Source organism: Sphingomonas sp. Leaf407 (assembly GCF_001425385.1).
Classification (GTDB): domain Bacteria; phylum Pseudomonadota; class Alphaproteobacteria; order Sphingomonadales; family Sphingomonadaceae; genus Sphingomonas.
This window is the reverse complement of record NZ_LMQO01000002.1, coordinates 569,053-624,408: the sequence shown is the minus strand read 5'-3', so window position 1 is coordinate 624,408 and position 55,356 is coordinate 569,053. Positions and strand designations below refer to the sequence as shown.

Below are 55,356 nucleotides of genomic sequence, written 5' to 3'. Positions count from 1 at the left end.
GGGGTCGGCGCGGCTTCGGCCGGACGGGTCAGCCACCACCATGCGCCGGCGGCGAGCGCCACGAGCAGCAGGGCGCCCAGCACCACCCATGGCCAGCGTTTGCGCTTGGGCTTTACGAACTGGTCGTAGCGGATCGCACTTCGGTCCCGTCGCTGCATCGCATCCCCCGACCCGGCGGGCCTGCGGCGCGGGGTCGTCCGTTCGTCAGTCATGAGTCTTGAGCGCCAGATGATAGAGGGCAATCGGACTGGTCACAAGATAACGCCGCCCCAGCCGCCATGGATCGCGCGCCGCGCGGTAGATCCATTCGAGCCCGACCGCCTGCATCCATGCCGGCGCGCGCGATACGCCGCCGCCATAATGGTCGAACAGCCCGCCACAGGTACGGACCCATGCGACGCCGGGCAGCCGGTCGCGCATCTCGACCGCGATCCGTTCCTGCAACGGGCTGCCCATCGCGAGCCACAGCACGTCGGTTCGCGCCGCGACGATGCGATCGCAGATCGCGTCCAGCCGGTCGGGCGGGAAATAGCCCGATCGCGTGCCGACGATCTGGAGCGCCGGAAAGCGGCTGCGCAGATGCTCCGCCGCGCGCGCCGCCACCCCCGGTCGCGCACCGAGGAAATAAAAGCGGATGCCCTGTTCGGCGGCGGCCTGCGCCGCATCGAGCAGGAAATCGGTCGTCGCGGTCCGCTCGGTCAGCGGATGGCGACATCGCAGCCGGCTGGCGAACACCAGCGGCATGCCGTCGGCATCAATGATGTCGGCGGCGTCGAGCGATCGACGAAACGCCGGGTCGAGGTGATAGGACGCCACGACGCTGCCGTTGGCCGAAGTGACGATACGCGGCCGGTCGAGCGTTCCGGCGCGGGCGGCAGCGACATCGGCACTCATCCGCGCGGCAAGTTCGGGCCGAGTCAGCCGGGCGATCGGCAGGCCGCCGATCGTCAGCGTATCCGGCCGGTCGGAACCCGAAGCCGCCTCAGCCATCGTTGCCGCCCCCGCCCGCTGCCGCCCGTCCGTCCCGCTTTGTCATGCCCCTTGTCCGTCGGCAAGGGCGTGGCCGGGGACGAGCAGCGCTTCATAGGCATCGATCATCGCCCGGTTCGATGCGGCATGGCCGAGCGTGCTGGCTTTGGCGGTAAGATCGGCACGGAGCGCCGGATCGTCCAGCGCCCGGGTGATCGCGGCGGCGAGTGCTGTGGGATCGTCCAGCGGGACGATCAGGCCGCAGCGCGTGCCGGCGGCATCGGTAATCCCCTCCACCTGTACCGGAATGTCCGACACGATCAGCGGCAGGCCGAACCGGGCGGCTTCGATCAGCGCGAGGCTATGGCCTTCGAACAGGCTGACCTGCACGAACAGGTCGGCGGCGGCAGCATGGACCAACGCTTCGCCGCGCGTCACTTGCCCTGTGAAATGGACGCGGTCGGCGACCCCCTCGCGGTCGGCCAGCGCGCGCAGCATCGCTTCGTCCTCGCCTCCGCCGACGATGGTCAGCGTCGCCTGTCCGACCAGCGCCATCGCGCGAAGGAGCAGCGGATAATTCTTCTGCGCGGTCAGCCGGCCGACCGCGACGACATGATGTCCGTCACCACCGGTGCGCGGGGCGGCGTCGATCGCGCGTTCGACACCCACGGGCAGCGCGTTGTGGATCGTCCGCCGTTTGGCGCGGTGCCACCCCGGTTTCCCGGCGAGCGACGCCCCGACCGCGTCGGAAACGCTGATGACCGAAGCGACACAGGGCAGGCAACCGGTCCAGTCGTCGATCCGGTCGATCCCGGCGTGATCGGTATCGGTCGGCGAATGGTGCGACGGATAGACCCGTGTCGACACCCGCGCCAACGTCACCGCGACCGGCATCAGCACATTGGCGAGCGGCATCGCCGTCACCACCGCCGCCGGACGCTGTCGCCGCAGCCAGCCGACCAGTGCGAACAACAACCGGGGCAGATCGCGACCGCCCGCCGGACGCCATGGCACGACATGCTCCCATGGCCGGGTCCCGTCATCGGGCGCTTCGAGGCATGATTCGGCGGGATAGAGCGCGAAGCAGCCGACATCGTGGCCCCGCGCCGCCAGCCCCTGGCTGACATCGTTCCACAATTCGCGCAGACCACCGGCCGCCGAATGGGTCGTCGCGAACCAGATCCCGCCGGTCATCGTGCCGCCCCCGCCAGCAACGGCGCGACCGCCGCCGCCACCCGCACCGATGCCTGTTCCGCGCCGCGACGATTGAGGTGCGCCGCGCTCTGGTACAGCGTCGGATCGCGCGACAGGTCGGGGAAGGCGAATACCGGGCCGATCGCGCGATAGGCGCGGTCGTCGCCGGGCGACTGAACCGGGCCGTAGAGCGGCAGCTTGAGGAACGCGACGCGGACGCCCTTTGCGCGTGCATCGGCGGCGATCGTCGCGACATAGTGGCGGTCGACCGCCAGCCGCCGGTCGTCAGGCAGCCAGCGGGTCCAGCGCAGCCCCGCCACCTGCCGCGCGACCGCCGCGCGGCTCATCGCCGCCAACTCAGGCGCGGGGCGGTGGAGATCGCCGTTGATCGATTCGCCACCCGGCACGCGGTAGCCGAGTGTGCGGTCGAGCCCCGCCCCGGCATAGGCGGCGGAATCGAACCGGCGGGTGATGCCGAACGCCGCCGGCCAGACCTGCTGCGCAACGTTGGTCAGGTTGCGGTACGGCAGCGCCAGCAGGTTCGGCAGATAGCTGCCGTTCACCAGCGCCGGCGCGGCCAGCAGGTCGCGGGCGCTGGCGGTTTCGCGGAACATCGGGTGCGAATTGACGATGTCGCCGTCATCGGTCAGCAGGATCAGCCGCACTTCCGGATGATGCTCAAGCAGCAGCCGCACCGTTGTGGCGGTAAAGTCGCGGCCGGGCATCACCAGCGACAGATTGGCGACCGGCACCGGCCGGCCGAGGCGGCGCGACAGGTCGGCCGAGAGAATGGCGGGACTGATCCCCGATTCCAGCCGTGACGATCCGATCACCGCGACCTCGATCGGCGTGCGGTCGAAGACGATGCGTTCGTAGATCCAACGCGCATGGAACATCTGCGTGCCCGATGCCGCCTGCCACGCAAGATAGCGATCGAACGGCAGCGCCAGCGTCGCGCCCAGCGCGAGGACGATCGTCGCGGCCATCACCGCCGACATACGCAACACCCGGCGCGGGGCGATCGGTTCAGGGGCGGTGTCGATGGTCATCGCGGGATTAATAGCCGAAATACACGAAGCTGCCCGATCCGCGTGCGATCATCGCCAGCGCGGCGAACAGCATGACGGCGGTAACGATCGCCCAGCCGGCGGTCGGCGCCCACGTCAACCGGATCGCCGGCAACGACACCCCGCGCCAGCCGCGCCAATCGAGCACGGGTTCGAACCGGTCGAGCCATTGCATCGAATTGGGCAACATCCAGCAAATCGCGAGCGCCAGCGCGATAAGCGCGGCGAACGTGCTCCACCCGGCGGCGGGGAGCAGCGGCAGGTTGGCCGCGCCCGGTCCGGCGCCGATCATCGACTGCCACAGATGCAGCGCGGTCGTCATGTCGACGGCGCGGAACGGCACCAGCGCGACGAGCACCGCCAACAGCGTCAACTGGTTGCCGAGCAGGCCGTGCCACCACCGCGCCACCCGCCCCTTGCGACGCTTGCGCCGGGCGAAGCGCCAGCTTTCCGCCACGACCATGTAGCTGGCGTGGAGCAGGCCGAACACGATGAACGTCCAGTTCCCGCCGTGCCACGCCCCGATCACGAACATTGAACAGAAGGTCGGCAGCAATACGCCCCACGCCTGCATCGCCTGGCGCCCCATGCGGCGGGTCGCGGCGAAACGGGTGAGCGGCAGCGCCAGCGGCTGGAAGATATAGTCGCCGACGAACCGGCCCAGACTCATGTGCCACCGCCGCCACCAGTCGATGATACTGGTCACGCGCAGTGGCGAATGGAAATTGGCGGGCAGCCGCACCCCCATCATCCGCGCGGCACCGATCGCCATGTCGCTATAGCCCGAAAAGTCGAAGTAGAGCTGCATCAAATAGCCGAGCGTCATGCCCCATGCCACAGCAGCCCCCGTCGTCTCGCCGCTCGCCGCACCGGCGAACAGCGGATCGACCCACAAGGCCAGCGTGTCGGCGATCACGACCTTCTTGAACAGCCCGATCGACAGCAGGACAAGCCCGACGAGCAGATCGGCGGGAACCCGCGCCCGATCGGCGGGTGCTTCCAGTTGCGGCGCGAACTCGCGGAAATAGGTGATCGGGCCGGAGACGATCGTCGGGAAGAACAGGATCGAGGCGGCATAGGACAGCGGCTTCGCCGATCCGGTGCGCTCGCGCGCGGTATCGACGAGGAACGCGACCTGTTGAAAGGTGAAGAAGGAAATACCGAGCGGCAGGGCGATCGTGACGAGAAAGGCATTGCCGCCGACGATCGCCGGCAGATTGCTGCCGAGGAAGGCGCCATATTTGACGCCGACCAGCACGGCGACATTGGCGACCACTCCGAACGTCACCCAGCGATGCCGCGTGGCCCCGATACTGCGGACGATCACCCGCGACAACAGCCAGTTGCCGACGACCGATCCGAGCAGGACCGGCAGCGCCCAAGCCGCCGCCAGCGTGTAGAAAGCAAGCGTCGCGACGATCAGCACCGGCGCCCGCGCGCGCACCCCGAACGCCGCGACCGCCATCCAGTGGCCCAGCACCGCCAGCGGCAGGAACAGCAGCAGATAGCCGTAGGAATTGAACGCCACGCCGCCCCCGCCGCGTGCGGTCAGGCGGCAGGGGTCAGCAGATCGACCAGATCGCCGACCCGCGCCATCGACTGCCACTGGGCGATCGTCAGCCGCGTGCCGAACGCCTGCTCCACCGCGACCATGAAGCGGATGTTGCTGAGGCTGTCCCATCCGGCCACGTCGCGCGCGGTCAGATCGTCGCGATAGACGAGGTCGTCATCGTCGAACGTGTCGATCAATACGTCGGTCAGTCGCTCGATTACCTGGTCGCGGGTCATGCCGTCTCCCCTTGTCGCAAATCGCCCGCCGGTCAAGGAAGCGCGTCGGGCGCGATCGTCCGCGCCGGAATCGCCTGATCGGGCGGCAGGCGACGACGCACGATGCCTTGCAGCAACCCGATGGCGATGACGTTCCACGTCGCCAGCGAATAGAGCCCGTGGCGCACGCCGCCGCGCCGCCACGACAGGAACAGCGCCGGCAGCAGCAGCACGATCCCGGTGGCGACGAATTTGCCGGAGAACAGCAGCGCCACCACTACCAGCCACCAGACCACGACGACGGCGGCATGGCGCAGATTGCTGAAGCCGAGCAGCACCGCCCGCCGGTGCGGACCCACCAGCGCCGCGCGCAGCACCTCGCCCGCCCCGCCGGCATAGCCGCTGCGAATCCGTCGCCACAGCAGGCGATAGCCGCCGGTGGCATGGCCGTGATGGTCGACCGCGTGGACGCCCAGCCGGGCAAGCTTCCACGCTGCGGCGCGCAGCCGCGCGCCCAGCTCATATTCCTCAAAGGCGTGCAGGTTGCGGTCGGCGAACCAGCCGACGCTGCGCACCGCCGCGCTCCGGTACAGTCCGCCGCAATCGAGCCGGTCGACGTCGCCGCTGATCGCGCTGCCCTTTTCGCGGTCGTTGCGCTGGCGAATCTGGAATTCGATGCTGCTGGTTTCCGCCTCGCGGACGATGCCGCCAACGGCGGCATGGCCGGGATTGGCTTCGAGAAACGCGATACCGGCGGTTACGAACGCGGGGTCGAGGACCATGTCGCCGTCGAGCAGGTAGAAATACCGCCCGCGCGCCGCCTGAAAGGCCAGTTGCGCGCCGGTCCCGCACGACCGCTGCGCCGGATCGGCAAGCTGCACGATCCGTACCGCCGGATAGCGCCGGGCGATGGCGATCGTCGCGTCGGTCGACCCGCTGTCGGCAAGCACGACCTCGCCACCGACCAGTGCCACCGCCGCCAGCGCGCTTTCGAGCGAGGCGGCGATGTGGCGTTCCTCGTTCAGCGCCTTGATGCCGATGGTCAGCGGCGCGGTATCGGCCTCAAGGTCCTCGGTCGCGACCGGCGAATGCGGACCTTCCAGCGGCGGCATCAGGCGAGCTTCGCCCCGCCCCGCCGACGCCGGCGCATCGTGCGCAACACGTCGTCGCCCACATCGCGCTTGGTTCGGCGCTGATCGACATCGGGCGTCGCATATTGTGCGAAGGCGACCGCGAACATCATCAGCACCCCGACCAGCGCATCCCGCTCGAAGATGCTGCTCTCGGTGACGTTGTGCCCCAGACAGAACAGCATCAGCGCGGTCAGCAACGCGCCCCGCGCCGCAGTGATTCGGGTGCTCGACAACAACCGCCACACCGGCCAGACGATCACCGCGAAAACGATCAGGCACAGGCCGGGCACGCCGACCGTCACGAGCAGATCGAGATAACCGTTGTGCCCGACCGACACGAGCGTCGGAAACCCGACGGCATAGCGATACACCGGGCTGTTGCCGCCGATGTTCCAGAACGATCCGAACCCGGCACCCGTGGCTAGATTGTCCCCGGCATAGCGGGCCAGCACCGCCCAGATCTGCCCCCGCCCGGTAAAGGCCCGCGGTTCGAGATAGTTGAGTTCCAGCACATCGCGATAGGCGCTTGTCATCACCCAGATCGTAGCACCGACGATCATGGTGATCGGGACGAGATAGTTGCGCAGCCGACGGGTCAGCGTTTGGAACATCCATCCGGTCAGGATCGCCAAGGCGACCATGCCGGCCGACGTCTTCGACTGGGTTCTGAACAGGAAATAGCCGGCAGCGACGATCACGACGAGGCGCAATATTGCCGGAATCCGTTTGGCGTCGAACAGGAACAGCAGGATCAGGATCGCCGATGCCGCGCCGGCGAAGTTCTTGTGCGCCATGATGCCGCGCCAGTTGCCGACCAGCGCGGTCAACGTGTTGGCATCCGTTTGCAAGTGGACGCCGACTACTGGATCGTTGAACACGACGAAATAATTGACGACCAGCGCGACGACTAGCGCGCCGCGCAAAATATTCATCATCACGCGATCGCCACCGAACTTCACCAGGACGAACACCGTCCAGATCGAGATCGTGGTCAGCAACAGGCGCCGGAAACCGATGTCGGGATCGATCGCCCAGAAAAGGCTGAGATAGCACCACCCGAGCGCGAGCAGGATCGGCCAAGGAATGGCGATGATGTCGAGGCCCTGCTCGAGCGGCCGGACCGCCCACAGCGCCATGCCCAGAATGACGAGGTAGCTGGTCTGACGATAGATACTGCCGGCACCGGTCAGGCTGGCCTCGTTCAGCGTCATGAGCGGCGCCAGGACCACCATGACGAGGAAGGCGACGGCCGCAACGCGCAGCATCTGGTCGCGCAGGTCGACATAGCCCCCGGTCACGGTTTCGCGCCGTGCCCCGACCTGCAATTGCTCGAACAAACGGCTGCTCGCGCCCGACGGCTCCATGACGATCTTCACTCCACGTCGGCATTGGTTATTCGGGAAACGTCGGCGCGTCGTTCGACGAATCAGCAATTGGTTCCGACGCGACCCAATTTTGTCTAGCGCTTCACGGCACGCTCGGCAAATTCGGCGAGCAGCGCGGCATACTGCGCCAGAACCGAGTCCCACGTGAAGTCCGCCTGCCAACGCGTCCTTGCCGCCGATCGCATCGCCGATCGCTGCGCAGGGGCAGCGATCAACGCCTCGATCGCAGCATCGCATGCCTCCGCGGTCGCAAAGAAGCGTCCGGCGTCGCCACAAACCCAGCGGTTGAAGCGATTGTCGTGCGCGATCAACGCATTGCCCGCCCCCAGCGCCTCGACGAGCGACGGGTTGGTTCCGCCGACCCGGTGTCCGTGGAGATAGGCGAAGCAATGGAACCGCAACGCGCGCAGGATCGCCTTGTCATAGATCGCACCGGCGAACACGACCTCGCTGCCGGCGGCATCGAGCACGGCGGCCTGATAGGCATTGCTGCGGCAATAGGTGCCGAGCAGGATCAGCCGATACCCGCGCGGCCGGGCCGAGAAACCGCGCACGATCTCCAATACCGAATTTTCGGCCTCGGGCCGGGCGATCAGCGTGAAATAGCGATCGGGCTCGACACCGAAAGGCGCGAGAAGGGCGGAATCGGCCGTCTCGATCGATTCGGCACCATAGGGGATCGTGGTGATCCGCCGCCGCGACGTATGACGGGCGAGATGGTCGGCGATCGCGGGATGATCGGCGATCAACCGGGTTGCCGCCATCGCCGCCAGTCGCTCGTTGATCCAGAGATAGATCCGGTGCGCCCACCGGTATTTGGCGCGCTTCCATTCGAGCCCGTCCATGTTGACGAGGTTCCTGCGGCGGAAGGCGGTAGTCTTGAAACACAGGAAGCCGGTATTGTAGCCGAGCTTCAGTAGCACGCCCGGTCGGCGCAGCGCGTCCGCTGTCGCCTTGATGTCGAACTCGACCGTGCCGATCGGGCCTTTCGCCGTCACCGGGATATGCACGCGCCGGATGCCGTTCCACTCGTCTTCGAACCGCGTGTCGCGCTCGCTGCCCTGACAATAGACCAGCACGTCCCAGCTGATGCCGGCCAGATACAGCCCCAGAACTTCGACGAATGTTTCGAAGCCGCCATGGGCCGCAGGAATCCCCCGTACGCCCAGCACCACGAGCTGCCGCATCTGTCCCCGTTTCTACTCCCGCACGGTGCCCCCACAGCTACGATCGCTCCGGCGAAAGGGATATGATGTACGATCCGACAAGGCCATGATTATTTCGGTCGCGAAATGGAGGTGATAATCGAGCTATCGCGGGTCGGCTGGGCCGGTCCGCTTCGACGGGCAAGGATTGCCACCACGTCGACCATCGGCGAGAAGCATGACCATGCTCCGCATATCCTGTTTCATCGTCGCACTTTTTCTCGCGCTGTGCGCCGTTCCGGCAACGGCCGCGCCGCAATGCACCGCGGGGACGATCGGCTCGGTCGCGACGGGTACGACCGGACGGACGACGGCGCTCCACCCGCCATTATCGGCAGTCCCGAACCACCCGCTTCCGCTCGTCCTGCTCCTGCACGGAAGCGGTGGCACCGGCGCGATGATACTGCGCAACTCCCGGCTGGGCGACAGCGCCGATCGCCATGGCTTCCTCGTCGTCGCGCCCGACGCCGGGATCGTCCACGAGCAGGGCTATGTCTGGTACATTCCCGGCGTGCCGACCGTCGCGGGAACGGTGCCCGGACCCGATGCTCCCGATGACGTGGCGTTCCTCGGCGCGATGATCGACCGGCTAGTCCGTGCCGGCTGCGTCGATCGCGCGCGGGTCTATGTGACCGGCCTGTCGGGCGGCGGGCGGATGACGTCGTGGCTCGGCTGCGTCGCCGCCGGCCGGTTCGCGGCGATCGCCCCGGTCGTGGGCCTGCGCGCCGGCAATCCGCTGGCAAGCGATCCTCGCCGGCCCGATCCCGCGACCTGCCATCCTGCCCGCCCCGTCCCGGTGATCGCCTTTGCCGGCGATGCCGATACGACCAACCCGATCGCCGGCGGCGGCGCATCCTACTGGTCCTATTCGATGCACGCCGCCGAGCAGCGCTGGGCGACGATCAACGGCTGTACCGCGCCGCCCACCACCCGCCGGGTCGCCGCGACCGTGTATGAGGAGCGCTACACCGGCTGTCGCGGTGGGGCGGACGTCGTCGGGCGGATCACCGTCGGTGGTGGCCATCGCTGGGTCGTCGACAATGACGCGCTGTGGACGTTCCTGTCGGCGCACCGGCGCTGACCCTTTCCTTGGGACGGCGATTGGGGCAAGCGCTCCAGCCATGACCAGCCGTGCCCTGTTCCCGACCACGCTCTATGAAGCCGCTATCGACGACGCCGGGCTGATCGAGGAGCTCGACGCCTCGGTCCGCGCGCTGGCACAGGAGGATCGCGCCGGGCACGGTTGGTCGAAGGAACATGGCTATCGCGGCTATACCTCCTATGCCTCGCTCAACGACCTGCCGCTGCGCGATCCCGTATTCGCCGACCTGAAGCGCATGCTCGACAAACATGCCGCCAGGTTCGCCGCCGAGTGCGGCATGGAACTGGCCGGGCGAAAGCTCAAGCTCGACAGCCTGTGGGTCAACCTGCTCAAACCCGGTGGCGGTCATTCGGGGCATGTGCATCCGCACAGTGTCGTGTCGGGCACCTTCTATGTCGCGGTGCCCGAGGGTGCCGGCGGCATCCGGTTCGAGGACCCGCGTCTCGGCCTGTTGATGGCCGCCCCGACCCGGCCGGGCACGTTCGAGACGGTACGACCGCACTCAGGCACGCTGCTGCTGTGGGAAAGCTGGCTGCGCCACGAGGTCCTGCCGCATGCCGGCAAGGGCGAGCGGATCAGCGTAAGCTTCAACTATCGCTGGTAGCAAAACGGAGGATCACCCGTTAAAGGCACGGGCTTTCCATCATCACCGGGATTGCGCCAAGTGGGTTTTCGCTGCGGTATCGTCGGCCTGCCGAATGTCGGCAAGTCCACCCTGTTCAACGCGCTGACGCAGACGCAGGCAGCGCAGGCCGCCAACTACCCGTTCTGCACGATCGAGCCGAACGTCGGCAATGTCGCGGTGCCCGATCCACGGCTCGACATGCTGGCGGGAATCGCTGGATCGGCGAAGATCATCGAGACGCAGCTCGCCTTCGTCGACATCGCGGGCCTAGTGCGCGGCGCGTCGAAGGGCGAGGGGCTGGGCAACCAGTTCCTCGGCAACATCCGCGAGGTCGACGCGATCGTCCATGTCCTGCGCTGTTTCGAGAATGACGACATCCAGCATGTCGACGACCGGGTCGATCCGATCGCCGACGCCGATACCGTCGATACCGAACTGATGCTGTCCGACCTAGAAAGCCTCGAGAAGCGCGTTCCCAATCTGGCCAAGAAGGGCCAGCAGGGCGACAAGGAAGCCAAGATCGCCGCCGCCGTACTCGGCCGCGCGCTTGATCTGCTCCGCGAAGGCAAGCCCGCGCGGCTGACCGACGTGAAGGACGAGGAAGAGCAGCGGCTGTTCGACCAGGCGCAACTGCTGACCGCCAAGCCCGTCCTCTACGTCTGCAACGTGAACGAGGAGGATGCCGCCGAAGGCAACGCGCTGTCGGCCAAGGTGTTCGCCAAGGCGAAGGCCGAAGGTGCCGAGGCGGTCGTCGTCTCGGCGGCGATCGAGGCGGAGATCGCGACGATGGAGCCGGCCGACCGCGCCGAATTCCTGTCCGATCTGGGTCTGGCCGAAACCGGCCTCGCCCGGGTGATCCGCGCCGGCTATTCGCTGCTCCATCTGCTGACCTTCTTCACGGTGGGGCCGAAGGAAGCCCGGGCGTGGACGATTCCGGTCGGGGCCAAGGCACCGCAGGCGGCGGGCGCGATCCACAGCGATTTCGAACGCGGCTTCATCCGCGCCGAGACGATCGCCTATCCCGATTACGTCGCCCACAAGGGCGAAAGCGGCGCGCGCGATTCGGGCAAGCTGCGCGCCGAGGGCAAGGAATATGTCGTGCAGGACGGCGACGTGCTGCTGTTCCGCTTCAACGTCTGACCCCCGGCGAAGCACGCCATATTGCTGTCACGGGCCGGGAGTAGCGGGGCGGCTTCGCCTCCTGTCCCGGTGAGTTGTGTCATGCGTATCCCTGCCCTGTTCCTCGGTCTGGCGGCGCTTGCCGGTTGTACCGCCACGCCGCGCCCGGCAGCGCGGGTCGCCCCCGAGCGGCGGGAACCGGTCACGATCCTGATCGGGGTCGACGGCGCGCGGCAGGACTATCTGTCCGCCGGGCTCACCCCCAACCTCGCGCGGCTGGCGGCACAGGGCGTGTCGGCCGCGATGCAGCCGTCGTTCCCGACCAAGACCTTTCCCAATTTCTGGACGATGGCGACCGGGGTCCGGCCCGACCGCAGCGGGATCGTCGGCAACACCATGGAAGATGCCGCCCGGCCGGGCGAGCGCTTCACCATGACGACCGACGATCCGTTCTGGTGGAACGCCGCCAAGCCGATCTGGATCGCCGCCGAAGAAGCCGGCATCCGCAGCGCCACGATGTTCTGGCCGGGCAGCACGATCGGCTGGGGCGGCAGCGGCAAGGCCGACCACGGCGTCTATGCCGGCGGAAGCTACCCATCGGACTGGCAGGCGTTCGCCAGCGCCATTCCCGCACCCAAGCGGGTCGATGCGGTGGTCGACTGGCTGCGACGTCCCGCCGCCACCCGGCCGCGCTTCGTGACGCTGTATTTCGACGATGTCGACATTGCCGGGCACGACAATGGCCCCGATGCGCCGGCGACGCGGGCGGCGATGCACATGGTCGACAGCGAGATCGGGCGGTTGCAGCGCGAGCTGGCGGAACTGGGTCAGCCGGCTAATCTGATCGTCGTCGCCGACCATGGCATGGCGGCGACCCCGGCGGGGCAGTTCATCGCGCTCGACACCATCGCCCCGGCGGACAGCTTCCGCACGATCGAAACCGGCCCCTATGCCTCGATCGAGCCGCAGCCGGGCAGGCAAGCGGTGCTGGCCGCCGCGCTGTCTAGGCCGGTGCCGCATATGCGGTGCTGGCCCAAGGCGGCGATCCCGGCGCGGTTGCGCTATGGCACCCATCCGCGCGTGCCGGCGTGGCTGTGCCTTGCCGAACCCGGCTGGATCGTGCTGGCGACCCGGCCCGTGAAGGATACGGACAAGGGCGCGCATGGCTATGACGACGCCGCGCCGGAGATGCAGGCGCTGTTCGTCGCCGGGGGACCGGCGTTTCGCGCCGCCGGGCGGTTGCCGGCGTTCCGCAACACCGCGATCCACCCGCTGCTGCGCAGGGTACTGGGGATGGCGGCCGACCCAAGCCTCGACGGCGATGCGGCGGTGTTCGCCCCTGCCCTCAAATAGCGGTTGCGGCGGGGCGGGTTCGGGCGGACACTCCGCGGATGCGCTATTTCGAGGATATGCAGGTCGGCGAGACCGCCCGGTTCGGCAGCTATGCGGTGACGCGCGAGGAGGTGCTGGACTTCGCCCGGCGCTATGATCCACAACCGTTCCACTTGTCCGACGAGGCCGCCGCCCGGACTCATTTCGGGCGGCTGTCGGCCAGCGGATGGCATAGCTGTTCGATGAGCATGGCGATGCTGGTCGAGGAACTGGAACGCAACCCGATCGCGAGCCAAGGCGCGGCGGGGATCGACGAGCTACGCTGGCGGCGGCCGGTCTTTCCCGGCGATACCCTCACCTGCGAAACCGAGGTGCTGGAAAAGGAGGAAACGCCCAGGCGCAGCGATATGGGCCGGGTGCGCAGCCGGATGCGCGTGCGCAACCAGCAGGGCGAGGTCGTGCTGACCTTCGTCTCGCTCCTGCTGGTCGCTACACGACCCGTCTAGTCGCGGTTGGGCCGGCCGCCGCCACCACGGTTGCCACGCCCGCCGCCGTCTGGACCGCGCCGGCCACCCCAGCTTCGCGCACCGGGGCTGGCACCTTCGGGACGCTGCCAGCCGCCGCGACCCGCGCCGGGGGTGGCACCCTCGGGACGACGCCAGCCACCACGAACCGCGCCCGGCGTCGCGCCGTCCGGGCGACGCCATGTGCCACGATCGGCTCCGGGTGCGCCGCGATCGGGCCGTTGCCAGCCGGGACGCTGGCCGGGATAAGGCGACTGGCTGCTGCCGCGCGGCACGTTCTGGAACCCGGGACGGCGATCGAAGCCGGGGCGGCCGTAATCGCCGCGCGGCCGGTCCCAGCTATCCCAGCGCGGACGATCGAACCGGTCGCCGCGCCATGCACCGCGTCGGCCGCTCCAATATTCGCGCTGGCGATCGTTCCAACGGAACGGGCGGCGATAGCGGTCGTAAACGTAATAACCCGTGCCCGGATAATAATAGTCGCCGTACCAGCCCCAATAGGGATCACCGAACGCGCCGCCCCCGCCGAAGCCCGGACCGCCGAGGCCGTCGTAATAGCCATAGCCGCCATTATCGTATCCCCCGGCGCCATAGCCGACCGACACGCCACCATAGCCGTAATCATCATAAACGCAGGCCGAAACGCCGACACCTGCCGCGATCGCCAGAGCGATCATGCGAAGCCGCTGGATCATGCGAAAGCTCCCGAACTGCGGGGCAATGCGCCCGCGAATGATGGTTAAGAACGAAGCCGGTGCCGGCACGGTTCCAGCGGTGCCGGGGCGGCGAAAGTTTACAAAGTTTACACTTAACAGTGGTGGTTTTGGGGTGAATAGCGTCTGAATACAGAGGGTCGTTTGGCGGCATGTGCTGCGGAAGTTTACACTTGGGCGGCGGTAAGTTTACACTTGGGTAGGGTCGGATTTACACTTTTCCATGGTGAAGTTTATGCTTCGGCGGTTGGTGCGTTTCGGACGGTTGGTAGCGGTCGCGTCGGACATGACCGAAGACTGGCATGGAAGCTGGGTTGTAGGACAGCGACTCGTTCGGGTGGCGTTGGTTCACGCGAAGGAAGAAGAGGATGGTCGCGCAGAGGCGCTGAGGGGTTGCGCTGGTGGCGCTTCCTTTGCGTCCGGGAGACACTGGTATGCGGGGCTGCGAGGACGAAGGCCGCTGACGCGGCAGGACAGCAGCCACGGTCGCGCCCCCTCAGCACCTCTGCGCCTCTGCGCGACCATCCCTTCTTCCTGCTTTGCGCCTTCGCGCCTTCGCGTGAACTACAGCCCAATGGCCTCACGCGAGGGTTGTGATCGCTCTGGGGCTGATATGCCGCTGAAACGGCTCGGGCGGTCAGTGCCCCGGAAAGCCGACCAGCGCCGAAACGGCGATGCCATCCGCCCGGAGCGCGTCGGCGCCGCCCAGATCGGGCAGGTCGATCGCGAACGCCGCCTGCTCGACGGTCGCGCCCGCCTTGCGCAGCAGGCGGACGGCGGCGCGGGCGGTGCCGCCGGTGGCGATCAGATCGTCGACCAACAGCACGCGCGCGCCCGGCGTGCAGGCGTCGGCGTGGATCGCGATCCGGTCGGTGCCATATTCCAGCGCGTAATCCTCGGCGATGGTCGCGCCGGGCAGCTTGCCGTCCTTGCGGATCAGCAGCACGCCCGCGCCCAGCGCCAGCGCGACGGCGGGCGCGAACACGAAGCCGCGCGCCTCGATCCCCGCCACCAGATCGATCGGGCCGTCAACCATCGCCACCAGTCCGTCGACCGCGAGGCGCAGGCCCTGCGGATCGAGGATCAGCGTGGTGATGTCGCGGAACTGGATGCCGGGTTTGGGAAAGTCGGGAATGGTGCGGATACGCCGGGCGATCGCATCGCGCCCGGCGTCGTCCAATCCGCTCAATGTTTGATGCCGCGCCAGATGTTGCGATAGGCACCAAAAGCCAGACCGGTGAAGATCAGCAGGAAGATCACCGCCGCCAGACCCGCCGAATGACGCTTTTCGAGGTTGGGTTCGGCGGTCCACGTCAGGAATGCGGCGACATCCTTCGCCATCTGATCCACGGTCGCGCGGGTGCCGTCCTGATACTGGACCTGATCGGCCGCGGTCAGCGGCGGGGCCATCGCAAGGTTCAGCGTCGCGAAATAGGGGTTGTAGTGCAGGCCCTGCGGCGTCTTGGCCTGCGGGAATTTCTTGAGCAGCTCGGCCGGCTGCGGGCCATAACCGGTCAGCAGCGAATAGACATAGTTCGAACCGTCGTCGCGCGCCTTGGTCATCAGCGACAGGTCGGGCGGGACCGCATTGTTGTTGGCGGCACGCGCCGCGACGTCGTTGGCGAATACCAGCGGGAAGCGATCCGACGCCAGATTCTTGCGCGTCGCCGGCTCGCCCGTCTCCGGGTTGATGCTAGGCTGTTCGATCTGCCAGTCGGTGGCGATCGTCTTTACCTGCCCCTCGTCATAGCCGAGCTGGCCCAAATCGCGGAACGACACCAGCCGGATCGAATGGCAGGCCGAACAGACTTCCTTGTAGACCTGGAACCCGCGCTGGAGCTGCTGCTTGTCGAAGGTGCCGAACAGGCCCGCCGATTGCAGCTCGGCGTCGCGCATGTCCTTAATGTGGAATTCATGCTCGGCCGATTCGGCCGGATGCTCGGTCAGCATGCCGCCGACGGTCGAGAAAATGCCGAGCAGCAGCGCGAAGAGGAAGCCCGCCCCGATGACGAGGTTGAGGTTGCGGGCGAGGAAGCGAGACGCGAAGGACAGCATCTGAGATCCTTACTCGGCCGCGGCCGGGGTGGCATGACCATGGGCGGCGGTTTGCGCAGGCGACGTGCCGCCTTCGCCCTTCAACACCGCTTCGGTGATCGAATTGGGCAGCGGGCGCGGACGCTCCATCGCCGAGACGATCGGCAGGATCACGAGGAAATGCGCGAAATAATAGGCCGCCGCGATCTGGCTGAGCAGCACCGTCACCGGCGACGCTTCCGCCCCGCCTAGATAGCCGAGCAGCAGCACGTCGAACAGCAGCACGATCAGGAAGATGCGGTAGGTCGGGCGGTAGTTGGCCGACTTGACCGGCGACTTGTCGAGCCACGGCAGGAAGAACAGCAGCAGGATCGAGCCGAACATCGCCAGCACGCCCCACAGCTTCGCCGGGAAGATGAAGTCGACGGTGAACGCCTTGAGGATCGCGTAGAACGGCAGGAAATACCATTCGGGAACGATGTGCGCCGGGGTCGAGAGCGGGTTGGCCGGGATGTAATTGTCGGGGTGGCCGAGCAGGTTGGGCGCAAAGAAGATCAGCGAGGCGAACACGATCAGAAAGATGCCGAGTCCGAAGCCGTCCTTCGCGGTGTAATAGGGATGGAAGGGCACGGTATCCTGTTCGCCCTTCACCTCGACGCCGGTCGGGTTGTTCGAGCCGGGGATGTGCAGCGCCCAGATGTGGAGGATGATGACGCCGGCGATGACGAACGGCATCAGATAATGGAGCGAGAAGAAGCGGTTGAGCGCGGCATTGTCCGGCGCGTAGCCGCCCAGCAGCCACACGCGCACCGTCTCGCCCACGCCGGGGATCGCCGAGAAGAAGCCGGTGATGACCTGCGCCCCCCAGAAGCTCATCTGCCCCCAGGGAAGGACATAGCCCATGAAGGCGGTGGCCATCATCAGCAGGAAGATGACGACGCCGAGCAGCCACACCATCTCGCGCGGGGCCTTGTACGACCCGTAATAGATGCCGCGCGAGATGTGGGTGTAGACGACGATGAAGAACATCGACGCGCCGTTCGCGTGGGCATAGCGCAGGAACCAGCCCGACGGCACGTCGCGCATGATGCGCTCGACCGAATCGAACGCGACCGCGCCGTTCGCCGCATAGTGCATCGCCAGCACGATGCCGGTGATGATCTGTACCGCGAGCGCGGCCCCGGCGAGCACGCCGAAGTTCCAGAAATAGTTGAGGTTGCGCGGCACCGGATAGCCCGCACCGATCGCGTTATAGGCGAGGCGTGGCAGCGGCAGGCGGGCGTCGACCCACTGCATCAGCGGGTTCTTCGGCGCGTAATGCTTGGCCCAGGGGAAGCTCATCGTCTCTCTCCTCAGCCGACCGTCACGACGGTGTCGGACGTGAACGCATATTCGGGAACATGCAGGTTCTGCGGCGCGGGGCCGGAGCGGATGCGCCCGGCGGTGTCATAGGCCGACCCGTGGCACGGGCAGAAATAGCCGCCGAACGGCCCCTTGTTCTCACCCTCGCCCGCGCCCAGCGGCACGCAGCCCAGATGCGTGCAGACGCCCAAGGTGATGAGCCAGTTCGCCTTGCCCTCCTTGGTCCGCTCGGCCAGCGTCTGCGGATCGCGCAGGTCGCTGACCGCGACCGCGTTCGCCTCGGCGATCTCGGCCGGGGTCAGGTTGCGCACGAACAGCGGCTGTTTGCGGAAGGTGGCCTTGATCGCCTGTCCCGGCTCGATCGACGACAGATCGATCTCGGTCGTCGACAGCGCCAGCGTGTCGGCGGCAGGCGACATCTGGTTGATGAGCGGGAGCGCGATCACGCCCGCGCCGACCCCGGCGAAGGCGACCGCCCCGATCGAGAGATAGTCGCGCCGGCGCGGATTTTCGGGCGCGCCGTCCAGCGCCGCTGCGCCGCCGGTGGCCTCGTGCTGATCGTTGTCAGTCGCCATTCAACCGCCCTTGTCGTCGGGCGCGTGAGTGCGCGCCCTGTATAAGCCCCTCTCCGGCGCACCCATTTCGGTAGGCATCGCCGGACCGAGACGGTGTTCCGTCCAGTCTTACCGGGTGATAGACGGCGCGGGGCGACTTTGCCAACCTCCTTTTGGGTATGGCGGGTGTCGATGGCGGTCCGGTCGGCCGCATCGGGGGCCGTCACGGCGCGATGGGGTTCTATTCCAAGTCCCCAGTTCGTCACTCCCGCGAAGGCGGGAGTCCATAGCCGCGACGCTTGCGCCCCTGCCCGGACGTTGGCGTGTATCGATTCCCGCCTTCGCGGGAATGACGGACCTCTTCCGCCTCACCCGATGTTCGGATTGGCGGGCGCGATGACTTGGTCTATGCGACGCGACCATATTCCTTCCCCATCCTTGCGTGTAACGGGAAATCCATGCGTATCTTCGCCCTGCTGTTCGCGTTCGTCGCCTCGCTCCTCGCCTGGCCGGCGGCTGCCCAGATCATCGACGTGCCCGGCCGCGCGCCGCCGCCCGCGACCACCGACGCGCGCAACCTGTGGCTGCTCGACCTGTCGACCGGCGGGCGGGTGACGGTGTGGCTGCGCCCCGATGTCGCGCCCAAGATGGTCGCACGGATCAAGACGCTGACCCGCGAGAAATTCTACGACGGCCTCACCTTCCACCGCGTGATCGAGGGCTTCATGGCGCAGGGCGGCGATCCGACCGGCGACGGCACCGGCGGATCGAAGCTGCCGAACGTGGAAAAGGAGTTCAACTATCTCCCCCACGTTCGCGGCGCGGTGGCGGCGGCGCGCGCCAATGACGAGAACAGCGCGAACAGCCAGTTCTATATCATGCTCGCCCCGCGCCTTGGCCTCGACAAGAAATACACGGTGTTCGGCCGGGTGATCGACGGCATGCAATATGTCGACACGATCGAGCGCGGCGAACCGCCGGCGAACCCGACGCGGGTGGTCCATGCCTATATGGCGAGCGACAATCCGCCGCCGTATCAAGCCGCCGCGGTCGCTCCGCTGCCCGAGACGGTCGCGCCGCTGCCGGCCACCGCGCCGCGCCGGGCGGCCCCTGCCCGCCGCCCCGCTCCGGCAAAGTAACGCCCCGCCCCCTCCATGAACGTCGACCTGTTCGATTTCGAGCTGCCGGCCGAGCGCATCGCGCTGCGCCCGGCGGCACCGCGCGATTCGGCGCGGATGCTGGTGCTGGATGGCGACGTCACGCTCGACCGGGGCGTGGGCGACTTAGCCGACTGCCTGCGGCCCGGGGACCTGCTGGTCTTCAACGACACGCGGGTCATTCCAGCGCAACTGGAAGGACGGCGCGGCGAGGCGACGATCGGCGCGACGCTCCACAAGCGCGAGGGGCCACGGCGCTGGCGCGCGTTCGTGCGCAATGGGCGGCGGCTGCGCGACGGCGACACGATCGATTTCGGTAACGGCGTGACGGCGGTGGCGGGCGAACGCGGCGACGACGGCAGCTTCGTGCTCGACTTCGCCGGGGACGAGCCGGTCGAACTGCTGCTGGAGCGTGCCGGGCGCATGCCGCTGCCGCCCTATATCGCTGCCAGACGCGGCGGGGCGGATGCCCGCGATGCCGAGGATTACCAGACGCTGTTCGCGCGGGAGGCCGGGGCGGTGGCGGCCCCCACCGCCGCGCTGCACTTCACGCCCGGGTTGATGGCGGCGCTGGCGACGGCGGGGATCGAGCACGCGACGCTGACGTTGCATGTCGGCGCGGGCACCTTCCTGCCGGTGAAGGCCGACGATACCGACGACCACCGGATGCACGCCGAATGGGGCCGGATCGATGCCGCCACCGCCGCGCGACTGAACGCGGTGCGCGCGCGCGGCAACCGGGTGATCGCCGTCGGCACCACCAGCCTGCGCCTGATCGAAAGCGCTTGCGGTGCGGACGGGCAGGTCCAGCCGTTCGAGGGCGACACCGCGATCTTCATCACGCCGGGCTATCGCTTTCGCGGGATCGACGGGTTGATGACCAATTTCCACCTGCCGCGATCGACGCTGTTCATGCTGGTCTCGGCGTTGATGGGGCGCGAGCGGATGCAGGCCGCCTATGCCCATGCGATCGCGGAGGGCTATCGCTTCTATTCGTACGGGGATGCGTCGCTGCTGCTGCCCGCATCTGGCCAGCGCGCCGCCTAGCTGGCAGAGGGGAGGCATGATCGTCGCCCTCGCCCTTGCCCTTCAGGCCGCATCACCGCCGCCCCTGCCCCCCGGCGAGCGGCCGGCGGCGGCGACCGTCGTCGTCGAGCCGGTCGGCATGATGCTGGCGGGGTTCGACGCCGATGGCGATGCGCGCACCACCCGCGCCGAGGCGGAGGCGGGCATCGCGCGCGGCTTTGCCGAGGTGGCGAAGGGGCAGCCGACGATCGGCTATATCGCCTATGCCGACTGGGCCGAGCGCTGGCTGGGCGACCGCGCCGCGCTGCCCGGACCGTTCGAGGTCGATCGCGACAACGACAACCGCATCACGCTGGCCGAGGTGCAGGGGCGGATCGCGGCGATCTTCGCGCGGATCGACCGCAATGGCGACGGGGTGCTGACGCGGACGGAATTGCTGACGATCCGGGCGATGCCGGGCGACCTGCGGCGGGGGCGGCGCTGATGGGCGCGCATCACGACCATGGGCATGGCCACGGGCATCATCATCACGGTCATAGCCACGCTCCGGCCGATTTCGGGCGCGCGTTCCTGATCGGCACGCTGCTCAACCTCGGCTTCGTGGTAATCGAGGGGGCGGCCGGCTTCTGGACCAATTCGGTCGCGCTGCTGGCCGATGCCGGGCATAATCTGTCCGACGTGCTGGGACTGCTCATTGCATGGGGCGGGGCGGAACTGGCCAAGCGGCCGGCGTCGGCGCGCTTCACCTATGGGCTGGGGGCGTCGACGATCCTTGCCGCGCTGGCCAATGCGCTGGTGCTGTTGCTGGCGGTCGGCGCGATCCTGCTCGAAGCGGTGCAGCGGCTGGGCGATCCCCGTCCGGTCGATGGCTGGCCGGTGGTGTGGGTGGCGTTGGCGGGAATCGCGGTGAACCTCGGCACCGCGCTGCTGTTCGCGCGCGGGCGGCATGGCGATGTGAACATCCGGGGTGCCTATCTGCACATGGCGGCCGATGCGGCGGTGTCGGCCGGGGTGGTGATCGCCGGGCTGGTGATCCTGTGGACGGGTGCCACGTGGATCGATCCGCTGGTCAGCCTGATCGTCGTCGCGGTGATCCTGATCGGGACATGGGGGCTGCTCAGCGAATCGCTGCTGCTGGCGTTGCAGGCGGTGCCGCCGGGCGTCGATGCCGGCGCGGTCGAGGCGATGCTGCGCGGCCTGCCCGGCGTCGAGCGGGTGCACGACCTCCACATCTGGCCGATGAGTACGACCAAGACCGCATTGACCGCGCATCTGGTGATGCCGGCCGGGCATCCGGGCGACCCGTTTCTCAGCGAAACGGCGGAGCGGCTGGAGCATGACTTCGGGATCGGGCATACGACGATCCAGATCGAACGGGATGCCGAATGCGGGCTGGCGCACGCGCATTAGGGTGCGGCGGGAAGGTTCGTTCACGCGGAGGCGCGGGGGCGCGGAGGGGGCTGTGACCGCCGTTCCGTTTGGGGCTTTTGATTCACGCGAAGGCGCGGAGGCGCGAAGCGGGTTCCGGACGCGGTAGCGTCCTTTCCTGTTACCGGCGTCGGTGGGTCGGGCGACCGGTATCGCCTGGCGATAGCCCTTCGTGCCTTCGCGCCTTCGCGTGAATCATTCTGGGAGTCGGTTCGTGCGGAGCGCTGTCGAATACGGCGCTGGTCAGTGGAAGGACGACCACAACGCCGCATTCGGAACCCCCTCCGCGTCTCCGCGCCTCCGCGTGAACCATCCTTCCTTTGCCAAAAGATGTCCGCGCAGGGGACTCAGAGCGCGCAGAGTGGTTCGCGCGGAGTCGCTATCGTAGCGTCATGCCGCCGCCCGTTGGACGGACGAGACGCTGCCGCGTCCGAAGAACGTCTCTGCGTCCTTCGCGTCCTCTGCGCGCAAAGCCCTTGGACTGGACCGGCATTCAACGTGCAGACACGGAACGACTGCCCCTTGCCCTGTCGTCATTCCGGCGGAGGCGGACGTTCACAGGTGCCAGCGCCGCGAATCCAGCCGAAACGTCAGCGGGTATGGATTCCCGCCTGCGCGGGAATGACGAACATTTCCGGTCGTCGCTGACCGTCGATTGGTTCTAGCCGTCGCCCAACCGTTCGATGTCGGCGCCGACCGCCTGAAGCTTTTCCTCCAGCCGTTCGTACCCGCGATCGAGGTGATAGACCCGGCTGACCGATGTCTCGCCCTCCGCCGCCAAGCCGGCGATGATGAGGCTCATCGACGCGCGCAGGTCGGTCGCCATCACCGGCGCGCCGATCAGCGGCGCGGGGCCCTTCACCACCGCCGAGCGGCCGGTGACGGTGATGTCCGCCCCCATCCGCGCCAGTTCGGGGACGTGCATGTAGCGGTTCTCGAAGATCGTCTCGGTCAGCACGCTGGCACCCTGCGCCCGGGTGAGCAGCGCCATGAACTGCGCCTGCATGTCGGTGGCGAAGCCGGGATAGGGCGCGGTCGACAGGTCGATCGGGCGGATGTCGCCGCCCGCCTCGACGAACAGCGAGGTCGCTTCCTCGCGCACCGCCACCCCGGCCTCAATGAGCGCGTCGATCGTCGCGCGCATGTCCGAGGGCACGACGTTAGCGAGTTCGACCGACCCGCCGGTGATCGCGGCGGCGCAGGCATAGCTGCCCGCCTCGATCCGGTCGGGCATCACCGCATAGGTCGCGCCGTGGAGCTTCGCGCGGCCCTCGATGGTCAGCGTGTCGCTGCCGATGCCGTCGATCGACGCGCCCATCGCAACCAGGCAGCGGCACAGGTCGACGATCTCCGGCTCGCGTGCGGCGTTTTCAAGGACCGAGGTCCCGCGCGCCAGCACGGCGGCCATCACCGCATTTTCGGTGGCACCGACCGAGACGACGGGAAAGCGATAACGCCCGCCCGGCAGCCGGCCGCCCGGCGCGGTGGCCTTCACATAGCCCGCCGCCAGCTCGATCTCGGCACCCAGCGCTTCGAGGGCTTTCAGGTGGAGGTCGATCGGGCGGTTGCCGATCGCGCAGCCGCCGGGCAGCGATACCGTCGCCTCGCCCGCACGCGCGACCAGCGGCCCCAGCACGAGGATCGAGGCGCGCATCTTGCGCACGATGTCATAGGGCGCGACCGTGGAGGTAAGGCGCTGACCGCGCATCGTCATCACCCGGCCGAATTCGGACGGATGCGACCCCTCGACCATCGTCGACACGCCGAACTGGTTGAGCAGATGCCCGAAGCTGTCGACATCGGCGAGGCGCGGCAGGTTGCGCAGCGTCAGCGGCTCCTCGGTGAGCAGCGCGCACGGCAGGAGGGTGAGCGCGGCATTCTTCGCGCCCGAAATCATGATGCGGCCGGAAAGGCGATTGCCGCCGCGGATGACGATACGGTCCATCGCGTGGCTTCTAATGGTTGATGGTGCCGGCGCAAGGGGGACACTTGCCGCCAGCGGCAAGACGCCGGCCGAGGTGGCGCGCCAGACCGCGCAATATTACACCAGCAGCGCGGTCGACGATCAGTGGTAGTTCGAAGCGACCGATGCGACACGCTCCGCGCGACCGGCGTGGTTCACTTCGCCTCGCGGCTGATCCGCCGGAACAGCAGGAATGGGGCGAAGCGGGGGTTTTCGATCACCAGCGTCACGCGCCTGCCCTGGTTCGAACATTGCGCGACATGCGCGCCATCCTCGCCGCACAGCCATGGCAGGCGGTCAAGATCCGCCTTCGTCTCGCCCTTCACCAGTCGTTCGAGCATCCCGTATTTCCGTTGCCGCGCGGCCCAGTCGGCGAAACAGGCGTCGTCGCCGCGCACGCGCCAGCTTTCGGCGAACAGGCCCTCCCCGCGCACGTCGCGCAGGCGGGCGATATTGGAGCAGCGCGGCAGGCCGAACTCGCGCGCAAGCGCGGCGGCGGCGCGATCGTCGAGCGGGGTTTCGGGTTCGGGCGATGGCCGTACCGAAGGCATCGTGCGATTGCCCGCCATCCGTTCGGCGAGCGTCTCGAGATTCTCGGTTGGGGGTGGCGGTGCCGGCGGCTCGGTCGAGCAGCCCGCGATCAACAGCGCGCAGGCGAGCGGCGCGCCGCGCCTCACCTCATGCCTTCTCCAGCGTGCATTGCAGCGGGTGCTGGTTCTGCTTGGCGAAGTCCATCACCTGCGCGACCTTCGTCTCGGCGACCTCGTAGGTGAAGACGCCGCACACGCCCACGCCGCGCTGGTGGACGCTCAGCATTACCCGCGTCGCCTCCTCCATCGTCATGCGGAAGAAGCGTTGCAGGACGAGGACGACGAATTCCATCGGCGTGTAATCGTCGTTCAGCATCAGCACGCGGTAGGGCGTGGGCTTCTTGACGCGGGTCTGGGTCGCGACGCCGAGGCCGGTCGTGCGATCGTCGTCATGGTCGCGGTCGTCACCGGCCATCAGGGGGCTGAGTTGTCGATACATGTTACGCGGAAATATGGCATCGGACGGCCTTGGGGCAAGGGGGTGCGTCACGCGCCGGCCGGATGGCGGACCGTGCCGATCCGGGGCGGCAGGATCAGCAGCGCCAGCCCGCCGAACAGGATCGGCACGCTGAGCGTCTGTCCCATCGTCAAGCCCCACGATAGATGTTCCAGCCCGCGATCGGGCTGGCGAACCCATTCGAGCGAAAAGCGCGCGACCGCGTACCAGGTGAGGCCCGCGCCGGCCAGCCGTCCCGGCACATGGCGCGCGCCGGTCCGCCAGAACAGGAAGCCGAGCAGGAGCAACATCACGACGCCTTCGAGCAGCGCTTCGTAGAGTTGGCTGGGGTGGCGCGGCACGCCGTCGCCCGCGCCCGGAAACACCATGCCCCATGGCAGCGTCGTCGGGCGGCCCCACAGTTCGCCGTTCACGAAATTGGCCAGCCGGACGAGGATCATCCCGAACGGCGTCGCGCAGCCGACATAGTCGAGCAACCGCAGCAGCGGCACGCCGTGTTGCCGCGCGAACAGCGTCAGACCGATCAGCAGCCCGATCAGCCCGCCGTGGAACGACATGCCGCCATGCCATGGCTGCACCAGTTCGAGCGGTGCTGCCCATAGCCCCGGCTGATAGAAGGTCGCATAGCCCAGTCGTCCGCCAAGGATCACACCGGCCACGGCATAGACGAACAGGTCGTCGACCAGCGCCGGCCGCATCGGCGCGCCGGGTTCGCGCAACAGCCGCCGGAGATACCAGCCGCCGAGCAGGAACGTCGCGAGAAAAGCCAGCGCGTACCAACGGACCGGCAGCGGCCCCAGATCGAACGCCACCGGCGACAAGCCGAGATCCTGCCATCGCAACGCCGCGGTCGCATCGCCCGTCATCGCCACTTCCCCCGATTCACCGCCATCACGCATCCCTATCACGCGAAAGGCCTATCACGCGAAAGGGGCGGCCGCTCGCGCGACCGCCCCCTTGCTTGCCATCCGGCAGATCCGTCGCTTACGCGGCGGTCTTCACCTTGTCGGCGGCAACCGCGACGCGGTTGCTGATCGGCTGCGCGGCGTCGCCGGCCAGCTTCATCATCATTTCGGTGGTCTTCGACGCTTCGGCGACGAACGAGTCGAACGACTGGCGGACATAGTCCGACTGCAGCTTCATGAACTCGGTCGGCGACTTGACCGAGGCCAGCGTCTTGGCGGTCGAGGTCGCGTGCTCGAACGACTTGCGGCCGTATTCGGCCATTTCCTGGCCCAGCGACTCGAGGCCCTTGGCGGCGATGCGGCTGGCTTCGACCATCGCTTCGATGTTGCCCTTGGCCATCTCGTTCATTTCCTCGAAGCCCTTGGCGCCCTTTTCCATGGCGGCCTTGGCCTTCTCGTTGAAGTCGGCGGTCATCGCCTGCGCCTTGGCGGTCGCGTCCTGCGTGAAGGCCTGCGCCTTGTCGGCGGCGGTCTGGGTGGCGGCGGTCGCTTCGTTGGTGACGTCCATGGTCTTTTCCTCGACTTGGGCGGCGACGATGTCGACCGCGGGGGTTGCTTCGGGCGTTGCTTCGGCGGGCGTTTCGGTCACGGTCGGAGCGACCGGTTCCTGATGCTCGACCACCTCGGCGATCGCCGCTTCGATCTTTTGTTCAAGCTCGACCGGAGCGGGCGCGGGATCGGCGACGAAGGGCACGGGCGGCACGGCCGCCTGCACCGGTTCGGCATCGACCGCGATCGGTTCCGGTGCGGCAGCCACGGCGGGTGCCTGAGACGTCACCGGCCTCGACCGGGAATTGGCAGGCTTGCGCGTGCCGGTCTTCGGACCTCTGCTGGCCACTAGACATCCTCCACTATGTTGCTGCTGCACCGCAGCATCTACGCGCTTCGCATGACGTTTTCAAGACGCCATATGGTGCGGTGCAGCAATTATTTTGTGGTAGCGTTATCAACGGGTTCGGACATACTCTCCCGGCGCGTCGGCCAGCGCGGGCAGCTTGCCTTCCCCGGGCACCCGGATGCCGGTGGCGGGCACTTCCGCGCCATCGGCAGCGCGGATCCACGCGCGCCAGTCGGGCCACCAGCTCCCCTTCGTCTCGCTGGCACCGGCGACGAACTCGGCGAGCGAGGCGGCGGGATGGTCGTTGGTCCAATACTGGTATTTCTGCGCCGAGGGCGGGTTCACTACCCCGGCGATATGCCCCGATCCGGCCAGCACGAAGCGCAGCGGGCCGGCGAAATGGTCGGTGATCTTCCACACGCTTTCGGGCGGGGCGATATGGTCCTCGCGCCCCGCCTGGATATAGGACGGCGTCCTGACGGTCGTGAGGTCGATGCCCACGCCGTCGACGCGCATCGATCCGGGCTGCGCCAGCCGGTTGTCGCGGTAGAGATCGGTCAGATAGCCCAGATGCCAGGTCGCGGGCAGGTTGGTGACGTCGGCGTTCCAGTGGAGCAGGTCGAACGGCGCATAGTCGTTGCCGAGCAGATAATTGTTGGTGACGTAGTTCCAGATCAGGTCGCGCCCGCGCAGCAGGTTGAACGTCATCGCCATGTAGCGCCCGTCGAGATAGCCGTCCTTCCCGACTTGGCGAATCATCTTCAACTGCTCGTCATCGACGAACAGCGACAATTCGCCGGCATCGGCGAAATCGACCTGCGCGGTGAAGAAGGTGGCGGTGGCGACCTTCGCCGCCTGCCCCCGCGCCTCCAGCAGCGCCAGCGTCGCGGCGAGCGTGGTGCCCGCCACGCAATAACCGATCGTGTGGACCGATTCGACGTCGAGCACCTCGCGCACGGTGTCGATCGCGTCGATCTGGCCGCGCACGACATAATCGTCCCACGTCACGTCCTTCATCGACGCATCGGCCGAGCGCCACGACACGACGAACACCGACAACCCCTGCTCTACAGCCCAGCGGATGAAGCTCTTCTCGGGCGTCAAGTCGAGGATGTAGAAACGATTGATCCACGGCGGGAAGATCAGCAGCGGCACCGCCCCCACCTTTTCGGTGGTCGGGGCATAATGGATCAGTTCGTAGAGCGGGGTGCGCCGGATGACCTTGCCCGGCGTCATCGCGACGTTGCGGCCGAGTTCGAACGCGCTGGTGTCGCTCTGCGTCATCTGGCCCTTGGCCATGTCGGCCAGCAGGTTCTGCACGCCTTTCAGCAGATTCTCGCCGCGCGTCTCGATGATCTTTTCCATCACCAGCGGATTGGTGGCGGGAAAATTGGTCGGGCTGAGCGCATCGATCAGGCCGCGCGTGGCGAAGCGGAGCTGCTCCTTTTGTTTCGGATCGACGCCGTCGATCGCGTCGACGCCCTTGAGCATATGGTCGGCGACGAGGAAATAGCTCTGGCGGATGAAGGCATAGACCGGATCGTCGTGCCACTGCTTCGCCTTGAACCGGCGGTCGCGGGCGCGTTCGGGCGATTCGGGCGCGGGCTGCGCGGCGGGGTCGAGGAAGCGCTGCCACAGCTTCATCGTGTCCGCCCAGAAATCGGTCTGCGCCCGGATCATCCCCGTCGGATCGGGCCCGACCGGCGCGCGCTCCATCAGGTCGATACCCTGTTCGAGCATCAGCTGCTGCGCGCGGCCCAGCATCTGCGTCCAGTGTTGCAGTTCCTCGAGCGTCATCGCCGCCGGTGGTACGGCGGACTTCGTCTCGTCGGGCATTTTCCTCTCCTCGGGCGCCGTGCAGGTCTACCGATTAGCCGCTTACTCGCGTAAGGGCGATGACGAAAGGAACGAGAATGTCCGACGAATTCTACCGCATGAAACGCCTGCCGCCCTATGTCATCGCCGAGGTGAACGCGATGCGGGCAGCGGCGCGCAGCGGTGGCGAGGACATCATCGACCTCGGCATGGGCAATCCCGACCTGCCCCCGCCCGACCATGTGATCGAAAAACTGGTCGAGGTCGCCCGCATGCCCTCGGCGCACGGCTATTCCCAGTCGCGCGGCATTCCGGGGCTGCGCCGCGCGCAGGCCAATTATTACGGCCGCCGCTTCGGCGTCGACATCGATCCCGAAAGCGAGGTCGTGGTGACGATGGGGTCGAAGGAAGGGCTGGCCAGCCTCGCCACCGCGATCACCGCGCCTGGCGACGTGATTTTGGCGCCCAACCCCAGCTACCCGATCCATATGTTCGGCTTCATCATCGCCGGGGCCACGATCCGCGCGGTGCCGACGACCCCCGACGAACAGTATTTCGAGAGTCTCGAAAAGGCGATGGCATTCACCGTGCCCAAGCCCAGCGTGCTGGTGATGGGCTATCCGTCGAACCCGACCGCCGAGGTCGTCGATCTGGCGTTCTACGAACGGGTCGTCGCCTTCGCCAAGGAACACGGGCTGTGGGTCATCTCCGACCTCGCCTATAGCGAACTGTATTACGACGGCTGCCCGACGCCCTCGATCCTGCAGGTCAAGGGTGCGAAGGACGTAGCGATCGAGTTCACCTCGCTCTCCAAGACCTATTCGATGGCCGGCTGGCGGATGGGCTTCGGCGTTGGCAACAAGAAGCTGATCGCGGCGATGACGCGGGTGAAATCCTATCTCGACTATGGCGCATTCACCCCGATCCAGGCGGCGGCATGCGCGGCACTGAACGGCCCGCAGGACATCGTCGAGAAGAACCGACAGCTCTATCACAAGCGCCGCGACGTGCTGGTCGAAAGCTTCGCCCGCGCCGGATGGGACATCCCCTCGCCGCGCGCATCGATGTTCGCATGGGCACCGCTGCCCCCCGCGCTCGCCCATCTCGGATCGCTCGAGTTCTCCAAGCAGTTGCTGACCGAGGCCAAAGTCGCCGTCGCTCCCGGCGTCGGCTATGGCGAGAACGGCGAGGGCTATGTCCGCATCGCCATGGTCGAGAACGAGCAGCGGCTGCGCCAGGCGGCGCGCAACGTGAAGAAATATCTCCAGTCGATGGGCGTCAACACGCCGGCTGGACGCAACGCGGTGTAGTTTCTTCTCCCCTCCCTGGCAGGGAGGGGGCGGGGGTGGGTCGGCCCGCGAGGGAAGGCTACCGTGCGACAACGAGCCAACCCACCCCCGGCCCCTCCCTTGTTCAAGGGAGGGGAGCGGCCCCCATGGAACCCGCGCCCACACCCGTCGCTATAGCGCACAACCACACCGGAGCACCGACGATGACCGACCTGCCGACCGAACTGCTGGTGCTTGCGTGGTCGACGGTGCTGCTGGTCGTCGCGATTATGTTGCAAGGCCAACTCGCCACCCGCGAGCTGGGCGTCGGGTGGAACGCGGGCGCACGCGATGGCGATGCCCATCCCAAGAATGTCTATGCCGGCCGCGCGCAGCGTGCGCTCGACAATCTCAAGGAAACTTATCCGGCGTTCATCGCGCTCGCGCTCGCGCTGGCGGTGAGTGGGCGGACCGGGGGGCTGGGATCGGCGGGCGCGCTGCTGTGGCTGGTCGCGCGGATCGTCTATCACCCGCTCTATCTGTTCGGCGTGCCCTATCTGCGCAGCCTCGTCTGGCTCGCGTCGATGGTCGGGTTGCTGCTGATGTTCGTCCGATTGGTGTGACGGGTTCGACCCGAACAATCGTACTGATATAAATCAGCTAGTTGCGTTCCACCGTCCCCTTCCGCCGATGGTGCGCGTTGGCGGCCTGTTCCGCTGTTGCGCGAACGCGAAGGAGATGATGATGTCCCGACTGACGATGTTCGCCGCCGCCGCGGCCATGGCGGCCGCCGCGCCGCTGATGGCGCAGACCACCGATGCCACCACGTATGTCGCCAATGCCGGCGCCAGCGACATGTACGAGCGCCAGTCGAGCCAGCTCGTGCTGCAATCGACCCGCGACCCCAAGGTCCGCGATTTCGCGACGATGATGGTGCGCGACCATGCCAAGAGCACCGCCGACGTGAAGCGCGCCGCGATGCAGGCCCGCGTCCGCGCGCCCGCGCCGAAGCTGGAGCCGATGCAGGCGCGGATGATCGCCGACCTGCGCCGCGCGACCGGCCCGGCGCGCGACCGGCTGTACGTCCAGCAGCAGCAGACCGCGCACCAGCAGGCGCTGGCGCTGCACAGCGGCTATGCGCAGCAGGGCAGCGCCGCGCCGCTCAAGACCGTTGCCGCCGCCACCGCCCCGGTCGTCCAGCATCATATCGAGATGTTGCAGGCGATGTAACGGTCGCCCCGTGCGGCTCCCCTCCCTGACAAGGGAGGGGAGATTTCCTCATGCCCCCGCCGCGACGTCCTGCGGCAGCGACCAGAGCAGGTCGCCCTGCCCCAGCACCCGCCCGTCCTCGGACAGCACGGCGACCGCCGCCACCGGTCGCCGGTCGCGCGCGTCGACCAGCACCGGCGTGGCGGGCTTGCCGGTTTCCCAGCGTTCGCCCCATTGGCGCAGCGCCACCAGCATCGGCAGCAGCGCATGGCCCTTGTCGGTCAGGCGATATTCGATCTTGCGGCGATCCGCCTCGACCGTGCAGCGCTCGAGGATGCCATGCCCCACCAGCCGCGACAGCCGGCTGGCGAGGATGTTGCGGGCGATGCCCAGTTCCGACTGGAATTCCTCGAAATGCTGCAACCCGTTGAACGCGGCGCGCAGGATCAGCAGCGACCAGCGCTCGCCCATCGCCTCCAGCGCGGCGGGCAGGCTGCAACGGCTGGCCAGTTCGCGCAGCGGCTCTCGAAGCGTCGTCATGGCCGCCGGTCTAGCGCATCGCCCCGGCGAAAGGAAACACCGCGAATCTTGCGATGCAGCACCAGTAGCATATTGCTACTTACAACGATGTCCACTACCCGATGGCGACTGATTCAAGCCACCGGAGCCCTGTTCGATGAAGCCCTTCGCCCTGTTCGCCGCCGCCCTCCTCGCCCTGCCGTTCGCGGCTGCGGCACAGCCGGCGAAGGGCTATAGCGCGACCCCGGCGACCGCGCCCGCGGTCGACAGCCTCATCACCCGCAGCACGCCCTGGACCTGCGGCGACACCGTCTGCACCACCGGCAAGACCGCCGGCAGCCCGCTGGCGATGTGCCAGTTGACCGCGCGGCAACTGGGTCCGCTGACCGCGTTCGTCGCCAACGGCACCGCTTTTGCGGCCGATCAGCTCGAAAAGTGCAACGCCCGCGCGAAGTGATCGGATGATGGGCGGGCAAAAACGGTTGCATTGCCCGCCCGGCTCGCCCCATCTACATCCCATGCTGCGCCAGTATGAATTGGTCGAGCGGGTCAAGGCCTATGATCCCGATGCAAACGAGGCCTTGCTCAACCGCGCCTATGTGTTCTCGATGCACGCGCATGGCAGTCAGAAGCGTGCCTCGGGCGATCCCTATTTCAGCCATCCGATCGAGGTGGCGGGGATTCTGACCGACCTGCACCTCGACGACGAGACGATCGCGACCGCGATCCTGCACGACACGGTCGAGGATACGGTGGCGACGCACGAGGAAATCCGGGCCAAATTCGGGGTCAACGTCGCCCGGCTGGTCGAGGGCGTGACCAAGCTCAGCAAGATCGAAGCGCAGACCGAGAACGAGCGCGCGGCGGAAAACCTGCGCAAGTTCCTGCTCGCCATGTCGGACGACATTCGCGTGCTGCTGGTGAAGCTGGCCGACCGGCTGCACAACATGCGCACGCTCCATCACATATCGAAGCCCGAGAAGCGCAAGCGGATCGCGCGCGAGACGATGGACATCTATGCCCCGCTTGCCGAGCGGATCGGCATGTACGAATTCATGAACGAGATGCAGACGCTGGCATTTCGCGAGATCGAACCCGAGGCGTATGAATCGATCACCCGCCGGCTCGAACAACTGGAGGAAGGCGGCGGCGACCGCGTCGCCAAGATCGGTGGCGACCTGAAGGCGATGCTCGACCGCCACGGCATCGCGGCCGACGTGTCGGGACGGCGCAAGCATCCCTATTCGATCTGGCGCAAGATGTCCGAGCGGCACGTCAGCCTCGAACAGCTCTCCGACATCGTCGCCTTCCGTGCGATCGTCGACAGCGAGGAGGAATGCTACCGCGCGCTGGGCATCATCCACCGCCGCTGGCCGATGGTGCCGGGACGGTTCAAGGACTATATCTCGACGCCCAAGCGCAACGGCTATCGCTCGCTTCACACCGCGGTGATCCATGCCGAGAACATGCGGATCGAGGTGCAGATCAGGACGCGCGAGATGCACGCGCAGGCCGAATTCGGTCTCGCGGCGCACTGGGCCTACAAGCAGGATGCGGTGCGCCCCGATACGCAGGTGCGCTGGATCCGCGACCTCGTCGAAATCCTCGACAATGCGGAGAGCCCCGAGGAACTGCTCGAACACACCCGCATGGCGATGTACGCCGACCGCATCTTCGCCTTCACCCCGAAGGGCGAACTGCACCAGTTGCCCAAGGGCGCGACGCCGATCGACTTCGCCTATGCGGTGCATACCGATCTGGGCGATCAGGCGGTCGGCGCAAAGGTCAACGGCGGCGTCGTGCCGTTGCGGACCGAACTCAAGAACGGCGACCAGGTGCAGATTCTGCGCTCCAAGGCGCAGCGGCCGCAGGCGAACTGGCTGAACTTCGCGATCACCGGCAAGGCGCGCGCCGCGATCCGCCGCTATATCCGCCACCGCGAGCGTGAGGAAACGGTCGCGCTGGGCACCAAGCTGTACCACGAACTGGTCGCCCGCCTGCCGGTGCCCGCCGGCAGCGACGCGCTGGGCGAGGCGCTCAAGCGGCTCAAGATCGCCGACGAGGCGACGCTGTTCGAGGGACTGGCGCGCGGCAAGCTGACCGAGGAAGCGGTGATGGAGGCGGTGATGCCCGGTGCCGTCGCCGATCCGAAGATCGAACCGATCCCGGCGCAGCGCGCGCCGATCGAGATCAAGGGGCTGACCGCCGGGGTCGGCTACGACCTCGCCGCCTGCTGCCATCCGGTGCCGGGCGACCGCATCATCGGCGTGCGCAGCGACGATGGCCGGTTCGAGGTCCACGACATCGCCTGTCGCACCGTCGACGCGATCGATCCGCATCACTGGATCGACCTGACATGGGGCGACAATGCCGAAGGCGCGACCGCGCGGATCGCGGTGACGCTGAAGAACGAACCCGGCGCGCTGGGCGTGATCGCCACCGTGATCGGCGGCCACCGCGCGAACATCCTCGGGCTCCGGCTCGACAATCGCGACACGACGTTCCACACCAACACGATCGACGTCGAGGTGCGCGACGCGGCGCATCTGATGAAACTGCTCGCCGGCCTGCGCGCGGCGGACGCGGTGAACGCGGCGGAGCGGGTGTAACCACCCCCTTTCGTCATTCCCGCGCAGGCGGGAATCCATACACGCTGCCGTTTCGATTCCTGCTGAACCGTTGGCGTTTATGGATTCCCGCCTGCGCGGGAATGACGAAGGTTGTGGGATGACGCCGACCGCCCTTGCCCTCGCCCCCACCAATCCCCAAAGCATCCCCCATGGCACAGGACTCCCCGCTCGACCGGTTTCGTGACGTGTTGCGCGGCACGTCGCGCGCGATCGCCGAAGAACCCGAGATCGAGCTGGCGTTCACCGCCGACGCGCCCGTAGCCTCGGGCAAGCATATCAAGGTGCCGATGCCCGCCCGCGCGCTGCCCGCCGATCAGGTGGCCGAGGCGCGGGGGCTGGCGGACGGCTTCGCGCTCAGGATGCGCCATCACGACGCCGCGCTCCACGCGCGCGGCGCGCCCGGCGATGCGGTGGCGCGCGCGGTGTTCGACGCGGTCGAACAGGCGCGGGTCGATGCGCTCGGGTCGGACGGCTATGCCGGCATCGCCGACAATCTCGACCATGCGCTCAACCTGCGGATGCGCTCCGATCCGATCACGCGCGCACGGACACGCGCCGAGGTGCCATTGTCGACTGCGGTGCAACTGGTCGTGCGCGAACGGCTGACCGGCCGGCTGCCCCCGGCGGTGACGGCACCGGGCATGGCGCTGATCCGCGACTGGATCGAGGCGCGCGCGGGCACGCAGCTCGATACGCTGTCGGCGCTGATCGCCGACCAGTCGGCATTCGGGCGCGGCATCACCCGATTGCTCGAGGACCTCGAACTGATCGAGGGCGAGGTCGAACCCGAACAGGCCGACGACGGCGGCGACGATGCCGAGGGCGAGGACGACCAGACCCCCGAAGAAGACGGCGACGACGAGGGCGAGCAGCAGGGCGGCGAAGGCCAAGTCGAGGCACGGGGCCAGGACAGCGGCGACGACACCGAAACCGGCGAATCGGACGACAGCGCCGAGAACGACGACGCGCAGGGCGACGACATGGCCGACGGCGAGGACGAGGGCGGCATGATGCCGGTCCGCCCCAACCGCCCCGTGCCCGACCTGAACGCCCAGTTCGACTATCGCCCGTTCACCACGAAGTTCGACGAAGTGGTCGCGGCCACCGAACTCTGCGAAGCCGACGAACTGGAACGGCTGCGCGCCTATCTCGACCAGCAACTGGTGCAGTTGCAGGGTGTCGTCACCAAGCTCGCCAACCGGCTGCAGCGGCGGTTGATGGCGCAGCAGTCGCGCTCGTGGGATTTCGATCAGGAAGAAGGAATGCTCGACGCCGCACGGCTGGCACGGGTGGTCATCAATCCGGCGCAATCGCTCAGCTACAAGATCGAGCGCGACACCGATTTCCGCGACACCGTCGTCACGCTGTTGATCGACAATTCGGGGTCGATGCGCGGCCGCCCGATCGGCATCGCCGCGATCAGCGCCGACATCCTCGCCCGCACGCTCGAACGGGTCGGGGTGAAGGTCGAGATCCTCGGCTTCACCACCCGCGCTTGGAAGGGCGGGCAGAGCCGCGAAGCATGGCTCGCCGCCGGCCGCCCGCCGCAGCCCGGCCGGCTCAACGACCTGCGCCACATTGTCTACAAACAGGCCGACGAGCCGTGGCGGCGCGCCAAACAGTCGCTGGGACTGATGATGCGCGAAGGGCTGCTGAAAGAGAATATCGACGGCGAGGCGTTGCTGTGGGCGCACGGCCGGCTGATCGCGCGGCCGGAGGATCGCAAGGTGCTGATGGTCATCAGCGACGGCGCGCCGGTCGACGATTCGACGCTGTCGGTCAATTCGGGCAGCTATCTCGAACGCCATCTGCGACAGGTCATCGCCTATATCGAGAGCAAGTCGCCGGTCGAGCTGGTCGCGATCGGCATCGGCCATGACGTGACGCGGTGGTACAGCCGCGCGGTCACGATCATGGATGCCGAGCAACTGGCGGGCACGATGATCGAACAGCTCGCGTCGCTCTTCGACACCCCGTGAAGGTCGCCGCCCCGCCCGGCGGCTTTCGCGGGCCGGTGAAGCGGTCGATCACCATCGCCGGCCACGCCACCTCGATCAGCCTCGAACCCGGTTTCTGGGCGGCGCTGGAAGCGCAGGCGCGGTCCCATGCGCTGCCGCTGTCGGCGCTGGTCGCGGCGATCGACGCCGCGCGCATCGAAAGTGCCGATCCGCCGAACCTCGCGAGTGCGATCCGGTCGTGGTTGCTGGCGGCGGTGGCGGCGAACTGACCACTCGTCACCCCGGACCTGTTCCGGGGTCCACCTGTCCTCACGCGATGCGCTCCATCACGACACGAACCGTTCGCGACGCGGTGGACCCCGGAACAAGTCCGGGGTGACGACGGGCAGTTCTACGACAATCCTGCGACAAACATGAAAGCCACTCGCATTAGCATTGACTCTGCGAACGCATCGCAATAGCGGCGTCGGCATCGAAAGGGGATTTTCGTGACCGACACCCATACTACCGGCAGCACCTCGCCGGCCTTCCTCGCGCTCGCCTGCGTGGGCTTTATCGCCTCGGCCCCGGCCATGGCCGCCCCGCGCGACACCGCCGCGCCCGCCGCCCGCGCCGATGCGACCGACAATGATCCGCAGACGATCCTCGTCGAAGGCAAGCGCACCAAGACGCTCGAAAGCCCGAAGGCGACCGCCGAACTGATCGACACGCCGCAGACGATCACCGTCGTATCGGATCAGGTGATCCGCAAGCAGAACCTCCAGACGCTGCGCGACATCCTCCAGACCGTGCCCGGCATCACCTTCGGCGCGGGCGAAGGCGGCGGCGGCTATGGCGATTCGATCAACCTGCGCGGCTTTTCGGCGAACAACGACATCACCGTCGACGGCATTCGCGATAGCGCGCAATACAGCCGGACCGATCCGTTCAACCTGCAACAGATCGAGGTCTACAACGGCGCCAATTCGGTGTTCAACGGATCGGGATCGGTCGGCGGCACGATCAACCTCGTCAGCAAGACGCCGGGCGGCGACGACCTGACGATCGTGCAGGGCTCGGTCGGCACCGATCGCTATTATCGCGGCGCGATCGACGCCAACCGCCGTATCACCGACACGGTCGGCGTGCGGCTGAACGCCGCCTATCACCATAACGACGTGCCCGGCCGCGACGTCGAGAAGTTCGAACGCTGGGGCGTCGCCCCCTCGGTCACGATCGGGCTCGGCACGCCGACCAGCCTGACACTCGCCTATGTCCACCAGCGCGACGACAATACGCCGCTGTACGGCCTGCCCTATTTTGACAACGGCACGATTCGCGGCTTCCTGCCCGGCACCGATCGCAGCGATTATTACGGCTATCGCAACCTCGACCGGCAGCAGACGACGGTCGACCGCTTCACCGCCACCTTCGCCCATGCGGTCGATGCCCATGTGTCGGTGCGCAACCTCACCCGCTGGCAGCGCGTCGGCCAGGATACCGTAACCAGCGCGCCGCAGGGCACCTTCTGCCTGTCGAACAACCGCCAGCCGGTTGCGACCAGCGCGACCAACCCGGCGGGCCTCGCCTGTCCGGCAGGGGTGACGCCGGGCAACTGGCTGCCCAGCGGCCCGCGCGGGCTGGTGCGCGATCAGGAGAACCAGTTGCTGGTCAACCAGACCGACCTGCGCCTCGAACACGGCGCGCGCGGTGGCATCCGCAACGTCGCCAACATCGGCGTCAGCGGCATGATCGAGGATTATGCGATCACCAGTGGGTCGCTGCTCCGCAACGCCGACGGATCGGCGACGACGCCGCTGCCGCTGCTCGCGATCGTCAACCCCGACACGGTCTATCGCGGGCCGATCAACTTCGTCACCACCGCGAAATCGCGCGGCACGTCGCGCAACGTCGCCGTCTATGCGTTCGACACGCTCGAACTCGGCCGGATGTTCGAACTGAACGGCGGGGTGCGCTGGGAGCATCAACGCTCGGTGTTCCAGGCGCTGCCGCTGCTGACGCTCGCGCCGGGCGTGGCCCAGCCGGCGGCGGCGCTTCAGGCGCGGCAGGTCAACGACGAAACGCTGTTCAGCTACCGCGTAGGTGCGGTGTTCCACCCGGTCGAGCGGGTCAGCGTCTACGCCGGCTATGGCAATGCGCGCACGCCGTCGTCGATCAGCGTGCGCGGCGGCTGCGTCGCGGTGTCGGGCACGGTCGTGACGAACACCTGCGACGTCGCTCCCGAAACCGCGAAGAACTACGAAGCCGGGATCAAGGCCGGGCTGCTGAACGGCAAGCTCGAACTGACGGCGGCGGTGTTCCGCAACGAACGCACCAATTACCGCATCCCCTCGAACGATCCCGCGCTGCCGACCGTCCAGGTCCTCGACGGCAAGAGCCGGGTCGACGGGATCGCGCTCGGCGTCTCGGGCACGATCACCCCGGCATGGACGGTGTTCGCCAACTACACCTATCTCGACAGCGAGGTACGCCAGTCGGTCAGCGACTTCTGCCTCGCCCGCCCCGGCAGCATCGGCTGCGGCAACTCCGTCGCCAATCCCGATCCGCAAGCCGGCGCGAAGCTGGTGCAGACCCCCGACCATTCGGGCAGCCTGTTCACGACCTATCGCCTGCCGTTCGGCCTCGAGATCGGGTACGGCCTGACCTATCAGGGCAGCTTCACCACCTATGTCCCGAACCTTGCCAACGCCAATGCGCTGAAGGCGGAGGATTATCTGATCCACCGCGCCTATCTCGGCTACACGATCGGTCAGGGCTGGAGCCTGCAGCTCAACGTCCAGAACCTGACCGACGAACGCTATCTGACCGGCGTGCGCAACAACATCAACGCGACGACCGGCGTCGTCACCGGCGGCTGGGCGATGCCCGGCGACCGGCGACAGGCGGTGCTGAGCGTGTTCAAGAGCTTCTGACCGCGCACCCCCGCCGGTCGGATTTCCTGCCCGTTCCCGGTGCCGCCACCGGGAACGGGCATTTTTCGGTTGATGGACCACCGCCCATGCTGATCGCCATTCCCGACGTGCTGACCCCCGATCAGGTCGCCGGCCTGCGCGCCCTGATCGACGGTGGCGAGTGGATCGACGGCAACGTCACCTCCGGCCCGCAATCGGCGCTGGCCAAGCGCAACGCGCAACTGGTCGAGGGATCGGCGGCGGCGCGCGAGGGCGGCGGGCGGGTGCTCGATGCGCTGGGAGCCAATCCGCTGTTCGTCGCCGCCGCGCTGCCGGCGAAGGTCTTTCCGCCGCTGTTCAACCGCTATGCCGGGGGTCAGGCGTTCGGGGCGCATGTCGACAATGCGGTGCGCATCCAGCGCGGCTCGGACTTCCGCATCCGCAGCGACCTGTCGGCGACGCTGTTCCTGTCCGATCCCGACAGCTACGAAGGCGGCGAGTTGGTGATCGAGGACCTGTTCGGCACGCAATCGGTGAAGCTGCCCGCCGGGCATCTGGTGCTGTATCCCGCCTCGTCGCTCCACCGCGTCGAACCGGTGACGGCGGGCGCACGGGTGGCGTCGTTCTTCTGGGTCCAGTCGATGGTGCGCGGCGACGGCGAGCGCCGCATCCTGTTCGACATGGACCGTGCGATCCAGCGGCTCGTCGGCCAGCTCGGCCACGGCGACCGCTCGGTGATCGAACTGACCGGCGTGTATCACAACCTGCTGCGGCGGTGGGCCGAGGTTTGAGAGTCGGTTTCACGCGAAGGCGCGAAGGCACGAAGAAGAAGGGTTGATCGCGCAGAGGCGCGGAGGCGCAGAGGGGTTGCGCATGCGGCAAAGCCGCCTTTCATCCTCCATGAGAACGATAAGGCCGCTGACGCGGCAGACGCACCTACAAGCACAACCCCTCCGCGCCTCCGCACCTCCGCGCGAACCATTCCTTCTACTTCTTAGCGCCTCCGCGCCTTCGCGTGAAAACGACTCCTAAGCGCCCTGATCGGGCAACACCGGCGCCACCGTCACCTCGCCATGATCGCCGGCGCGATAGCCGAGACTCGCCCGCCCGCGCACCGGTCCGGCGACGTCGGCGACCAGATACAGCGGCCGTCGCTTCGATTCGACGTACAGCCGCCCGAGATATTCGCCGATCATCCCCAGCACGAACATCTGCGCCGCGCCGAGGAACACGACGACCAGCATCGTCGAGGTCCACCCCTGCACCGCGCTGCCAGACAGCCAGCCGACAGCGATATAGGCGAACAGCAACAGCGACAGCCCGGTCAGCACCAGCCCGAGATGGCTGGCGAGCCGGAGCGGCGCGGTGGAAAACCCCGTCACCGCATCCAGCGCGAAGCGGATCATCTTGCCCAGCGGATATTTGCTCTCGCCCGCCAGCCGCTCGTCGCGATCATAGGGAAACGGCACCTGCCGGAAGCCGACCCACGCCACCATCCCGCGAATGAAGCGTGCCTGTTCGGGCAGCGACAGCAGCGCATCGAGCGCCCGCCTGCTCATCAGCCGGAAATCGCCGGTGTCGAGCGGGATCGGCGTATCGGTCACGCGGTCGAGCACGCGGTAGAAGGCGGATGCGGTCAGCTTCTTGAAGAACGTCTCGCCCTCGCGCTTGCGCCGCACGGCATAGACGACGTCGGCCCCCTGCGCGTCCATGACGCTAAGCATCTCGCCGAGCAGTTCGGGCGGGTCCTGCAAGTCGGCGTCGATGATGAGGATGCGCTCGCCCGCGCACAGGTCAAGCCCGGCGGTCAGCGCCAGTTGATGGCCGTGGTTGCGCGACAGGTTGATCGCCACCAGCCGGGGATCGACGGCGGCGAGTCGCTCCATCACCGCCCAGCTCTGGTCGCGCGATCCGTCGTTCACCAGCACGATCTCGTGATCGTCGCCGACGACCGCGCGCACCGCCGCCGACACGCGCGCATGCAGCACGTCGAGACAGGCGGCCTCGTTATAGCAGGGGACGACGACGGAGAGCGCGGGACGGTTCATAGGCGTCCGCGTTACCCTATGGCGCGCGACAGGAAAAGCGGGTGGCGATTGCATCGCCGCACCACGCGGTTAGGGTATCGCCTCCACCGTAGGAACCGCCGATGCGCCTCATCCTGTTGCCGCTGCTGATCGTCGCCACGCCAGCCATGGCACAAATCTGGGACGGGGGGCGCAGCGTCGCGCGGCCCGCCCCCCGGCAGCTCGATCCCGATGCCTTCGCCCGATCGCGCGAGGCGCGCGGGATCGATCGCTCGATCCGCGACGGCGTACGGCGCGGCGAACTCACCCGGCGCGAGGGCCGCGAACTGCGCGCGCAGGCCGGCGCGATCGGTCGCACCTCGGGCGGCCTGTCCGCCGGGATCGGCCCGCAGCAAACCACGGCGTTGCTCGGCCTGCGCGGACTGGTCGACGCCCGGCGCGCGCAGGGTCGCGAGCGCAAGGCCGGCCGCTGACGCCCCTTGCCCGCCACCGCCACCCGCCCTAGGCAGGAGGCGGATAGCTACCATCCAGTCTCATTTTATCTACTTACCCCAAGGACTCCTGTACCGTGGCCGAAGTCATCCACTGCATCATCACCTCCAGTCTTGAAGGCAAGGGCGCGTTCGGCGTCCGCAAGGATACCGACGAGAATTGCTATTTCCCGGTGAGCGTCGCCGAAGCGCTGGACATCGAAGCGTTCGAGGAGGTCGAGGCGATCGTCGTCCGCAACGACCGCGCCGACCCGGCATGGCGCGCGATCAAGGCGCGGCGGGTCGAGCGCACCTGACCGGCAGGGCGTGACCGGCGACCCGTCGCTCGGCTGGGAAGCGGTCGCGCCGGACTTCGCGGCCGTCCGCTCGGGGGTCGGTGCCGAGATCGTGCGCCACTAGTCGCGCCACCTGCCGCCCGGTGGCAGCGTGCTCGACATCGGCTGCGGCACTGGCATGCCGGTGGCCACGACGCTCGCCGATGCGGGGTTCGCGCTGTACGGCATCGATCCGTCGCCGACGATGCTCGCCCGGTTCCGCGCACAGGTGCGCCATGCCGGCGCTGCCTGCGAAACCGTGCAGGACAGCCGCTTCTTCGACCGCCGCTTCGACGCGATCGTGATGATCGGCGTCCTGTTCCTTTTGCCCGAAGCGGCGCAGCAGGCCGCGATTTACCGGATCGGCCGTGCGCTGTTGCCCGGCGGACGGTTGCTGTTCACCGCGCCGCGCATGGCCTGCCGCTGGACCGACAGCCTGACCGGTCAACCATCGCAGTCGCTGGGCGAAGCACGGTATCGCGCGCTGCTCGCCGACGCCGGGTGCCGGCTGAACGAGATCGTCCGCGATGCCGGCGGCAATGACTATGTCGATGCCGTGGCCGCCTGACCTTCCAGCCGCGCCAGCGCCCACTGCGCCGCCTCCGCCACCGCCGCGTCGGCATCGTCCAGCAACGCCCGCACCGGCCGGACCAGCGCCACATCGCCGCTGTTCCCCGCCGCGATCAGCGCGTTGCGCACCATCCGGTCGCGGCCTATGCGCTTGATCGGCGATCCGCGAAACACCTCGCGAAATCCCGCATCGTCGAGGTCGAGCAGATCGGCCAGCCGTGGTGCCGCGAACTCCGCCCGCGCGGCGAAGGCGCGATTGGCGGCGGCGGCATCGGCGAACTTGTTCCACGGACACACCGCGAGGCAATCGTCGCAGCCATAGATGCGGTTGCCGATGCCAACGCGAAACTCGTGCGGGATCGGCCCGGCATGTTCGATCGTCAGATACGAGATGCACCGCCGCGCATCGAGCCGATAGGGTGCTGGAAACGCATCGGTCGGGCACGCCCGCTGGCAGGCATCGCACGATCCGCAGGTGTCGGCCCCCGCCCGGTCGGGCGTCAGGTCGAGCGTGGTATAGATCGCGCCGAGGAACAGCCAGCTCCCGTGGGTCCGGCTGACGAGGTTGGTGTGCTTGCCCTGCCAGCCCAGCCCCGCCGCCTCCGCCAGCGGCTTTTCCATCACCGGCGCGGTATCGACGAACACCTTGAGGTCGCAGCCCGCCGTCTGCGCCAGCCAGCGGCCCAGTGCCTTCAGCGCCTTCTTGACCACGTCATGATAATCGCCGCCCTGCGCATAGACCGAGATGCGCCCGCGGTCGCCGACCCCCTCCAGCGCCAGCGGATCGACCAGCGGGGCATAGCTCATGCCGAGCGCGATGATGCTTCGCACCTCGCTCCACAGCGCGACGGGCGATCCGCGCTGGTGCGCGCGTTCCTCCATCCAGATCATCGATCCGTGCCGCCCTTCGTCCAGCCACTGGCGCAGCCGCTCGGCGGTGCGCGGCGCGGCATCGGCACGCGCGATGCCGCAGGCGACGAAGCCCAGCTCCGCCGCCTTCGCCCGGATGGCGGCGGCAATATCGGCGGGGGGGGCCTTGTGTTCGCGCATCAACCCCCGCTACCCTCTTGCGGCACCGGGCAAAAGTCCCGGCGAGCAGGGGGGCGATCAGTTTGCGTAGCGATGCTTTGGCGCTCAGCGCTACCGGACTGGTCAAGCGGTTCGGCGACCGGCGCGTGGTGGACGGCATCGACCTCGCCGTGCCGACCGGATCGGTCTACGGCGTGCTCGGCCCCAACGGCGCGGGCAAGACGACGACGCTGCGCATGCTGCTCGGCATCATCGAACCCGACGAGGGGCAGCGCAGCCTGCTCGGCCACATTGCCCCACGCGACGCCTCCGACCGCGTCGGCTATCTGCCCGAGGAACGCGGCCTGTATCCCGGCATGAAGGCGCGCGAGGCGATCGCCTTCATGGGCGCGCTGCGCGGGCTCGACTGGTCGACCGGGCGCAAGCGCGCCGGCTCGATGATGGAGGCCGCCGGCCTTGGCCACGCCGCCGACCAGAAGATCCGCAAGCTGTCCAAGGGCATGGCGCAGTTCGTCCAGTTGCTCGGCAGCGTGGTGCATCAGCCCGAATTCCTCGTCCTCGACGAACCCTTCTCCGGCCTCGATCCGGTCAATCAGGAGCGGCTCGAAGGGCTGATCCGTGCCGAACGCGATCGCGGGGCGACGATCCTGTTCTCGACGCATGTCATGGCCCATGCCGAACGGCTGTGCGACCGGCTGTGCATCATCGCCGGCGGCAAGCGCCGGTTCGAGGGGACCGTCGACGACGCGCGCGCGATGCTGCCGATGAAGGCGCACTACGTGCCGCATCACCCCTCCCCCGACATCGCCCGGCTGCTGCCGGCCGATGCGCAGCCGGTCGACCCCACGCGCGGCGGCGGCTGGCGCTTCACCCTGCCCGCGCAAGGTATCGAAGGAATATTGGTGCGGCTGATCGACGCGGGCTACGGCATTTCGGGACTGTCGATCGAGCGCCCGGGCCTCCACGACGCCTTCGTCCGCATCGTCGGCGAAGCCGCCGCCAACCCGGAGATTGCGGCATGAGCGGCACCCGCAAACTGATCCGCCAGACGCTGACCATCGCGCGGCGCGATTTCACCGCGACCGTCATGACGCCGATGTTCCTCGTGTTCCTGCTGGCACCGTTGTTCTTCGTCGGCTTCGGCGCGGTTGGCGGCCTCGGCGCGTCGGCGGCACGCGGCGGGACCGAGGGCAAGGTGCGCATCTACGCCATCGCCGCCCCCGCCGACGCCGCGCGGTTGCGCCAGGTCGATTCGACCCTGCGCCCCGCGCTGCCCGAGGAACGCGGACCGCCCCCGTTGTTCACGCTCAGTCCGTCGGCCGATCCGGTGGCGCAGGCGCGCAAGCTGCTCGCCGATCCGAAGATCGACGTGCCCGCCGTCCTCTACGGCACGATCGACCGGCCGACCGTGCTGCACGCGAACAAGACCTCGACCTCGGCCGACTATCTCGCCGGCCTCGCCGAACAGGCGCTGCGCAGCCGCCCCGGCCTGACCGACGCGCCGCTGACCCGCCCGACCTTCGTCCGCGTCGCGCGCAGCGGGACGTCGCTGGGCGGCAAGAACGCGGCGGGCTTCTTCTCGGTCGTCACGCTGTTCATCGTCACGCTGATGCTGGCGGGACAGGCGGTCGGCACCATGGCGGAGGAACGCTCGAACAAGGTGATCGAGGTGCTTGCCGCCGCCGTGCCGCTCGAATCGGTGTTCCTCGGCAAGCTGATCGGCATGTTCGGCGTGGCGGTGCTGTTCCTCGCCTTCTGGGTGACGATCGGGGCGAATGTCGGCGCGCTGCTGCCCGAGGATATGGCGCAGGGGCTGAGCGGCATCGCCCCTGCGATCGGCCTGCCCGCCTTCGCCGCGCTCTACGTCGTCTATTTCACCATGGCGTACATGCTGCTCGGATCGGTATTCCTGACGGTCGGCGCACAGGCATCGACCCCGCGCGAAATCCAGATGCTGTCGCTCCCGATCACCATCTTCCAGATGGCGATGTTCGGCTTCGCGCTCTCGGCGGTCGGCAAGCCCGGCACGTGGATCGCGACCGCCGCGCAGCTTTTCCCGTTCAGCTCGCCCTTCGCCATGGCCGCCCGCGCCGCGACCGATGGCGCGCTGTGGCCACATTTCGCCGCGATCGCGTGGCAGTTGCTGTGGGTGACGCTGACGATCGCGCTGGGCGCGCGGCTGTTCAGGCGCGGGGTGTTGCAGTCGGCGGGGCCGAAATGGCGGTGGTGGAAGCGGGGCTGACCTGATCGACCATCCAGCGCCCGCCGACGATGCCGATCGCGGCGGCGAGGATGCCGGCCACCAGATCGACGACATAATGGCCGCCGATCGGCACCGCCGCCGCCAGCATCAGCGCGTTGAGCAGCGCGAACGGCCAGCGCAGCGGCCGCAGGTGCCAGAAGCCATAGCCGAGGAGCACCGCCGCCCCGGCATGGAAGCTTGGATAGTTGATGATGCCGTCCAGCGTCGCGAACGAGATGGTGCCGATCGTCCCGTCCTGTAACGCCAGCAGCAGTCGCGGCTGGTTCCACGGCACCGGATCGAGCATCGCGGGCACCTGCGCCGCCGCGATGCCGAAGTGATGATAGGCGCCCAGTGCCGGATGATGGGCGAAGAACGCCATGACCACGCACAACGTCAGGACCCATGCGGCAAGGAAATGCCACAGCCGCCGGTGCCGCCCGCCCAACGCATGGAGCGCGATCAGCAGCGCGGGTTGCCAGCCGATGCTGGCATAGGCGATGTTGGCGATCCGCACCGGAAGGCCGGACCGGTCGAAGGCCAGCATCGCGCGCGGCCAGTCGAACCCCGGAAGCAATATCCGGTCGGCGCGGGCGAGCGCGCCGTCGAAATAGGGATGCGGCCCCGCCGCCAGCACGAAGGTCAGCAGGCAGACGGTGGCGCAGATCGCGGTGAACAGCGCATAGCCCTCGATCATCGTCGCCAGCCGGAGCAGACCGCGCGCGCGCAGGCACCATGCGAACCACAGGATGCCGAGCATCATCCCGCCGAACATCGCGAACTCGTCGACCGCGATGTGCAGCCCGGTCCGGTGCAGCGCGATCGGCAGTCCCACCCAGCCGAGCAGCAGGAACAGGTAGACCGGCACCGCCCCGACCGCGAACGGTCGCTGGCACCCGATCGGCATGGCGTGGGGGGCGGCGGCCGGCATCGCCGCTCCCTGCACTATCATCCCTTAACGATGCGCAAATCTGTCACCCGCGCGACAGGCTCCGGCGGGCGAAATCACGGCGATCAGCCCCGCTCCACCAACGTCACGATCGACAATCCCGGCGGCAACGGCACGCGGCCGACCAGAAACCGCTCCAGCCGGAAGATCGCCTCGAATGCGGTATTGAGCACCTTGGGTGGGGGCGAATCGTCGCTGTCGTCCTTGCCGGTCAGCTTGCCCGCCACCCGCGCCGCGACGGCAGCGGGAAACAGCAGCGAGTTGAAATAGCGCAGGCCGTTGTGCTTCAACCCGGCGTCCGCAATCGCCTTGGCCAAGGTCGCCTTGGAATACCGCCGGTGGTGGTGGTTCACCACGTCGTGTGCGCTCCACATCCACTGATGCGCCGGCACCGTCACCAGGATCTTGCCACCCGGCGCCAGCCGCTCGGCCATGCCGCGAAACGTCGCGACATCGTCCTCGATATGCTCGACCACGTCCAGCACCGCGATCAGGTCATAACGGCCGGTCACGCCGTCCAGCGTCGGCAGCGGCGCGGTGCCCACCGGCTTGCCCAGCCGCTCGCTGGCGATGGCGCGCGCGGCGGGATCGATCTCGATCGCCTCGACCTCGCCGAACGCGCCCAGCATCGGCAGGTTATGCCCGGTGCCGCAGCCGATCTCGAGGATGCGCGCGCCCGGCTTCAGCCCGGCATAGCGCGCGACATAGTCGGCGAGGATGTCACGCCGCGCGCGATACCACCAATGGGTGGAATCATGCGCCGCCATGCGGTCATAGACGATGCGGTCCATCTTATCCGAATACCCATGTACGATTGAGCGCGAAGGTGGCGAACGGGGTGACGAGCATCGCCGGGATCAGCGGCACCCACTCCGCCCACCCCATCCAGTCGGCCAGCACCAGCGTGAACAGCGCGTTGAGCATCATGCCGAACCCCTGCACCACCATGAACTTGACCGGCTGTACCGCGCCCGCCTCGCGCTGCCCGTGCCCCTGGAAACTCCAGCGGCCATGCGCGAAAAAGCCGAAGGCGGCGGCGACGAGGAACGCGGGCGGCACCGCAAGGAACGCGCGACCCTGCGGCAACACCCAATAGACCAGCGGCAGATAGACCGCCGAATAGATCGCGGTCGACAGCAGCCCGACGATGCCGAACCGCACGAGTTGCCCCAGCACCCCGCTGCTTCGCATCGCCTCGATCCGTCCGGTCATTCCCTGCACGTCTTGTCCTTTGCGCGCCATCCGATAGAGCGCGAGCGATCACCAGTCCGCGCCGTATAAGCTGCGGCGCGCGGGGGGAAGCGATTTTGAACGACCGACGGATGCGCTGGAGCGACCTCGACCGGCACTGGCTGCGCTGGGTGCTGCTCGCGTGGGTGACGATCGCGGCATGGTTCCTGTGGCAGCGGTGGAACGCGGTCCACTGGCTCGCGCTGTCCGACACCGACGACAATATGCGGCTGATGCAGGTGCGGAGCTGGCTCGGCGGGCAAGGCTGGTACGACCTGCGCCAGTACCGCCTCAACCCGCCCACCGGGCTCGACATCCACTGGTCGCGGCTGGTCGACCTGCCGATCGCCGGGCTGCTCCTGCTGCTCAAGCCCTTCGCCGGCGCGGTCTGGGCCGAACGGCTGGCGGTCGGCATCGCGCCGTTGCTGCCGATGGGGGTGGCGCTGGTCGCGCTGGCGGTCAGCGTGCGGCGGCTGGTCGCGCCGCTGGCGTGGCCGCTGGCGGTGGCGTTCCTCCTAGGCTGTTCGTCGACGCTGTTGATGTTCATGCCCGAACGGATCGACCATCACGGCTGGCAGCTCGCCTGCCTCGCATGGACCGTCGCGGGCTTGGCCGATCCGAAACAGGCGCGCGGTGGCCTCGCGGTCGGGCTGTCGTCGGCGCTGTCGTTGACGATCGGCCTCGAACTGCTGCCCTATTGCGGCATGGCCGGCGCGATCGTGACGCTTCGCTGGGTCTGGGACCGGGGCGAGGCGCGGCGGCTGGCCGTCTATGGAGCGACGCTGGCGGGGGCGAGTGGCTTGGGCTTCGTCGTGTTCGCGTCCAATGCCAATTACGCGATGCGCTGCGACGCGCTGACCCCGGTGTGGCTGTCGGCGGTGGTCGCGGGCGGCGCGCTGCTGGTGCTGCTCTCAGCGCTCCGGGTCGATCGGCTGCCGGTCCGGCTGGTGCTGGGGCTGATCGCCGGCGGCGCGCTCGCCGCCGCGTTCGCCACGCTGTTCCCGCACTGCCTGTCGCGCCCCGAAGGCGTATCGGAAGAACTGGCGCGCACGTGGCTCAACAACGTGCGCGAGGCCAAACCGCTCTACACCATGCCGTGGCGCACGATCCTGCCGATCGTGACCGGGCCGATCATAGGCCTGCTCGGCGCACTCTTCGCGACGTGGCGGGCGCGGCGCTCGCCCAGTGTCGTCGGCTGGGCGGCGGTGACGCTGTTCACCGCCTTTGCGGTCGCGATGCTGTTCTGGCAGATTCGCTCCGGCCCCGCCGCGCAGTTGCTGGCGGTGCCCGGCATGGTCGCGCTGGCATGGATCGTCGTGCCGTGGCTGCTGACCCATCGCAGCGTGTTCGTCCGCGTCGGCGGCACGGTGGCGGCGCTGCTGCTGCTGTCGAGCACCGGCGTCAGCCTCATCGTCCAGCGGTTGAAGATCGACCCGCCCGACAACAGGACGAAAGTGGTGCTGCGCGCCGGTGCCCGCTGCGGCAGCCTGCCCGCGCTCCAGGCGCTGAACCGCTTGCCGAAGGCGGTGATGTTCACCCATGTCGATCTCGGCCCGCGCCTGATCGTCGCGACGCATCACGACGGCATCGCCGGGCCGTATCACCGCAACGGCGACGCGATCCTCGACGTGCATCATGCGTTCCAGGGGCCACCCGACCGGTTCCGCGAAATCGCCCGGCGGCACGGCGCGACCTATCTGCTCACCTGCCCCAACATGGCGGAGACGACGGTCTATCGCGCGCGCTCGCCCGGCGGCTTCTACGACCGGCTGGCGCACGACAAGGTGCCGGCATGGCTGACCCCGGTGGCGCTGCCCAAGCGGTCGCCGCTGAAACTGTGGCGAATCAGCTACTAACCCCCCTCCCTGTCAGGGAGGGGAGCAGGAAACGGAACCCGCCTCCGCCCCATCGGTTCGTCAGGACCGACCAACCCGGTTGAGCCGCACCCCCGGTTCGTCCTATCAGACGCGCGACCGCCCCCGCCGGGGCAGCGAAAGGCCCGCATGAGCATCACCGACACCATTCCCCAGTCCAGCGACACCACGATCCTCGCCGCGCCCGACCGGATGGTGAAGGCGCGCGAGATGTTTGGCATCGACAGCGATCTCGAAGTGCCCGCCTTCTCGGTCGCCGACGAGCGTGTGCCCGATGCCGATCCGGCCTATGTGTTCGATCCCGACACCACGCTCGCGATCCTCGCGGGCTTCGCGCACAACCGCCGGGTGATGGTGCAGGGCTATCACGGCACCGGCAAGTCGACGCACATCGAACAGGTCGCCGCGCGGCTCAACTGGCCGTGCATCCGCATCAACCTCGACGCGCATATCAGCCGCATCGACCTGATCGGCCGCGACGCGATCGTGCTGAAGGACGGGCAGCAGGTCACCGAGTTCCGCGAGGGGCTGTTGCCATGGGCGCTCCAGACGCCGACCGCGCTGGTGTTCGACGAATATGACGCCGGCCGCCCCGATGTGATGTTCGTCATCCAGCGCGTGCTGGAAACCGAAGGCAAGCTGACGCTGCTCGACCAGAACCGCGTGATCCGCCCCAACCCGTATTTCCGCCTGTTCGCCACCGCCAATACGGTCGGTCTGGGCGACACCTCGGGCCTCTATCACGGCACGCAGCAGATCAACCAGGGCCAGATGGACCGCTGGAACATCGTCGTCACGCTCAACTACCTGCCGGCCGCGACCGAGGCACGGATCGTGCTGGCCAAATCGGGCGAGTACGACAAGGTCGGCGGCAAGGAGACGGTGGAAAAGATGGTCCGCGTGGCCGACATGACGCGGCGTGGCTTCGTCAACGGCGACATCTCGACCGTCATGTCCCCGCGCACCGTCATCACCTGGGCGCAGAACGCGCTGATCTTCGGCGACGTCGGCTTCGCCTTCCGCCTGTCGTTCCTCAACAAATGCGACGAGGCCGAACGCGCGCTGGTCGCCGAATATTACCAGCGGGTGTTCGGCAAGGACCTCCCCGAAAGCGTCGTCGCCAAGCGTTGATTCTCCTTATCCCCCTCCCTTGAACAAGGGAGGGGTCAGGGGTGGGTTGGCCTGCGAGGAACTGCAACGCCCGCCTCGAACCGACCCACCCCCAACCCCTCCCTTGTTAGGGAGGGGAGCCACTTGCCATTGACAACTATGTCAGTAGCGCCCAGCGTATCGCGATGGCACATCAGCATCCGGTCGCGGTAACTCCCGGCGACATCGACCACATGGGTCATGTCAACAATGCCGTCTACCTCTCGTGGGTGCAGGACGCCGTCGTCGCCTATTGGGAACGGGTCGCACCGGCCGAAGCGGTCGCGCAGCACCTGTGGGTCGCGCTGAAGCACGAGATCACCTACCGCCGCCCCGCCTTTCTCGACGACACGATCGTCGCGACCGTCGTCGCCGAACGGGTGGAGGGCGTGCGCGCTTATTTCTCGACGCTGATCGAACGCGGTGGCGAAGTGCTGGTCGAGGTCAAGAGCACCTGGTGCTCGCTCGACGCGATCACGCGGCGCCCGGCGCGGCTGGCGCGCGACGTCGTCCATCGCTTCCTCCCCGAATAACGATTTCGTTTTGTGCAATTGCGATGAGAACCTTCGCATTTGCAGCATGACGCTGCACCGCGGCATAACTCCGGCAACGAAACGACGCGACGAAGCGTCACCCCCCAGCCCGGAGAATACATCATGCGCGCCTTGTTCGCTGCCGCCGCCGTTCGTGTCGCCATCGTCGCCGCTGGCCTGCTCGTCCCCACCTTCGCCGCACAGGCGAACGAAATCGAGCGTAACGGCTACACCTTCGACTATACCAGCACCACCACCACCGATGGCGCGACCGTACTGGCCGGCACGATCAAGAACAGCGGCGAGCCGTTCCGCTTCGTCGTCCGCGACCGGCTCGTCACCGGCAACGTCGATGGCCGCGAAGTCCGCTTCCGCATCGCCAAGCCGCTGAACAACGCGCGCCAGCTCGCCGCGCGCTAAGGCTTGATCCACGCGCGCCGAACCGGGCGGCCTCCCAGCCAAGGTTGGGACTTCCCGGCGTGAGCGCGCGATGGGAACCGCTCCGGTTCCGGCCTGTCAATCGACCGACACGCAACGCCCGTCCCCTGCCAGGGGGCGGGCGTTGCGGCGTCAGGCGAACGCCCGCGACGTCCGCAACTGCTGATATGCCGCGATCACCTTCTGCAACGCCGCCTCGTGGGCGCGGTCGCCGCCGTTGCGATCGGGGTGATACCGCCGCACCAGTTCCGAATAGCGTTTGCGAAGCGCGCTGCGATCGGCATCGACCGCCAGCCCCATGACCTTCAGCGCCGACCGGTCGAGCGAAGTGAGCGGTCGCCCGTCCTGCCGCTCGGCCCGCGCCGCCGCGCGTTCGGCCGCGCGCCCGCGAATCGTCGCGCCGATCGCCTCCAGCGGGTCAGCAAAATCGGCCCATGCCGGCGCGGGATCGGCCCCGGCATGCGCGAACGCCCGCGTCTCGCGCTCCCACCCGGCATAGGGGCGCTGCGCGTCGTGGATTTCCTCGACGGTCATCCCCGCGAAGTAATTATAGCCGGCGTTGAACGCGCGGACATGCTCCAGACAGAACCAGCGATAGCCGCCCGGCCCGTCGCCCTGACGCCCGCCATCGCGGCGCGGCGCGCGGAATTCGCCCGCCTCGTCGCATGCCGGCGCCTCGCATTGCCGCCCGTCGGCTTCCACCCGCCCATGGAACCGCGCGCCGGGACGCTCCTTGCTGATCTTCTCGCGCGCCACGCGACTCCCTTTGGCAAAAACAGGCTATATAGGGCGGATGACCGACACCACCACCGCCCCGGCCGCATCTCCCTTGGCCGACATCATCGCCGATCGCCTGCGCACAGCGCTCGATCCGATCCGGCTGACCGTCACCAACGACAGCCATCATCACGCCGGCCACATGGGCGACGACGGCACCGGCGAAAGTCATTTTTCCGTGGATGCCGTAGCGGAAATCTTTGCCGGCCAGTCCCGCGTCGCGCGGCAGCGGCTGGTCAACCGGGCGCTCGCCGATCTATTGCAAAGCCGGATACACGCACTGGCGATCCGCGCCCGCGCACCGGGAGAGGGCGATTGAACTATCAGCTATGGTATTGGCCGACGATCCAGGGGCGGGGCGAATTCATCCGCCTGCCGCTGGAAGCCGCCGGTATCGATTATTGCGACTGCGCCCGCGAGGAAGGAATCGCGGCGATGCAGGCGCGCATGGCGAAGGCCGCCCGTGCGCCCCTCGCCCCGCCGTTCCTCGACCTCGACGGCATGGTGATCGCGCAGGTCGCCAACATCCTGCAATATCTCGGCGAACGCCACGACCTCGCCTTGTCGAGCATGCGCGACCGCCTCTGGGCCAACCAGTTGCAACTGACCGTCGCCGACCTCGTCGCCGAAATCCATAACGTCCACCACCCCGTCGGCACCGGTGAATATTACGAAGGCCAGCGCACCGAGGCCGCCCGCACCGCGCGGCAGTTCCGCGAGGAACGCCTGCCCAAATTCCTCGATTATTTCGAGGATGCCATCACCGGCCACGGCGGTCCCTGGGCGATCGACCACCGCTGGACCCATGTCGATACCTCGCTGTTCCAGTTGGTCGAAGGGCTGCGCTACGCCTTCCCCCGCCGCATGGCGACGCTCGAGCCGCGCTATCCCAAACTGGTCATGATCCGCGACCGGACGGCCGAACTGCCCGGCATCGCCGCCTATCTCGCCAGCGACCGCCGCGTGCCGTTCAGCAACGACGGCATCTTCCGCCATTATCCCGAACTGGACGCCGACTGATGGAAAACGACCGCTTCTTTCTTCAGACGATCGCGCCGGTCACGCACGACCTCGGCGGGTTCAAGGTCCATCGCACCTTGCCCACCCGCACGCGCACGATGGTCGGCCCGTTCATCTTCTTCGACCAGATGGGGCCGGCCGAACTCGATCCCGGTCAGGGGATCGACGTTCGCCCGCATCCGCACATCAACCTCGCCACCGTCACCTATCTGTTCGGCGGCGCGATCGACCATCGCGATTCGCTCGGCACCCACGCCCGGATCGAACCCGGCGCGGTCAACCTGATGACCGCCGGCCACGGCATCGTCCATTCCGAACGCTCGCCGGACGACGAACGCGCCGGCGGCCCGCTCCTCTCGGGCATCCAGACATGGCTGGCCGTCCCCGAGGACAAGGAAGAGATCGACCCGGCGTTCGAACATGTCGAGGCGCATCGCCTGCCCATGGTCGAAAGCGGCGGCGCGCGGGCGCGGGTGGTGATGGGCGACCTGTGGGGCGTCTCCGCCCCCACCACCCAATATGCCGCGACGATCTATGCCGACATCGTGCTGGACACCGGCGGCGCGATCCCGATCGACGCGAATGCCGACGAACGCGCGCTGTATCTGACGCATGGCGACGCCGCGCTCGACGGGATGACGCTCGAACCGATGACGCTGTACGTGCTGCGCCCCGGCATCGCCGCCACGCTGCGCTCGTCGGGCGGCGCGCGGGTGATGCTGTGCGGCGGCGAGGCGTTCACGACCCCGCGCCATGTCTGGTGGAATTTCGTGTCGTCGCGCCGCGACCGGATCGATCAGGCGAAGGCCGACTGGAAAGCGGGCCGCTTCCCCAAGGTGCCGGGCGATTCGGCCGAATTCATCCCGATCCCCGAAGTCCCCAAGACGGTCAGCTATCCTTGAACGAGCCCGTCCTCCCCGACGACCCCGGCCCATGGTGGCGGCCAAACGGCCTCACCTGGGCGATGTGGGCGCTCGTCGCATGGTGCGGCATCGCCGGCGCGATCGGGCTCAACACCCGCATCACTAACAGCGATCCGGCCGGCAACGGCATGGCCACCGGCATGATTCAGGGACTGGCGATGCTGTTGCTCGCCGCGACCGGCATCGTCGCCGGCCTGTACCTGCTGATCCGCTGGCGGCCGCTGCGCTACGTCTGCGTGGCGCTGCTGACGGTCCTCGCCATCGTATCGACGGTATTCGTGCGGTAAGCGGCACCTTCATCCGGCCCGCACGCCGCACACCCACTATCGTCATCCCCGCGCAGGCGGGGATCCATACGCGCTACCGTCGCGGCTCCAGCCTGACCGTCGGCGGCTATGGAGTCCCGCCTCCGCGGGAAGACGAGGATCGGCGGCAGTCCTTACCCCCGCACCACCTTGGCGACGGCGTCGAGCAGCCCGTTGACGAACCCCTTCTCGCGCCGGTCGTAGAACGCATCGGCCACGTCGAGATATTCGCTGATGACCGCCGCGACCGGCACGTCGGCCCGCGCGAGCAACTCGTAGGTGCCCGCGCGCAGAATCTGCCGCATCGGCTTGTCGAGCCGGTCGATCGTCCACCCGCTCGACAGCTTGCCCGCGATCAGCGCGTCGATCTCCGCGCGCCGCGCGTCGACGCCCTTGACCACATCGTCGAAGAACGGGACGTCGGCCTCGGCATATTCCACGTCCTCGATCGTCGCGCCCAGCCGGTGCTGGTGGAACTCGTGGAGCAGCGCAGGGATCGGCGTCGCTTCCATGTCATGCTGGTACAGGGCCTGCACGGCGGCAAGACGGGCTGCGGCGCGGGCCTGACGGGCGCCGCGCGGACGGGTGCTCTTGGTGTTCATATGCCCCCGCTTTACCGGCCATCGCGCCACTTAGTCGAGGGGCGAAACGCGCTTTCCTACAGCCGGCGTTCCGGGGCAGGCTGG

59 protein-coding genes (1 of these 59 only partly in view) are annotated in these 55,356 nt (G+C 67.7%); 31 read left to right on the top strand and 28 right to left on the bottom strand.

The features are described from left to right. From ASG37_RS09270 to ASG37_RS09230, 9 genes are all read right to left on the bottom strand, one after another. A protein-coding gene (locus ASG37_RS09270; protein ID WP_235525164.1) for a sialidase family protein crosses the window boundary here: on the bottom strand, positions 1 to 212 show its 5' end (the start). The gene continues 2,257 nt to the left of window position 1, outside the view; the window shows 212 of its 2,469 coding nt (coding positions 1-212); it begins with the start codon at positions 210 to 212; its stop codon lies beyond the left edge, outside the window. Further along, positions 205 to 990, bottom strand: coding sequence for a WecB/TagA/CpsF family glycosyltransferase (locus tag ASG37_RS09265; RefSeq protein ID WP_156349086.1), 786 nt, complete (start codon positions 988 to 990; stop codon positions 205 to 207). The genes ASG37_RS09270 and ASG37_RS09265 overlap by 8 nt, the downstream gene beginning before the upstream one ends. Positions 991 to 1,032: 42 nt before the next feature. After that, positions 1,033 to 2,163 carry a glycosyltransferase family 4 protein gene (locus ASG37_RS09260; RefSeq protein WP_055758587.1) on the bottom strand — a complete coding sequence of 377 codons (1,131 nt, stop codon included), beginning with the start codon at positions 2,161 to 2,163 and terminating at the stop codon, positions 1,033 to 1,035. Next, positions 2,160 to 3,212: a hypothetical protein gene (locus tag ASG37_RS09255; protein ID WP_055758584.1), complete on the bottom strand. Its 1,053-nt coding sequence runs from the start codon at positions 3,210 to 3,212 to the stop codon at positions 2,160 to 2,162. The genes ASG37_RS09260 and ASG37_RS09255 overlap by 4 nt, the downstream gene beginning before the upstream one ends. A 7-nt stretch (positions 3,213 to 3,219) precedes the next feature. Next, entirely contained in the window at positions 3,220 to 4,758 is a 1,539-nt protein-coding gene (locus ASG37_RS09250) for an MBOAT family O-acyltransferase (RefSeq protein WP_055758581.1), read from the bottom strand. A 20-nt stretch (positions 4,759 to 4,778) separates the two neighbouring features. Then, positions 4,779 to 5,018 carry an acyl carrier protein gene (locus tag ASG37_RS09245; protein ID WP_055758579.1) on the bottom strand — a complete coding sequence of 80 codons (240 nt, stop codon included), beginning with the start codon at positions 5,016 to 5,018 and terminating at the stop codon, positions 4,779 to 4,781. A gap of 32 nt (positions 5,019 to 5,050) precedes the next feature. Next, positions 5,051 to 6,109 carry a glycosyltransferase family 2 protein gene (locus ASG37_RS09240; RefSeq protein ID WP_082448154.1) on the bottom strand — a complete coding sequence of 353 codons (1,059 nt, stop codon included), beginning with the start codon at positions 6,107 to 6,109 and terminating at the stop codon, positions 5,051 to 5,053. Then, complete coding sequence (locus tag ASG37_RS09235) at positions 6,109 to 7,506, bottom strand: O-antigen ligase family protein (RefSeq protein WP_055758575.1); 1,398 nt, start codon at positions 7,504 to 7,506, stop codon at positions 6,109 to 6,111. Before ASG37_RS09235 ends, ASG37_RS09240 begins: the two co-directional genes overlap by 1 nt. A gap of 83 nt (positions 7,507 to 7,589) precedes the next feature. After that, entirely contained in the window at positions 7,590 to 8,702 is a 1,113-nt protein-coding gene (locus ASG37_RS09230; RefSeq protein ID WP_055758573.1) for a DUF1972 domain-containing protein, read from the bottom strand. A 202-nt stretch (positions 8,703 to 8,904) separates the two neighbouring features. On the opposite strand from ASG37_RS09230, the gene ASG37_RS09225 reads away from it, so the two are divergent. The 5 genes from ASG37_RS09225 to ASG37_RS09205 all read left to right on the top strand — a co-directional run bounded on the left by ASG37_RS09225 (position 8,905) and on the right by ASG37_RS09205 (position 13,404). Then, on the top strand, positions 8,905 to 9,801 hold the full coding sequence (locus ASG37_RS09225; protein WP_200909720.1) for an alpha/beta hydrolase family esterase: 897 nt from the start codon (positions 8,905 to 8,907) through the stop codon (positions 9,799 to 9,801). A gap of 40 nt (positions 9,802 to 9,841) precedes the next feature. Continuing rightward, positions 9,842 to 10,426, top strand: coding sequence for a TIGR02466 family protein (locus tag ASG37_RS09220; RefSeq protein ID WP_055758570.1), 585 nt, complete (start codon positions 9,842 to 9,844; stop codon positions 10,424 to 10,426). 60 nt (positions 10,427 to 10,486) lie between these two features. Then, positions 10,487 to 11,587, top strand: a complete 1,101-nt coding sequence (gene ychF, locus ASG37_RS09215; RefSeq protein ID WP_055758568.1) for a redox-regulated ATPase YchF — start codon at positions 10,487 to 10,489, stop codon at positions 11,585 to 11,587. Between the two features lie 81 nt (positions 11,588 to 11,668). Then, complete coding sequence (locus tag ASG37_RS09210; RefSeq protein ID WP_055758565.1) at positions 11,669 to 12,919, top strand: ectonucleotide pyrophosphatase/phosphodiesterase; 1,251 nt, start codon at positions 11,669 to 11,671, stop codon at positions 12,917 to 12,919. 38 nt (positions 12,920 to 12,957) lie between these two features. Continuing rightward, positions 12,958 to 13,404: a MaoC family dehydratase gene (locus ASG37_RS09205; RefSeq protein WP_055758562.1), complete on the top strand. Its 447-nt coding sequence runs from the start codon at positions 12,958 to 12,960 to the stop codon at positions 13,402 to 13,404. On the opposite strand, the gene ASG37_RS09200 is transcribed toward ASG37_RS09205, so the two are convergent. The 5 genes from ASG37_RS09200 to petA form a co-directional block, all read right to left on the bottom strand. Beyond that, a complete protein-coding gene (locus ASG37_RS09200; RefSeq protein WP_055758559.1) occupies positions 13,401 to 14,117 on the bottom strand; it encodes a hypothetical protein in 717 nt (238 codons plus the stop codon). The genes ASG37_RS09205 and ASG37_RS09200 overlap by 4 nt on opposite strands. A gap of 655 nt (positions 14,118 to 14,772) precedes the next feature. Beyond that, positions 14,773 to 15,324, bottom strand: a complete 552-nt coding sequence (locus tag ASG37_RS09195; protein WP_235514828.1) for an adenine phosphoribosyltransferase — start codon at positions 15,322 to 15,324, stop codon at positions 14,773 to 14,775. Further along, positions 15,321 to 16,190, bottom strand: a complete 870-nt coding sequence (locus tag ASG37_RS09190; protein ID WP_055758557.1) for a cytochrome c1 — start codon at positions 16,188 to 16,190, stop codon at positions 15,321 to 15,323. Before ASG37_RS09190 ends, ASG37_RS09195 begins: the two co-directional genes overlap by 4 nt. Before the next feature lie 9 nt (positions 16,191 to 16,199). After that, positions 16,200 to 17,510 (bottom strand): cytochrome b, encoded by a 1,311-nt coding sequence (locus ASG37_RS09185; protein WP_055758554.1) that lies wholly within the window; start codon positions 17,508 to 17,510, stop codon positions 16,200 to 16,202. Between the two features lie 11 nt (positions 17,511 to 17,521). Then, a complete protein-coding gene (petA, locus tag ASG37_RS09180; protein ID WP_055758552.1) occupies positions 17,522 to 18,106 on the bottom strand; it encodes a ubiquinol-cytochrome c reductase iron-sulfur subunit in 585 nt (194 codons plus the stop codon). A gap of 437 nt (positions 18,107 to 18,543) precedes the next feature. Here petA and ASG37_RS09175 point away from each other — a divergent pair, with 437 nt between their 5' ends. Genes ASG37_RS09175 through ASG37_RS09160 form a run of 4 tightly spaced genes read left to right on the top strand, consistent with a single transcriptional unit; the run spans position 18,544 to position 21,678 of the window. Continuing rightward, entirely contained in the window at positions 18,544 to 19,224 is a 681-nt protein-coding gene (locus ASG37_RS09175; RefSeq protein WP_055758549.1) for a peptidylprolyl isomerase, read from the top strand. Positions 19,225 to 19,239: 15 nt separating this feature from the next. Next, the gene (queA, locus tag ASG37_RS09170) at positions 19,240 to 20,289 is read left to right on the top strand and encodes a tRNA preQ1(34) S-adenosylmethionine ribosyltransferase-isomerase QueA (RefSeq protein WP_055758547.1); all 1,050 of its coding nucleotides are present in this window, start codon (positions 19,240 to 19,242) and stop codon (positions 20,287 to 20,289) included. 16 nt (positions 20,290 to 20,305) lie between these two features. Continuing rightward, a complete protein-coding gene (locus tag ASG37_RS09165; RefSeq protein WP_055758544.1) occupies positions 20,306 to 20,752 on the top strand; it encodes an EF-hand domain-containing protein in 447 nt (148 codons plus the stop codon). Then, positions 20,752 to 21,678 carry a cation diffusion facilitator family transporter gene (locus ASG37_RS09160; RefSeq protein ID WP_055758541.1) on the top strand — a complete coding sequence of 309 codons (927 nt, stop codon included), beginning with the start codon at positions 20,752 to 20,754 and terminating at the stop codon, positions 21,676 to 21,678. The genes ASG37_RS09165 and ASG37_RS09160 overlap by 1 nt, the downstream gene beginning before the upstream one ends. Before the next feature lie 679 nt (positions 21,679 to 22,357). Here the strand turns inward: ASG37_RS09160 and murA are convergent. From murA to ASG37_RS09130, 6 genes are all read right to left on the bottom strand, one after another. After that, positions 22,358 to 23,641, bottom strand: a complete 1,284-nt coding sequence (gene murA, locus ASG37_RS09155; RefSeq protein WP_055758539.1) for a UDP-N-acetylglucosamine 1-carboxyvinyltransferase — start codon at positions 23,639 to 23,641, stop codon at positions 22,358 to 22,360. A gap of 173 nt (positions 23,642 to 23,814) precedes the next feature. Then, entirely contained in the window at positions 23,815 to 24,336 is a 522-nt protein-coding gene (locus ASG37_RS09150; RefSeq protein WP_055758536.1) for a hypothetical protein, read from the bottom strand. Between the two features lies 1 nt (position 24,337). Next, positions 24,338 to 24,664, bottom strand: a complete 327-nt coding sequence (gene clpS, locus ASG37_RS09145) for an ATP-dependent Clp protease adapter ClpS (protein WP_082448150.1) — start codon at positions 24,662 to 24,664, stop codon at positions 24,338 to 24,340. 71 nt (positions 24,665 to 24,735) lie between these two features. Continuing rightward, positions 24,736 to 25,572, bottom strand: a complete 837-nt coding sequence (lgt, locus tag ASG37_RS09140) for a prolipoprotein diacylglyceryl transferase (RefSeq protein ID WP_235525162.1) — start codon at positions 25,570 to 25,572, stop codon at positions 24,736 to 24,738. A gap of 118 nt (positions 25,573 to 25,690) precedes the next feature. Next, positions 25,691 to 26,428: a phasin family protein gene (gene phaP, locus ASG37_RS17335; protein ID WP_235525161.1), complete on the bottom strand. Its 738-nt coding sequence runs from the start codon at positions 26,426 to 26,428 to the stop codon at positions 25,691 to 25,693. 189 nt (positions 26,429 to 26,617) lie between these two features. Continuing rightward, positions 26,618 to 28,345: a PHA/PHB synthase family protein gene (locus ASG37_RS09130; protein ID WP_055758527.1), complete on the bottom strand. Its 1,728-nt coding sequence runs from the start codon at positions 28,343 to 28,345 to the stop codon at positions 26,618 to 26,620. 77 nt (positions 28,346 to 28,422) lie between these two features. Between ASG37_RS09130 and ASG37_RS09125 the strand changes: the two genes are divergently transcribed. The 3 genes from ASG37_RS09125 to ASG37_RS09115 all read left to right on the top strand — a co-directional run bounded on the left by ASG37_RS09125 (position 28,423) and on the right by ASG37_RS09115 (position 30,822). Next, the gene (locus ASG37_RS09125; protein WP_055758523.1) at positions 28,423 to 29,634 is read left to right on the top strand and encodes an LL-diaminopimelate aminotransferase; all 1,212 of its coding nucleotides are present in this window, start codon (positions 28,423 to 28,425) and stop codon (positions 29,632 to 29,634) included. Positions 29,635 to 29,816: 182 nt separating this feature from the next. Continuing rightward, entirely contained in the window at positions 29,817 to 30,215 is a 399-nt protein-coding gene (locus ASG37_RS09120) for an MAPEG family protein (RefSeq protein ID WP_055758519.1), read from the top strand. A 121-nt stretch (positions 30,216 to 30,336) separates the two neighbouring features. After that, complete coding sequence (locus tag ASG37_RS09115) at positions 30,337 to 30,822, top strand: DUF4142 domain-containing protein (RefSeq protein ID WP_235525160.1); 486 nt, start codon at positions 30,337 to 30,339, stop codon at positions 30,820 to 30,822. A 48-nt stretch (positions 30,823 to 30,870) separates the two neighbouring features. Here the strand turns inward: ASG37_RS09115 and ASG37_RS09110 are convergent, their stop codons facing one another. Continuing rightward, complete coding sequence (locus ASG37_RS09110; protein ID WP_055758515.1) at positions 30,871 to 31,341, bottom strand: winged helix-turn-helix transcriptional regulator; 471 nt, start codon at positions 31,339 to 31,341, stop codon at positions 30,871 to 30,873. 136 nt (positions 31,342 to 31,477) lie between these two features. On the opposite strand from ASG37_RS09110, the gene ASG37_RS09105 reads away from it, so the two are divergent. The 6 genes from ASG37_RS09105 to ASG37_RS09080 all read left to right on the top strand — a co-directional run bounded on the left by ASG37_RS09105 (position 31,478) and on the right by ASG37_RS09080 (position 39,590). Beyond that, positions 31,478 to 31,777, top strand: a complete 300-nt coding sequence (locus tag ASG37_RS09105; RefSeq protein WP_055758514.1) for a CC_3452 family protein — start codon at positions 31,478 to 31,480, stop codon at positions 31,775 to 31,777. A 61-nt stretch (positions 31,778 to 31,838) separates the two neighbouring features. Continuing rightward, positions 31,839 to 33,929 (top strand): RelA/SpoT family protein, encoded by a 2,091-nt coding sequence (locus ASG37_RS09100; protein ID WP_055758511.1) that lies wholly within the window; start codon positions 31,839 to 31,841, stop codon positions 33,927 to 33,929. Positions 33,930 to 34,099: 170 nt separating this feature from the next. Then, entirely contained in the window at positions 34,100 to 35,929 is a 1,830-nt protein-coding gene (gene cobT / locus ASG37_RS09095) for a cobaltochelatase subunit CobT (RefSeq protein WP_055758508.1), read from the top strand. Continuing rightward, on the top strand, positions 35,926 to 36,177 hold the full coding sequence (locus tag ASG37_RS09090; RefSeq protein ID WP_055758507.1) for a ribbon-helix-helix domain-containing protein: 252 nt from the start codon (positions 35,926 to 35,928) through the stop codon (positions 36,175 to 36,177). Before cobT ends, ASG37_RS09090 begins: the two co-directional genes overlap by 4 nt. A 303-nt stretch (positions 36,178 to 36,480) precedes the next feature. Next, positions 36,481 to 38,820 (top strand): TonB-dependent receptor, encoded by a 2,340-nt coding sequence (locus ASG37_RS09085; protein WP_055758830.1) that lies wholly within the window; start codon positions 36,481 to 36,483, stop codon positions 38,818 to 38,820. 86 nt (positions 38,821 to 38,906) lie between these two features. After that, positions 38,907 to 39,590, top strand: a complete 684-nt coding sequence (locus ASG37_RS09080; protein ID WP_055758505.1) for a Fe2+-dependent dioxygenase — start codon at positions 38,907 to 38,909, stop codon at positions 39,588 to 39,590. Positions 39,591 to 39,827: 237 nt separating this feature from the next. On the opposite strand, the gene ASG37_RS09075 is transcribed toward ASG37_RS09080, so the two are convergent. Further along, positions 39,828 to 40,847: a glycosyltransferase family 2 protein gene (locus tag ASG37_RS09075; RefSeq protein WP_055758503.1), complete on the bottom strand. Its 1,020-nt coding sequence runs from the start codon at positions 40,845 to 40,847 to the stop codon at positions 39,828 to 39,830. Positions 40,848 to 40,948: 101 nt separating this feature from the next. On the opposite strand from ASG37_RS09075, the gene ASG37_RS09070 reads away from it, so the two are divergent. The 3 genes from ASG37_RS09070 (at position 40,949) to ASG37_RS09060 (ending at position 42,199) form a co-directional block, all read left to right on the top strand. Continuing rightward, positions 40,949 to 41,299, top strand: coding sequence for a hypothetical protein (locus ASG37_RS09070; RefSeq protein WP_055758501.1), 351 nt, complete (start codon positions 40,949 to 40,951; stop codon positions 41,297 to 41,299). 95 nt (positions 41,300 to 41,394) lie between these two features. Further along, a complete protein-coding gene (locus ASG37_RS09065; RefSeq protein WP_055758498.1) occupies positions 41,395 to 41,613 on the top strand; it encodes a hypothetical protein in 219 nt (72 codons plus the stop codon). A gap of 112 nt (positions 41,614 to 41,725) precedes the next feature. Next, the gene (locus ASG37_RS09060; protein ID WP_268795737.1) at positions 41,726 to 42,199 is read left to right on the top strand and encodes a class I SAM-dependent methyltransferase; all 474 of its coding nucleotides are present in this window, start codon (positions 41,726 to 41,728) and stop codon (positions 42,197 to 42,199) included. Here the strand turns inward: ASG37_RS09060 and queG are convergent. After that, on the bottom strand, positions 42,175 to 43,251 hold the full coding sequence (gene queG, locus ASG37_RS09055; RefSeq protein WP_055758496.1) for a tRNA epoxyqueuosine(34) reductase QueG: 1,077 nt from the start codon (positions 43,249 to 43,251) through the stop codon (positions 42,175 to 42,177). The two genes, ASG37_RS09060 and queG, sit on opposite strands and share 25 nt — an antisense overlap. A gap of 62 nt (positions 43,252 to 43,313) precedes the next feature. Between queG and ASG37_RS09050 the strand changes: the two genes are divergently transcribed. Both ASG37_RS09050 and ASG37_RS09045 read left to right on the top strand, forming a co-directional pair. Next, positions 43,314 to 44,252: an ABC transporter ATP-binding protein gene (locus ASG37_RS09050; protein ID WP_414886710.1), complete on the top strand. Its 939-nt coding sequence runs from the start codon at positions 43,314 to 43,316 to the stop codon at positions 44,250 to 44,252. Continuing rightward, on the top strand, positions 44,249 to 45,472 hold the full coding sequence (locus ASG37_RS09045) for an ABC transporter permease (RefSeq protein WP_055758493.1): 1,224 nt from the start codon (positions 44,249 to 44,251) through the stop codon (positions 45,470 to 45,472). Before ASG37_RS09050 ends, ASG37_RS09045 begins: the two co-directional genes overlap by 4 nt. Here ASG37_RS09045 and ASG37_RS09040 read toward each other — a convergent pair. The 3 genes from ASG37_RS09040 to ASG37_RS09030 all read right to left on the bottom strand — a co-directional run bounded on the left by ASG37_RS09040 (position 45,414) and on the right by ASG37_RS09030 (position 47,633). Next, positions 45,414 to 46,403, bottom strand: a complete 990-nt coding sequence (locus ASG37_RS09040; RefSeq protein WP_162233458.1) for a phosphatase PAP2 family protein — start codon at positions 46,401 to 46,403, stop codon at positions 45,414 to 45,416. The genes ASG37_RS09045 and ASG37_RS09040 overlap by 59 nt on opposite strands. An 83-nt stretch (positions 46,404 to 46,486) precedes the next feature. Beyond that, positions 46,487 to 47,212, bottom strand: a complete 726-nt coding sequence (locus ASG37_RS09035; protein WP_055758487.1) for a class I SAM-dependent methyltransferase — start codon at positions 47,210 to 47,212, stop codon at positions 46,487 to 46,489. 1 nt (position 47,213) lies between these two features. Then, a complete protein-coding gene (locus ASG37_RS09030; protein WP_235525170.1) occupies positions 47,214 to 47,633 on the bottom strand; it encodes a GtrA family protein in 420 nt (139 codons plus the stop codon). A 110-nt stretch (positions 47,634 to 47,743) separates the two neighbouring features. Between ASG37_RS09030 and ASG37_RS09025 the strand changes: the two genes are divergently transcribed. The 4 genes from ASG37_RS09025 to ASG37_RS09010 all read left to right on the top strand — a co-directional run bounded on the left by ASG37_RS09025 (position 47,744) and on the right by ASG37_RS09010 (position 51,627). After that, positions 47,744 to 49,507 (top strand): AcrB/AcrD/AcrF family protein, encoded by a 1,764-nt coding sequence (locus ASG37_RS09025; protein ID WP_156349100.1) that lies wholly within the window; start codon positions 47,744 to 47,746, stop codon positions 49,505 to 49,507. A gap of 147 nt (positions 49,508 to 49,654) precedes the next feature. Continuing rightward, the gene (cobS, locus tag ASG37_RS09020) at positions 49,655 to 50,656 is read left to right on the top strand and encodes a cobaltochelatase subunit CobS (RefSeq protein ID WP_055758480.1); all 1,002 of its coding nucleotides are present in this window, start codon (positions 49,655 to 49,657) and stop codon (positions 50,654 to 50,656) included. Between the two features lie 164 nt (positions 50,657 to 50,820). Continuing rightward, on the top strand, positions 50,821 to 51,207 hold the full coding sequence (locus tag ASG37_RS09015; RefSeq protein ID WP_055758476.1) for an acyl-CoA thioesterase: 387 nt from the start codon (positions 50,821 to 50,823) through the stop codon (positions 51,205 to 51,207). A gap of 123 nt (positions 51,208 to 51,330) precedes the next feature. Then, positions 51,331 to 51,627, top strand: coding sequence for a hypothetical protein (locus ASG37_RS09010; RefSeq protein WP_055758473.1), 297 nt, complete (start codon positions 51,331 to 51,333; stop codon positions 51,625 to 51,627). A 150-nt stretch (positions 51,628 to 51,777) separates the two neighbouring features. Here ASG37_RS09010 and ASG37_RS09005 read toward each other — a convergent pair whose 3' ends face one another. Then, positions 51,778 to 52,401 carry a J domain-containing protein gene (locus tag ASG37_RS09005; RefSeq protein WP_055758469.1) on the bottom strand — a complete coding sequence of 208 codons (624 nt, stop codon included), beginning with the start codon at positions 52,399 to 52,401 and terminating at the stop codon, positions 51,778 to 51,780. Positions 52,402 to 52,438: 37 nt separating this feature from the next. On the opposite strand from ASG37_RS09005, the gene ASG37_RS09000 reads away from it, so the two are divergent. The 4 genes from ASG37_RS09000 to ASG37_RS08985 are packed head-to-tail and all read left to right on the top strand — an operon-like array spanning position 52,439 to position 54,652. Then, positions 52,439 to 52,741, top strand: a complete 303-nt coding sequence (locus ASG37_RS09000; RefSeq protein WP_055758467.1) for a BolA family protein — start codon at positions 52,439 to 52,441, stop codon at positions 52,739 to 52,741. Further along, on the top strand, positions 52,738 to 53,442 hold the full coding sequence (locus tag ASG37_RS08995; protein WP_055758464.1) for a glutathione S-transferase: 705 nt from the start codon (positions 52,738 to 52,740) through the stop codon (positions 53,440 to 53,442). The genes ASG37_RS09000 and ASG37_RS08995 overlap by 4 nt, the downstream gene beginning before the upstream one ends. Then, on the top strand, positions 53,442 to 54,344 hold the full coding sequence (locus ASG37_RS08990; RefSeq protein ID WP_055758463.1) for a pirin family protein: 903 nt from the start codon (positions 53,442 to 53,444) through the stop codon (positions 54,342 to 54,344). Before ASG37_RS08995 ends, ASG37_RS08990 begins: the two co-directional genes overlap by 1 nt. Next, positions 54,341 to 54,652 (top strand): hypothetical protein, encoded by a 312-nt coding sequence (locus tag ASG37_RS08985; protein ID WP_156349084.1) that lies wholly within the window; start codon positions 54,341 to 54,343, stop codon positions 54,650 to 54,652. The genes ASG37_RS08990 and ASG37_RS08985 overlap by 4 nt, the downstream gene beginning before the upstream one ends. 152 nt (positions 54,653 to 54,804) lie before the next feature. Here ASG37_RS08985 and nusB read toward each other — a convergent pair whose 3' ends face one another. Continuing rightward, positions 54,805 to 55,272 carry a transcription antitermination factor NusB gene (gene nusB, locus ASG37_RS08980; protein ID WP_055758457.1) on the bottom strand — a complete coding sequence of 156 codons (468 nt, stop codon included), beginning with the start codon at positions 55,270 to 55,272 and terminating at the stop codon, positions 54,805 to 54,807. Positions 55,273 to 55,356 lie beyond the last annotated feature (84 nt).

Excerpts from the sequence above, each read along its gene's own strand:
- ASG37_RS09265 (WP_156349086.1), bottom strand. The coding sequence starts at position 990 with ATGGCTGAGGCGGCTTCGGGTTCCGACCGGCCGGATACGCTGACGATC.
- ASG37_RS09260 (WP_055758587.1), bottom strand. The coding sequence starts at position 2,163 with ATGACCGGCGGGATCTGGTTCGCGACGACCCATTCGGCGGCCGGTGGT.
- ASG37_RS09255 (WP_055758584.1), bottom strand. The coding sequence starts at position 3,212 with ATGACCATCGACACCGCCCCTGAACCGATCGCCCCGCGCCGGGTGTTG.
- ASG37_RS09245 (WP_055758579.1), bottom strand. The coding sequence starts at position 5,018 with ATGACCCGCGACCAGGTAATCGAGCGACTGACCGACGTATTGATCGAC.
- ASG37_RS09240 (WP_082448154.1), bottom strand. The coding sequence starts at position 6,109 with ATGCCGCCGCTGGAAGGTCCGCATTCGCCGGTCGCGACCGAGGACCTT.
- ASG37_RS09230 (WP_055758573.1), bottom strand. The coding sequence starts at position 8,702 with ATGCGGCAGCTCGTGGTGCTGGGCGTACGGGGGATTCCTGCGGCCCAT.
- ASG37_RS09225 (WP_200909720.1), top strand. The coding sequence starts at position 8,905 with ATGCTCCGCATATCCTGTTTCATCGTCGCACTTTTTCTCGCGCTGTGC.
- ASG37_RS09220 (WP_055758570.1), top strand. The coding sequence starts at position 9,842 with ATGACCAGCCGTGCCCTGTTCCCGACCACGCTCTATGAAGCCGCTATC.
- ASG37_RS09210 (WP_055758565.1), top strand. The coding sequence starts at position 11,669 with ATGCGTATCCCTGCCCTGTTCCTCGGTCTGGCGGCGCTTGCCGGTTGT.
- ASG37_RS09205 (WP_055758562.1), top strand. The coding sequence starts at position 12,958 with ATGCGCTATTTCGAGGATATGCAGGTCGGCGAGACCGCCCGGTTCGGC.
- ASG37_RS09200 (WP_055758559.1), bottom strand. The coding sequence starts at position 14,117 with ATGATCCAGCGGCTTCGCATGATCGCTCTGGCGATCGCGGCAGGTGTC.
- ASG37_RS09190 (WP_055758557.1), bottom strand. The coding sequence starts at position 16,190 with ATGCTGTCCTTCGCGTCTCGCTTCCTCGCCCGCAACCTCAACCTCGTC.
- ASG37_RS09185 (WP_055758554.1), bottom strand. The coding sequence starts at position 17,510 with ATGAGCTTCCCCTGGGCCAAGCATTACGCGCCGAAGAACCCGCTGATG.
- petA (WP_055758552.1), bottom strand. The coding sequence starts at position 18,106 with ATGGCGACTGACAACGATCAGCACGAGGCCACCGGCGGCGCAGCGGCG.
- ASG37_RS09175 (WP_055758549.1), top strand. The coding sequence starts at position 18,544 with ATGCGTATCTTCGCCCTGCTGTTCGCGTTCGTCGCCTCGCTCCTCGCC.
- queA (WP_055758547.1), top strand. The coding sequence starts at position 19,240 with ATGAACGTCGACCTGTTCGATTTCGAGCTGCCGGCCGAGCGCATCGCG.
- ASG37_RS09165 (WP_055758544.1), top strand. The coding sequence starts at position 20,306 with ATGATCGTCGCCCTCGCCCTTGCCCTTCAGGCCGCATCACCGCCGCCC.
- ASG37_RS09160 (WP_055758541.1), top strand. The coding sequence starts at position 20,752 with ATGGGCGCGCATCACGACCATGGGCATGGCCACGGGCATCATCATCAC.
- murA (WP_055758539.1), bottom strand. The coding sequence starts at position 23,641 with ATGGACCGTATCGTCATCCGCGGCGGCAATCGCCTTTCCGGCCGCATC.
- clpS (WP_082448150.1), bottom strand. The coding sequence starts at position 24,664 with ATGGCCGGTGACGACCGCGACCATGACGACGATCGCACGACCGGCCTC.
- lgt (WP_235525162.1), bottom strand. The coding sequence starts at position 25,572 with ATGACGGGCGATGCGACCGCGGCGTTGCGATGGCAGGATCTCGGCTTG.
- ASG37_RS09130 (WP_055758527.1), bottom strand. The coding sequence starts at position 28,345 with ATGCCCGACGAGACGAAGTCCGCCGTACCACCGGCGGCGATGACGCTC.
- ASG37_RS09125 (WP_055758523.1), top strand. The coding sequence starts at position 28,423 with ATGTCCGACGAATTCTACCGCATGAAACGCCTGCCGCCCTATGTCATC.
- ASG37_RS09120 (WP_055758519.1), top strand. The coding sequence starts at position 29,817 with ATGACCGACCTGCCGACCGAACTGCTGGTGCTTGCGTGGTCGACGGTG.
- ASG37_RS09115 (WP_235525160.1), top strand. The coding sequence starts at position 30,337 with ATGTCCCGACTGACGATGTTCGCCGCCGCCGCGGCCATGGCGGCCGCC.
- ASG37_RS09110 (WP_055758515.1), bottom strand. The coding sequence starts at position 31,341 with ATGACGACGCTTCGAGAGCCGCTGCGCGAACTGGCCAGCCGTTGCAGC.
- ASG37_RS09105 (WP_055758514.1), top strand. The coding sequence starts at position 31,478 with ATGAAGCCCTTCGCCCTGTTCGCCGCCGCCCTCCTCGCCCTGCCGTTC.
- ASG37_RS09100 (WP_055758511.1), top strand. The coding sequence starts at position 31,839 with ATGCTGCGCCAGTATGAATTGGTCGAGCGGGTCAAGGCCTATGATCCC.
- cobT (WP_055758508.1), top strand. The coding sequence starts at position 34,100 with ATGGCACAGGACTCCCCGCTCGACCGGTTTCGTGACGTGTTGCGCGGC.
- ASG37_RS09085 (WP_055758830.1), top strand. The coding sequence starts at position 36,481 with ATGGCCGCCCCGCGCGACACCGCCGCGCCCGCCGCCCGCGCCGATGCG.
- ASG37_RS09080 (WP_055758505.1), top strand. The coding sequence starts at position 38,907 with ATGCTGATCGCCATTCCCGACGTGCTGACCCCCGATCAGGTCGCCGGC.
- ASG37_RS09075 (WP_055758503.1), bottom strand. The coding sequence starts at position 40,847 with ATGAACCGTCCCGCGCTCTCCGTCGTCGTCCCCTGCTATAACGAGGCC.
- ASG37_RS09070 (WP_055758501.1), top strand. The coding sequence starts at position 40,949 with ATGCGCCTCATCCTGTTGCCGCTGCTGATCGTCGCCACGCCAGCCATG.
- queG (WP_055758496.1), bottom strand. The coding sequence starts at position 43,251 with ATGCGCGAACACAAGGCCCCCCCCGCCGATATTGCCGCCGCCATCCGG.
- ASG37_RS09045 (WP_055758493.1), top strand. The coding sequence starts at position 44,249 with ATGAGCGGCACCCGCAAACTGATCCGCCAGACGCTGACCATCGCGCGG.
- ASG37_RS09040 (WP_162233458.1), bottom strand. The coding sequence starts at position 46,403 with ATGCCGGCCGCCGCCCCCCACGCCATGCCGATCGGGTGCCAGCGACCG.
- ASG37_RS09035 (WP_055758487.1), bottom strand. The coding sequence starts at position 47,212 with ATGGACCGCATCGTCTATGACCGCATGGCGGCGCATGATTCCACCCAT.
- ASG37_RS09030 (WP_235525170.1), bottom strand. The coding sequence starts at position 47,633 with ATGACCGGACGGATCGAGGCGATGCGAAGCAGCGGGGTGCTGGGGCAA.
- ASG37_RS09025 (WP_156349100.1), top strand. The coding sequence starts at position 47,744 with ATGCGCTGGAGCGACCTCGACCGGCACTGGCTGCGCTGGGTGCTGCTC.
- cobS (WP_055758480.1), top strand. The coding sequence starts at position 49,655 with ATGAGCATCACCGACACCATTCCCCAGTCCAGCGACACCACGATCCTC.
- ASG37_RS09015 (WP_055758476.1), top strand. The coding sequence starts at position 50,821 with ATGGCACATCAGCATCCGGTCGCGGTAACTCCCGGCGACATCGACCAC.
- ASG37_RS09010 (WP_055758473.1), top strand. The coding sequence starts at position 51,331 with ATGCGCGCCTTGTTCGCTGCCGCCGCCGTTCGTGTCGCCATCGTCGCC.
- ASG37_RS09000 (WP_055758467.1), top strand. The coding sequence starts at position 52,439 with ATGACCGACACCACCACCGCCCCGGCCGCATCTCCCTTGGCCGACATC.
- ASG37_RS08990 (WP_055758463.1), top strand. The coding sequence starts at position 53,442 with ATGGAAAACGACCGCTTCTTTCTTCAGACGATCGCGCCGGTCACGCAC.
- nusB (WP_055758457.1), bottom strand. The coding sequence starts at position 55,272 with ATGAACACCAAGAGCACCCGTCCGCGCGGCGCCCGTCAGGCCCGCGCC.